Raw genomic sequence first — 50323 nt, 5'->3', positions numbered from 1 at the left:
GCGGCGGACCGGGCCGGCCGGGCCGCTCCCGGGCCGCGCTCTCACAGGAGCCCGTGCTCGCTCAGGTAGTCGAGCTGGGCCCGCACCGACAGTTCGGCCCACGGCCACAGCCCGCGGTCGACGTCCGCGTACACGTGCGCCACGACCGCCTCGGGCGTGCGCAGCCCCATCTCCACCGCCGTCTCCACCTGCGCCAGCCGCTTCGCGCGGTGCACCAGGTAGTAGTCGATGGCGCCCTGGGCGTCCGTGAGGACGGGACCGTGCCCCGGCAGGACCGTGTGGACGCCGTCGTCCACGGTCAGCGAGCGCAGCCTGCGCAGCGAGTCCAGGTAGTCCCCGAGCCGCCCGTCCGGGTGAGCCACGACGGTGGTGCCGCGGCCCAGCACCGTGTCCCCGGTGAGCACCGCGCCGTCCGCGACGATGTGGAACGACAGCGAGTCCGAGGTGTGGCCCGGCGTCGGCACCACGCGCACCTCCAGGCCGCCCGTGGTGATCACGTCGCCCTGGCCGAGCCCCTCCGCGCCCAGCCGCAGCCCGGGGTCGAGGGCGCGCACCGGGGAGCCGGTCAGCTCCGCGAAGCGGACGGCGCCCTCGGCGTGGTCCGGGTGGCCATGGGTGAGGAGCGTCAGTGCCACGCGGCGTCCGGCCGCGGTCACGGTGTCCAGGACCCGGCGCAGATGTCCCTCGTCCTGGGGACCCGGGTCCACGACCACCGCGAGGCCGGAGCCGGGCTCGGCGAGGATCCAGGTGTTGGTGCCGTCCAGGGTCATCTGGGACGGGTTGGGCGCCAGCACGCACGTGGCCCGTTCGGTGACCGGGCCGTCGGGTGCGCCCGGCATCGGGCGTCCGGGGGCCGCCGGGGACGTCGCCCCTGCCTCGGCGATCTCAGTGGCCTCGGTGGCCTCGGTGGCCTGGTCCGGTTCCCGGCCGGCGGCCGGAGGTGACTCGCTCATGACTCCCGCTCCCCCTCCACAGAATGCGGGCGTGCCCCGCCCCGGCGTCCGTCCGGGCGCCGGTCCCCGGGTCGTTCCTGGTCCGGGTCGGCCGCGGCGACACGCTGTTCGAATTCCTCATACCCCGGCCAGCTCACCACCACCTCGTTTCCCACGAGTGTGACCCGCGCCATCACCGGCAGCGCGGCCGTCGCCTCCCGGCCCGGCACGGTCGCCGCCGTCAGGGCCTCGGCCGCGGTGTCGTACGGCGCGAGCTCGCGCAGCGTGGCGATGGTCGGCGGCAGCATCAGCAGCTCGCCACGCTCGTATCCGGCGATCGCCTCGCGCGGGGTCACCCAGGCCGCGCGGTCGGCCTCGGTCGAGGCGTTCCGGCCGCGCTGGCCCGGCGGCAGGGCGGCGGCGAAGAACCACGTGTCGTACCGCCGTTCCTCGAACTCCGGGGTGACCCACCGCGCCCACGGCCCGAGCAGGTCGGTGCGCACGGTCAGGCCCCGCCGGGCCAGGAACGCGGTGAACGACAGCTCGCGCGCCACCAGCGCCGCCCGGTCCGCCTCCCAGTCCTCGCCGGTGACGTCGGCGACGATCTCGCCCGGCGAGGGACCGGCCAGCAGCACTCCCGCCTCCTCGAACGTCTCCCGGACCGCCGCCCACACCGCCGCGCCCCCCTCGCCGACCGCCGCCGCGTCGCGCGGGTCGACGGCCCCGCCCGGATACGCGCAGGCGCCGCCCGCGAACGCCATCGAGGCGCGGCGCCGCAGCAGGTACACCTCCAGGCCGCGGTCGCCGTCCCGGAGCAGCATCACGGTCGCGGCCGGGCGCGGCTCCACAGGGGTCAGCTCACCCCGCACGAAGGCGCGGACGCGGTCCGGCCAGTCGGCCGGGAACCACCGGCCGGCGTTCGATCCCATGGCCGGGATGCTACGCGGCGCCGGATGCCCGCCCGCGGCGGGCGGGCAGGCCGACCGGGGCGCCCCCGGCCGGGGCCGGGGGCCGCCCAGGATGCGTCGCCCTCGCCCTCGCCCGTGCCGGTGGTCGTGGCCCTGGTCGTGGTGTCGTCGTCGGGAACGGCCGGCACGTCGCTGAAGCGCGCCACCATCGGCAGGTCGGGCGCGTCCGCCGCCGCCGTCAACGCCCGCAGCCCCTCAGCGAGTTCACGCCTGGTCCCGGCAGGCAGCCGACCGGCCGGCACCGCGATCTCGCGCCGCCGGTGCTCGAAGAAGCGGGCCACGAGATCGGACCCCGCGGGCGTCAGCCGCAGCAGCACCTCCTGCCCGCCGCCCGGCTCGACCCGCCCGTCGATCAGCCCCGCCGACCGCGACTGCGCGACCGTCCGCAGGGCGGTGGCGCGGCTCACCCCCAGGTCCCTGGCCAGCACGGCGAGCGGCGCCGGCCCGCTCGCCTCGAGCACGACCAGTCCGCGCAACCGCGGCAGCGTCAACGTCAGCGTTTCGTCGACCGCGATCAGCGCCGCCCGGGCGGACATCGCCACCACCAGCCGGGAGACCGCCATGAGCGAGCTGATCGGTTCCTGCGGGAACCCGTCCCGCGAGGCCTCGTCCGCAACCCGCTCGTCACCCACCGCATCACCGTTGCGGACGGCCGAAGGCCACCGCCACAGTCCGGGAGCGCCGCCCCCGAAGGAGGAATATGCCCCTTATGTCCGGGTACTCGGCGCCGGTCCCACCTGACAGCGTCGGTGACGCTGCGCAACAGACGACTCCGGCGCGTGCGCCGCGGGAACGCTCCGGAAGGGAACGGGAGTCCCCATGCCCATTGACCTCAACATCACCGAGCGAGCCGTCCTCACCGACTCCGTCATGGCGGCGGCACCCACCCCGCAGGAGGCGCCCGGCCGCACCATCCACCGCTACGGCCGGATGCACGTCGTCGCGGACCTGGCGCAGCCGTTGGCACCGGCGCCGCCCGCCCCGCCGCAGCCCCTGGCGCCCTCCGGTGGACTCGACGAGGTCGAACGGCTGGGGCTTGAGGCACTCCGGCTGCGCGAGTCCGACGACTACCGCGCCGCCAAGTCGGCGCGCCCGCGCGATGGCGAGCGCTGGGACATGCCCGGCTGCGCCAGCGTCGCGCCCACCCCCACCGCGTCCACCCACCCGGGCGCCGCCGCGCCCGCCGGGCCGACGAGCGCGTACCTGGAGGGCAGCGTCGCGGTCGGCATCGTCATCGTGCAAGGACCGGGCGACGCGCTGCGGTTCACCGACGAGGAACGGACGAAGGTCGTCGCGGAGGTGCAGAACGGCCTGGGCTGGCTCGCCACCGTCAACCCGTCGGCCGGCGTCAGCTTCTCCTACGACATCCAGAACGTCACGCTGACCACGCCGCCCGACCCCAACGCGCCGGATCTGGAAGCGCACTGGCGCGACCCCGCGATGGCGGCCCTCGGCTACAGCGGCGACTGGAACGGTGTCCTCTCCTACATCGAGGCCATCCGCAACCGCCTGGGCACACGGTGGACGTACTGCGCCTTCTTCACCAAGTACCCGGTCCCCCACTTCGCCTACGCGAGCATCGGCGGCCCCCGGGTCGTCATGGACTACCACAACGACGGCTGGGGCCCGGACAACATCGACCGCGTCTTCGCGCACGAGACCGGGCACATCTTCGGCTGCCCCGACGAGTACGCCGCCAGCGGCTGCGACTGCGGCGGCCGGTGGGGACGGTTCGGCGCGGCCAACGGCAACTGCGCCAACTGCGCCGCCCGCGGCGGCGCCACCTGCCTGATGCAGCAGAACGACTTCGCCCACTGCGAGTTCACGGCGAGCCACCTCGGCTGGTCGGTGCTGACCCCGCTGTTCGCCCGGCACAGCGGCAAGGTGCTCGACGTCTCCGGCCTCTCGACGGACAATGGCGCCCCCGTCATCCAGTGGGACTGGTGGGGCGGCGACAACCAGCGCTGGTTCCTCGAAGCCATCGGCGACGGCTACGTCCGGGCGGTCGCGCGGCACAGCGGCAAGGTGCTCGACGTCTCCGGCCTCTCGACCGACGACGGTGCCCCGTTGGTCCAGTGGGACTGGTGGGGCGGCGACAACCAGCGCTTCCGCCCGGAACCCGTCGGCACCGGCTTCTTCCGGCTGGTCGCGAAGCACAGCGGCAAGGTGGTCGACGTCTCCGACCTGTCCAAGGACAACGGCGCCCAGCTGATCCAGTGGGACTGGTGGGGCGGCGACAACCAGCTCTGGCGCCTCTGATCCGGGGGGTGTCGCGACATGCAGGCCATGGACGGTGAGTACCGCGAGGCCCTCGTGCTCGTGGGCGACCACGACTTCGAGATCGTGATCGAGGAGCTCCACGCCCTCGCCACGGTGACCCAGGTCCTCCCCCCGAGACTTGCCCTGGTCCTCCTCCCCGCGGCCCCGCCGGACATCCCCGGCACGGCCTGGTACGTGGAGGACGTCCCGACCGACGTCTACCGGGATCTCACCCCGGAAGAACGCCTCTTCGTCGACGGCTGGCGCGCCCGCCGCCACCCCAAACCACGCCCCGACGACCACCTCCCCTGGGACGCCCCGGACCACGAACCCCCGGACGGCCCGACGCGCTGAATCCGGCCGGGAGCAGGTGAGGGCCGACCGCTTCCGTCACGTACTGTCGGCCCCATGGCCATAGGAGACATAACCAGGCCCGACATCCTGCGGGCCGTCCGGGAGTTCGACGACCTGGGCCGCACCGGTTTCCTCCGCACGTACGGCTTCGGACAGTCGGTCCGCTATCTGCTGTCCCACGAGGGCCAGTTGTACGACTCCCCGGCGATCGTCGGTGCCGCGCACGGTTTCCTGCCGGGGCAAGCGCCGCTCTCGCCCAGGGACTTCACCGGCGGCAGGGACCACGCCGTCGCGCTGCTCCGCAGGCTCGGCTTCACCGTCGTGGATCTCGGCGGTGCGGACCCCGCGACGCGGCTGCTGGACCGGATCGACAGCCTCAGGGTGAACCGGGCTTCCGGCAAGCCGCTTCTCCACCAGCCGATCACCCTGCTCTGGAGCGCCGGCCGGGCCCGGCGGGGCGAGGAGCGTCTGCTGCCCTGGGCCGAGACGGAGCAGGCCGTCCAGTCGCTGCTGGAACGCCACGGCGTGCGCGGGGAGCGGCCCCGCGCCGAATACCCCATCGCGGCCTTGGTCCGCGCGGACCTGTGGACCCTGCCCGAACACACCGGCCAAGTCCCCGCCGCACACGGCGACTCGGCGCTGCGGCGCTGGTTCCGGGAGAACCGGCCGGTCGGCGGACTGACCCAGCAGGCATACGACCTCCTGCGCCACTCGGGCGAGACGCGCGTCGCGGTCATCGACGCGCTCCTGGCCCGTTACTTCGAAGACCTCGACCACGTGCCGCTGCTGACCGAACTCGGCCTCTATGACGACGACGTCGCCGACGACTCCCCCGAATCGCCGCACACCACCGCCGCCTTGGAGGACCTCACCCCCGAGGAGTACGCCCGGCTGTGCCGGATCGTCGAACGCGCGGAGGAACGCAACCGCGGCATGCGGACGCCTCGCCTCTCCCACGACCCGATGCGCTCCGGCCCGGCCCGCCGGGCGGTCCTCAGGCGCAGCAAGGGCCGGTGCGAGAACCCCGGGTGCACCGGACAGCCGGACGACGTGACCGACCGCGGCGCTCCGCTGCTCGAGGTGGACCACGTCGAAGACCTCGCCCGCGGTGGCGCCGACCACCCCCGGCAGATGGTGGCCCTCTGCCCGAACTGCCACGCGATGAAGACCCGCGGCAGCCGCCGAACAACCCTGCGCGCCACCCTCCTCACCATCGCCGCAGAACGCCACACCCAGGCCCTGTCCGGACCCTGACGGCCCGTGGCCGCCAGCCGTCACCTCCCCGCGGGCGGCTGCGGCCAGGGCCCGCCTGTGGCTGCGGCGTCGAGGAGGTCGCCCAGGCGCAGCCAGGCGGTCGCCCCACCGTTGGTCGCCAGACTCGCCGCGAACCGCTCCCACGCGTCGATGTCGTCGCCCAGCGCCTCCAGCACCGCGCGGTCACCGCCGGGTGGGACGACCCGTGGTGCGACCCGTGAACCCGCAGCGCGGCCCACGCGGGCAGGGCACGCACCAGGTCGTCTCCACAGTCGGGCAGCGCCAGGACCATCCGCGCCCACGTCTCTCGGTGGGTAGGGCCGCCACCGAGGCGCCGACGCAGATCCACGGTGATGTCCAGGAGCGCGCCCCGCGGGTCCGAATGCGAGGCCAGGACATCGCGGAAGGAGGGGGCCGGGCGGTGACCACAGGCTGGAAACGACAGCAGGCCTTCTCGACCACCTCGTTATCCCCCGCGTGCTTCCGCAAGTACTCCTCCAGCACCTCGCCAGGCACCCGGGCCAGTTCGTTGACCTCACCTCTCCGGGGGACCCAGTTCGGCGGAGCGCGCGGCCCGGGCCGGAGGAACCGGCTCGGCGATGAGCCGCTCGATGGCGGTCAGGCTTTCCTGCGTCCGCCGGGAGTTCGCCAGTGGTGGCCCCAGCCGCATGCTCCACCGGGCCTCCCCTACCAGGGCACGCACCCGCTCGCGCACCGTGGAGGTCACCTCGTCGAGATGAACCAGCATCGCGTGCGCCCAGCGCACGTCCCGGTGCGACCCGGAGAAACGCCCGGCCTCGGTCAGCAAGGTCAGGGCCTCCAGAGCGCCGACCGCGAACATGCGCCCCAGGGAGGCGAGTTGCTCCGGCGACGAAAGCCAGTCGTGTTTCTGGCCGTACGGGGTCGCCGCTTCGCCCGGGAAGAGGAGATGGCGCCAGCGGCCCTCAGCCGCTTCTCTGATCCACGAAATCGCCGCGTCACGGCCCTGTTCATGGCCGAGCCTCTCCTCGTCGAGATACAGCTCCACGAGCTCACGCTCCTCGGCCGTGAGGGAGTCGAGGTCCGCGCCGTAGCGCTCACGGACGGTCTCTTCGGCGGACCCGTCAGCACGTTCCCGGCACAGCCGGGTGATCAGGACGTGAAGCCGGAACGACTCCAGGTCCTTTTGCGCGACTTCACGAAGAAGCTCGGGCTCCACAGCCCAGGGGAGCGAGCCGAGCAGGTGCCGCCGGATGACGGGCTCGGCATGCGTACCCTTCGCCCAGTCCAGCAGCCGCCGGTGATGCTCGGGATGGGCCGCCGCGACCTGCTCCCACATCGTGTCCCAGGCATCGAACGCGGCGCGCCATTTCGCGTGCCACACCGACACGGGCTCCTCCTCCGACCCGTCCCGCGCAGGGAGCACAGGGAGGTGGTCCAGCGCCGCGGTGAACACCACCGGATGCACCTCACGCTGTTGCAGGACGACGCGCGCAGCAGACGGCTGGTCCGATCGCCCCGCGGTCATCGGCCGCCGGTGGGGACCACGGCTCGCCAGCTCGGCGACAACCGCCCGGGCCAGCCGCTCGGGCACGTCCTTCCCGCCCAGCATCCCGAGCCGCGCCGTCGAGCATCGCCGCAGCGACCGCGCCTGGAACGCATCGGTGGCCGACGGATGAGACAAGGCCCGAGCGGCCAGCCGCACAGCCCACCGGTCGGAATACGGCTCGGGCTGCCGTTCGAGGTCGTTGTCGATCGCCACCGCCAACAGCCACTCCGGGGCTTCCTCACGGTAGGCGCCGGTCAGCAAAGCTTCCACGAGCTCGCCCCGTTCATACCCGATCGGCAAGGCCCGAGCCCGTTCCGCCGCCAACCGCACGGGCGCTGAGCCCGGCTCGGCCTCAGCCGCGAGAGCGCGGAGGAACGAGGCCGGCAAGAGCGATTGCGCTTGGGCGTTGTCCATAAGTCTCCTGTCCGGACTGACGCTCCGACGCTGCCACCGGGGAACTGGGTCGGCGCCCGCCGGGGCTGCGTCGGCCGTCGTCCATCAGCCGTCGAGGCTCTTGCGGCGTATCCGGAGCGAGTAGTCGGTCCCGTCCGGCCCGCTGCTGCTGCCCCATCCGACGCTGGTCGCGATGTCCCAACCCCGCTGTTCCCTCATCTGCGCAGCAAAGACACGCAGATCGTGGATGGCACATCCACAGCCGAGCGAGAGTCGGACGTCAACATACTGGCTCCGCGCGCCTCCTCCGCCGTCGGCCGCGACCCACTGGACATCGTGCACATGCTCGGCCAGTCCCGTTCGCTCCTGGTCGTGCTCGATCCCCACCGCGCGGGCGTACTCGTCGAGGTCGTCGATGAGGAAGAGATGACTCGACCACTCACCGGGCCACACCGCGAACAACCGGGACTCACCGGTCAGCGCCCTGCGGTAGGTACCGTCATCCGTACCGTGGGTCACCGTGCCGTCGTTCCACACTTCGATGTAGCACGTAGTCGACGCCTTGTAAGGGAAGGACCTGCCTGCTTCCTTGGCACTTCTCGGTCGCATGGGAACCTCCTCGCCGGGTGGGCTGCATCGCACCGCGTTCTGTCCATGGCCGCGCCACAGATGGGCTGCGGGCAGCGCGGCTGCGCCGAGCCGCCCAAAGACGCTCTCAGAGCCGGCTATCAGTCGCCCCCGGTGGCTCATCAGAAGATTATCCGGAGACAGCAGGAGCCCGACCCGGTATCTGGGCCCGGCTCCCGATCTCCTGTTCGTGAGTCGAGGTGGCGGGATGTGACCCGGGACCTGCGCGCGAGTTCGGCTGGCCGCAGGCGCGCGCAGTCGCGAGCGGAAGGCGGAACCCAGGCTGCTCCTCCGGACATCAGCGACCACGCCCGCTGGCTCATCCGCACCGCATGGACCCTCGGCGCCTCCGCGACGCCCGCATGCCGAGTTGCGACACGCACAAGTGTGGGAGAGACGCACGACCCGGATGAAACCACGCTCGTCCTCGCCCACTGGGCCTGCGCCGGAACCGGGCTCAGCGCGGTGGAGGAATGACTCGCGTCCTCGCTCGTCCCCCGGCCCCTGGTACGGAAGAAGAACCAACGGCATGAACGCGGCGCCCCCCATCACCTCCAAGTGGCACACCACCACCGAGGTCGCCGCCAAGCTCGGCATCGACGGCAGATGGATCAGGCCGCGGCGCGAGCATCGGCCCGGGAGGTGTCGACGGACTCCGATCTTGGGTTCACCACGCGGTACGGCACCCCGATCGCCCCGAGGACCTTCAACGGGGAGTTCGTGCGACGCTGCGAGCGAGCCGGGGTCCGCGTCATCCGCGTCCACGACACCCAGATCCTCCGGCATCCAAGGAGACGCGGCGGGCGCTGCGCAAGCTGGGGAAGGCGCTCGGCGGCAAGGGGAAGGGGCAGCAGGCGAAGCAGTAGTGGTGGCTGTACTTGGCTGCCGTACGGAACGGCGGAAGCCACCCACCCATATCGGTAGGAGGCCTCTGACCAGTGTCGGGGTGGCGGGATTTGAACCCACGACCTCTTCGTCCCGAATGAGGTTCGGTTGGCGAGCCTGTCAGCCTTGATGGCGTTTCCGCAGGTCAGATGGGTGGACTCGGTTGGTGTCGCGGGGCCTGGAAGGGGCTCGGGGAGCGGGTTGGCTCCCAGATGGCTCCCAGCACCGGGGCTCCGATCCTGAGCATCTGCCGCGTGTCCCAAGGCGTTCCTACTTCCGACCCGACAAGTCGTCCACCAGAAGGTCGAGGGTGACCTCCTCATGGAGCGCGACCCCGAGAGCGGTCATGGCAGGGGCGAGGTCCGGGTCCCAGGTCGCGCTGACGGGCTGGCCGTCGAGCGGCAGCTGAGGGATTCCCTCGGCCTGGCTTCGAGCGGCCAGGTGCTCGTAGTCCTCGGCGCTCATGCGCCATGGCCGGGCTTCGTAACGGCGGATGATCCGGTTCGCCAGCGCGATGCCCGGCCAGTCGAAATCCCCGTGGTACGCGAAACGGCAGCTGGTGGCGGCGAGGGCGTCGAGGAGTGTGAGGACCACCGTGGCGGCGCTGCCGGAGGTGCACACCAGGGCGTGGACGCAGGCAGCGTCCGCCGCAGCCTCCACCACGCGCGGGTTCTCACAGATGTGGATCACTGTCCCGGCAGGTAGTTGCAGCTGCAGGTTGTGCAGGTCCCGCGAGGTGAGGTGGGCTTCGGCGTGATGGTCGGCCCGCTGCCTCAGGGCCTGCTCCCGCCAGCCTCCGCCGACCGGCCGCAGCCCGTAGGTCAGCACCGTGCTGGAGACCTCGTCCGGCGTGACGGACACCAGCCGCCACAGTGCCCGGCGGCCCGCCGCGTCGCCGGGGAACTCGGTGCCGTGGGCGAGGGCGATGCCGCGTTGGACGAGGCGCGCGAGCCAGGTGCCGTCGTCCAGACCGTGCGCGGACCCGGTGGCCAGGGCGGCGAGTTCTCCTCGGCCTCGGGCGCCACCCCGTTCCGGCCCGAGCAGTACGGTGAGGACCTGGACCGCCTGCTGAAGCGTCCGTACCGCCGTTTCAGGTGTCACTCCTCTCGGGACGCCGGTACGGCGGAGCAGGTCGTACCACTGGCCGGTCCACTCCTGGCCGGCGAGCGGAGTGGCGTCCAGCTCCGAGGCGAGCGACGACCAGACGTGTTCGCGTCGTGCCGCGAGACCGGCGCGGACGGCACGGCGGTCGGTGAGCGGAGAGCCGAGTTCCTCCAAGGCGTCCCTGAGCCCGAGTCCGGCCGCCGAGGCGCGCAGCCGCGTGTCGAGCGCATCGAGGCGCACGATTACGGCAGTACCCGTGACGGGTTTGCCCAGCAGGAGGGACAGGTCGTTGCGTTCCTGGGCGCTCAAGGAGGTCAGCCGGAGGGAACCGGTGGCCTGCACGCCGTTGCTTTCCAGGCGCTTGCGGACCGCTTCCCAGAGCCGGGTGAGCCCGGGACCGGCCAGCCAGTCCCGTGTCGCGACGGGTAGTTTGCTCATACGGACACCAGACGCCGGTGCCGGCCGTTCCAGGTGTAGTGCAGGGTGGCCACCCCGCGCACATGGGGATCGCGGAGGCACTCGTAGATGTGCAGGGACGGCACCTCCGGCCAGTTGCCCATGAGTCGTTCGCTGGTGAGGACGAAGTCGAGGTCGAGGTCGACAAGGATGCGTCCCAGCCGCCCGTGGGTGGGTTCGTCGACCTTGGCGAAGGCGTCGTCGAGCAGGATCAGCCGTGGCGCGTGGGGTGCCGACTCGGCGAGGCTGGTGAAGTGGGCGGCAGCCGCGGCGAAGAGCACGAGGTAGGAGAGCACTCGCTGTTCGCCCTGGCTGAGCCCGGTGCGGCCGGTCAGTTTGCGTTTGCGTCCCGGGGCGGCGTCCTCGACCACGAAGGTGTGGAAGCGGAACCAGTCGCGGTAGTCGAGCGCGGTCCGCAGGTGGGCGGCGTAACCGGCTGAGGGATCGGCTCGTCGGGCATCCTCGATCCGGCGTTGCAGCACCTCGCGAAGCTGCTCGGTCTGCTCACGCGTGCGCAGGCTCGACGGGCTGCGCAGCAGCTCTACGGCCGCCCTGACGTCCGCGTCCACGTCCTCGTCCAGCTTCCACAGCAGTTCCACGCCGAGACCGTGGGAGGTGCGTACGGTCCGCAGTGTGTCGTTGAGAGCCGCGACCAGGTTCGCCGCGGTGATGACCTGGGCCGAGAGGTGGTCGCCGAGTTCGCCGGTCAGGAATCGCTGGAACACCTCGCGTTCGCGTTCGGTGAGCCGCCCTCGGGCCTCTGCGGCCTGGATGGCGATCCGCTCGCCCACGGCCGCGACGTCGTGGGAGCCGTGGTCGTCGATCAGGCGACACACCTTGATCCCGTCGCGTTCCTCCAGTTGCGCGTCGTAGCCGCCGGCCAGCTGGTCGCGCAGTTCGGTGTGCCGGTTGAGCAGGGTGCTGTCCGAAACCTCGCCCTTCGGGCGGCCGAGGGTCTGTTCAACGGCGTGGGCCAGTGTCCGCAGTGCTCGCAGACGGCTGCGGACGTCCGAGCCGGGATCGTCCGCCACGTCCTCGGGCAGTGAGGATCGGTCCAGCCCGGCGCCGCGCACCACCTCCGGCCGGCCGAGTGCGCCGCGAAGGGCGCCGCCGGTTGTGATGACCGCCGTCTCCTGGGCGGCCAGGTCCTCGCGCAGACGCTTCTCCTCCTCTTCTGCACGCACGCGCCGGTCGTGGAGGGCGTCGCGGGCCCGCTGTGCGGCCGGGAGGGCCTGGACGGCGTGCGCGATGCGTCGCCTGGTTCCCTGCTCGCGGGTGAGGATCTCTTCTTCGGTCGCCCCGATGGCCTCCTCGCGGGTGCGCAGGTCCTGTTGCGCGCTGCGCAGCCCGGTGAGGCGGAGCCGGTAGTTCTCCTCCGCGTCCAGGCGGTCTGTCCGGGCGCGTTCGTACCGTTCGGCATCGGCGTGATGGGCGCCGAGCCGCTCGCCCGTGTTGCCGATCGCCCGGCGAAGATGCCCGATGCCGGTGAGCAGGGCAGCCAGAGCGGTGCGTACGCGCTCCAGCTCGACTGGGTCGCTGGGCAGGTCATGGGCGGTGGCGGTGGCGTCCGCCTCGGTGCGTGCGGCTACGGCGAGAACGCGGGCCTCCTCGGCCAGCCGTGCTGCACGGGTCGCCTTGGCGGTCAGCTCACGGAGAGTCCTCTCATCCGACTCGACCCTGCTCCAGGCGGCGGCGAGACCTCGTGCCCGGGGGAAGTCCTGCTCCGCGAGCCTGAGGGCCCGGCGCCGGGCATCGGCATCGGTGAGTTCCTTACGGGCGTCGGTCAGCCGCTGCTCCGTCTGCGTGAGCCGCTCCTCCAGCTCGGCCAGGATGCGCCGCCGGGTCTCGGCGCGTACAGCGGCTCCCACGTACTCGGCTTCACTCTTGTGGTGCCGGCCGCTGAGGATGCCCAGACGCCAGCTCCCGTCGTAGTACACCGCGTCATGAGCGGTCGTTTCCTCGGCCGGTGCGAGCGCGATGGCGGTCAGCAGGTGTTCCACATGCTCAGACGTGACCCCGCACCCAGGCTGGGGTGCTGGGCGCAGGGCCGAGGCGAGGGTCGGCCCGTCCGGCAGCGCGGGCCCCAGGCGCAGCAGAGTGTCACGAGTGCCGGGATCGACAAGGGCGCCGTCCGCGCCGACCCACCCGTCCAGAATCCCGCTGGCCTCCAGCGCCGCTTCCAGCCCGGCCCGATGCGCGGGGCTCAGATCATCCGCGAAGTCCACCAGCCGGTAGAAGGGTGCCCCGGTGCCCGGTGTCCTTCCGGCGACGCGATGGTAGGGGACCGGCGGCTCGGGATCGGTACGTCGCTCCCAGTCACGCTTCTGACGCGCCAGGCGGTCGAGTTCCTCGTCGAGCCGGCCGGCGGTGACCGCGAGGGCGTCGCGACGCCCGGTGAGCTCCTCGCCGTACGGCTCCAGTGCGGCATGGGCGGCCTGCCACGCCTGGCTGTCGATGTCGGGCGGCAGCGTGCGGTCCGCGAACGGGGCGTCGGCGGAGCTCTCGCAGGCGACCGCTGCGTGGACGGCGTCCAGCGGCGGGCAGTCGGACCCGACGTCGGTCCGCGTGCGTGTCACCCACTCGGCGCCCCGGCGGCTATAGGCACCGCTCTCCTCGGCGACCTTCTCGCGGTTGGCGTCGAGACGGCCGGCGGCATCCTCCGCCTCGCCCTCCAGCCGTTCCCGCTCGGTGTCGGCCTGCACCGCCCGGCTTCGGGCCTTCTCGGCCCGCGCGGTGAGACGCGTCACCTCCTGGACCATCCGGGCCCGGTTCTTCACGACCGTCTCGGCGGCCTCCAGCTGTTCCTGCCAAGACCGCAGTCCTTCCTGCACCGCGGCCGTGTCCACGAAGACGACCGATGGCTGCTGCACGGCGTGCGTCTCCCCGTCCGGGGCGGTCAGCTCCGACTCGGCGGCCTGGGAGCGGACCGTGCGGGGCAGGGCGACTGCCTCGCCGAGATGGCCGGTGGGAAGCCCGGCCTTCTCCGCCTGCGTCAGCATCTCCCGCTGTTCGGTGCCCAGTTCGGCGAGCCGGCTCCCGAGATGTTCGACACCGTCGGCCAGCCGCTCGGCCGCGCCCTCCTCCGCGCCGTATGCGTTGCTGAGGGCGGTGAAGGCGGCCACGGCGGCGGTGTGCAGCGCCTCGACCGTGCTGCGGCGTTCCGACAGTTCGTGCAGGCTGCGGTAGGCGTGGCTGTCGTGCAGGGCGGCGAGATCGGTCCGGGCGGCTTCTTCCTCTTCGCGCAGGGTTTCCAGCCGGGCTTCCGACTCCTCCTCCTGCGTCCTCAGCTCGCTCGTCCGCTGTGCGGCGTCTCCGGCCGCCCGGCGTCGCTGCGCGAGCACCTCCAGCTCCTGGCTCACTGCTCGGGCGGAGGTGCGCAGGACCCCGGAAAGGTAGCCGCGGTAACTGGTGAGGAAGGTGCGCAGCGCCGTGTCGGTGCGCTCCAAGCGGCCGAGTTCGTCGCGTACGGCGTCGAGGTCGTGGAGGTTGCGCGCGACCTTCTCGACCACGTCCTCGTCGAGTCCCGGCAGGGTCTCGCTCAGCAGGGACGCCAGTCCCCCATGCTCGATGCGGTCCCCGACCGTGGGCCGCCGGAGCCGGTGGAGGAGCTGGGTGAGGTTGCGGTAGCGGGTCGCGTCGGTGATGCCGAACAGTTCCCGGGCCACCCGCGAGCGGTGGAGGACCGCGCGATCGGTGACATTGCCGGAGCCGACGATCTCCTTGAGCCGGTCGACCGGCAAGGGTTTTCCGCCTTCGACCAGGTGCAGGTCCTCACCGACGCGCAGCGGAGTGACGAAGAACGTCGGCAGCGCTTTCTGCGTCGACTTCGAGGCGCGGATGGCGGCGCCGAGGGTGAGATGGCGGCTGTCTCCGCCCTCGGTCGGGCCTCGGAATTCCACCCACAGGTAGCCGAGACGGTTGGTCTGCTCGAACCCGTCCAGCATCAGCCAGGCGAGGGTGGTCCTGCCGGTGCCCGTCGCGTCCAGTGCCCGTGAGTCGCCGTCCAGCAGATACGGGAGCAGCATTTCCAGGGCCTTGGACTTACCCGCACCGTTCTTGCCCCGCAGCAGCAGCCGCCCGTCGCCGAAGACGAACTCCTGCTCGTCGTACTGCCAGACGTTCTGGATGCCCGCGCGGTGCAGCCGGAAGCGGGTGCCGGCGGTCGTCGCGGGGCCGGAACGCGGCAGCGGGACGAGGTCACGCGCATCGGTGGTCACAGCGGCAACTCCTCTTGGACATCAGCGCCCTTGCCGACTGCGGTGGCCGGACGCATGGTCACCTGGGTGGCGTAGCGTGCCGCCGCGGCCAGCAGCACCCAGCCGTCAGCGCCGGGACGTGCCCCGCGGACACCGGTCACGGTGCGCCCCTCCGGTGCCTCTTCGGCGTACCCCTCCGGCAGTCCGTCTCCCTCGGCACGCAGTCGTCCGGTCCGGGCCATCAGCCGCATGCGGGCCAGCAGGTCCAGCACGGCCTCCCGCAGGGCGGAGATGTCCTCCAGGTAACCGCGCTGCCAGTTGCTGCGCTGTCCGTACTCGGCGACCAGTTCGGCCAGCAGCTCGTCCACGAGGCCGTCCGGGACGGCCACGCCGATCACGAGCGTCCCTCCGGTCGCCGGGTGTCCGGGCTCCTGCGGCCGAAGTCGCTCCACGAGCCGTTCCACCAGCAGCAGCGCGGCCTGCGCCACCGTCCCGGTGCCGGGCAGGTGCAGATCCGTGAGCTCGTCCTCAGGGTCCACCAACGCCACCCCCTCGGCGCGGATCTCCATCTCCAGGCCCAGGAGTTCGGAGAACGCCTGCGCTTCCCGGCGCTGCCGGGTGCGCAACCAGTCGCGTTCGGCGTCGGTCAGCTCGTCGAGGTAGACGACGGGTGTTTCGACGAGCATCCGGCGCACATAAGTGCGAGGTCCGCCGAATCCCGGGTCCGCCGCCCGCCGGACCAAGTCGGCGCCGTCACGGGCCTGGGCGAGCGGGCCGGCGACGACGACGCGGGCCAGCTCGCGGTCCACTGTGATCAGGGCCTCCCCGCCCACATCCTGCGCGAGTGCGGTCACATGGCCCTCGGTCTCGATGAGGACGCCCCACTCGACCAACAGGCGCAGAGCCGCTACCAAGGTCCGTTTCCCGGCCGCCCTGCCCGTCTCCTCCAGCTCGACCTCCGCGTCGGCCGCGGCGGCCCGGATGTCGGCCACCAGCTGTGACAGCAGAAGTTGTTCGGGGGCGGTCACCAGTACGGAGAGGGCAAGCGCGAGGCAGGCGTACGTGTGCGGGCTGAACGGGGTGCCGGTGGAGCGCTCCAGCCGGTGGCCCGCGCCTGCCCCCAGCCCCGCCTTGAACAGCCGCGCGTAGGAGCTGTCGACCAGCAGGCGGTAGCCGAGCACCTGCTGGAACCGCTTGCTCAGCCAGTCGGCGTGCCTGCGGATCAGCGGGAAGAGGTCGGCGTGCGGGCCGTCCGAGGTGACCAGCGGATGGCCGAGCAGCAGCCGGGCGGCGCTGCGGCGCTCGGCGGCCAGGGCCACGTCGTGTGCCGAGGGGAGGGTCATGACACGCTCACCTCGGCATCGCTGTCGCTCGTGTCGGAGGAGGCACGGCCGATGTCCAGTTCCAGGTCGTCCAGCAGCAGGTCGCCGTCGACCGAGTGCAAGACGCACCGCGCATCTGCGCTGCGTCGTACGGTGAGCCGGATGCCCAGCTCGGCGTCCTCGCTGCGCGCCTGGTCGAGGTCGAATTCCGTCGCGCCCACCCGGTCCGTGCCGGCGCGACGGCGGAGCTGCGCGTTCCCGAGTGCGGTGGCCAGCAGCTCGAGAAGCAGACCGAGCGCTGCAGAGGTGAGCCGTACCTCGGCGAACCGGCCCGAGGCGCTGCGCAGTTCGTCCGCCGCCGCCGTCCTGGCCGCCGCCCGCTCACGGGCGGCCTCCCGCAGCCGCCGCTTCTGCGCGGAGTGGTCCTCCACCGCGGACGTCCGGCCCCGCTGGGCGCGGCTGCCCCTTTCCCGCAGGGCCACCGGCACCTCGACCACCGGCCCGGTCCACCAGCTCGTATAGGCGGGCACCACCTCGTCGGTGGCCGGGGGTATGCCCAGATGGCGCGCGCCGTAGAGCCCAAAGGCGGCGACGGCGATGTCGTGCGCGTCCTGCGGCGCCGCTTCCTCGAACCACCGGGCCAGCCGCAGCAGGTCCTTGCGCCGGGACATCTCCCCGGTGGCCGACCGCAGCATCCGCTTGGCGTTGGCGAGCAGCGACTGCAACGCGCGCAGGGTGGCGTCCCGCAGTTGATCGACCTGGCTGCCCTGCCCGTCGGTGTCGCTGAACCAGCCGCACAGGCCCTCCCAGTCCGCGAGCTCGCGCCCACGGCTGCGCTGCACCCGTGTCTCCAGGCGGCCGTCGCCCTGCGGTGACAGCCCGGTGAGGCCCTGTGCGTGGGCGTCCAGCCGGGCCAGCAGACCCGGGACGTGCGGCCAGAGCGTGTCCAGCGCCGCTGAGATCCGGGGTGCGCGGAAGGCGACGTCCTCCGTGATCGCCTCGACGTAGTCGAGGAGCAGCTCCTTGAAGCCCTGGTACTCGGTGCTGTCCAGGTCGTACCGGGCCAGCACCTGGCCGAGGTAGGCGTAGAAGTCCCGGATGGAATCCGCGAACTCGGTGAACTGCACGAACAGCGTGCTGACCCGCTCCAGTCCGTCCTGTGGTTCGATGCCGCCGGGCGCGGTCACGAGCTCGGCCAGCTCCCTGAGCCCCCGCTCGACCAGGGCGAGCAGCTCGTTGCTCACCTCGCGGACGGCGTCCGCCTCGGCCAGGACGCCATCGGCGTCCCGCTGGATGCGCTCGCCCAGCTTTGACAGCTGGTAGCGAGCACGGGACCGCTGGTACTCGCTGATGCTGGACGCTTTCACGGTGTGGCTGCTGCGCAGCAGGTTGCCCCACCGCACCAGCTGTTCCAGGCGGACGGTGAGCGTGTCGGCGTCGAGCCCGACGGCAGGGCCCCCGGCCTGGCGCAGCTTCGCCAGGACGTCCGGGACGGCCAGGTCCGCCAGCAGGGTCCCGCAGAAAACCCGCATGATCGCGAGGTGCTCCAGCCGCTCGGGCGCGCTGAGGTAGGTGTAGGCGTCCAGCCGCCTGTGTGCATCCTGGCCGGTGTCCTGAGCTGAGCCGGTTGTGAGTCCCACCATGCCCGGTGACGTTACGCGGCGCGCTCAGACGTCGCCGCCAGGTGGCCTGAAATACTCCATGGATTGCCCAACCGGGCGTTCTCGTGTGCTGATTGAATGATCGGGAAGAGTTACTGCTCTGTCGCCTGGGTGAGGATCTGAACTCGCAAGGCTCCGGGGGCGGAAGGCACGGAACCAGCCTCTGGCACTCCCCTGGGTCGGAGATACTGGCGTTTCCGTGACGTCCTGGGGCCTGTCTGCAGCATGCTGTGCCTTGGTGATCACGCTCCGGCATCGATGGCGTTGGTGAAGGAATCTGCCCAGGTGGCGACCGCGACGGAGTATCCGCAAGGACCGGCGAGCAGTACCTCGGAGGCAGCGCCTATTCCACCGGTCCCGGAGCCGGGGCAGGTCGTCGAGGTCCGAGCTCCACTTGGGCTGTGTCCGAGATCCAGAAGCAGGGCCTTCCCCGTAGCCCCGCCGATGAGGGCGTGCCGGGACTGGGTAAATCGGCACCTGTGCTCGGCCGGGAGATCGGCAAACCCGAGCGGGAGATGAACGTGCTGCTGCACAGGTATGGCTACCTGACAGGCGAGCCAGGCGCGTACTCCCTAACCGACAAGGGAGAGAAGTACGGCACCCAAGAGGATCATTACAGGGGCAACCGTCCGGTCCCTGCGCTACTACCTCCAGTGGACCACAACGACATGGAGCGATGAGACTCTCGCGGCTCTGCTGAACGACATGACCAATGCTCCAACTCCGCCCGAGCCCGCCGAGTCGTTCCCTGACGACGACGTGACCGACGCCGAAGCCGAGCCGGTCGGTGCCGCTGACCGGGGTGCATCCGGTAGCACCGGTACGCGTGTCGATCTGCGAATGGTTGCGATCGCTGCTGCGCTGCTGGTCGGGGCGGAGGCTGCGCAGATCGCGGCTCCGCACGCGCAACGCTGGTGATCGGAGACTGCCATGCCCGCGACATCGCGTGTGTGCTGAAGCGACTGAAGCGGCAGGACCCGTCGGACAACGACGCCGAGACGTAAGCCTGAGGCCGCTGTCGCGGTAGAAAGCATCAACGGCTTCTCCATGGCATGTCAGGCGCTGCCATGGCGGGGGGGAAGAAGGACCACCAGGGGAGCCGGGTTCCGACGTTGGCTCCCACATGGCTCCCAAGAGGCCCCGGAAACGAGTCAGGGGCCCGACCCGCTTAGCGGATCAAGCCCCTGATCTGGTACTTCATCTGTCGGGGTGGCGGGATTTGAACCCACGACCTCTTCGTCCCGAAGTAACTGGGGTCTGGGCTGAGCCATGGGATCGCGCGGCCTTACCTGCGCTGATAAGTACGCAGACTGAACCGTTCCGGGTTCGATGGAGGCTCTATGCGTTGACTCCAGCCGCCGGTTGGGGCTGGCGTTGAGCGTAGTGGTTGGTCTCGTGCTCGTGGGGTGGGATGTCTCCGATCGCGGTGTGTAGGCGCTGGTTGTTGAACCAGTCGACCCATTCCGCGGTGCTGAGTTCGATGTCGGCCAGGCCGTGCCAGGGCCTGCGGGGCTTGATCAGCTCGGTTTTGTAGAGGCCGATCTGGGATTCCATGAGCGCGTTGTCCAGAGCGTAGCCGACGGTGCCGATCGAGGCATCGATGCCGGCCTCGAGCAGGTGGGCGGTGAACGCGAAAGACGTGTACTGGCTGCCCGCGTCCGAGTGATGAACGAGCCCGGGACCTGCAGGGATGCCGGCCCGCTCGCGGCGCCACAGGGCCATGTCGAGGGCGTCGAGGACGAGCTTGGCCCGCTTGCTGGTCGCGGCCGACCAGCCCACGATCGCCCGGGAGAACACGTCCACGACGAAGGCGACGTAGACGATGCCGGACCAGGTGGCGACATAGGTGAAGTCGGCGACCCACCGCTCGTTCGGACGGGATGCGGTGAAATCACGTCCCAGTAGGTCAGAGGCCCGCTCATGACCGTCGTCGCGGATGGTGGTTCGGATCTTCTTGCCGCGTCGGGCACCCTCAAGACCGAGGTCACGCATCAGCCGTGCGACCGTGCAGCGGGCCACGGGTATGCCCTCGCGGTGCAGCTGCCGCCAGACCTTCCGCACTCCGTAGACACCGAAGGTGTCGGCGTGGACGCGGCTGATCTGCGTTCTCAGCTCCGCGTCGCGGACCGACCGCGAACTGGGGGCGCGGGTCCTGGCGGCGTAGTAGGTGCTCGTCGCGATCTTCAGTTCGTGGCTGGTCAGGACTTTGCAGATCGGCTCGACTCCGAACACCTGCCGGTGGGTGTCGATGAACGCTACGAGCGCTTCGACGGCCGGTCGAGCTCGGCCGCGAAAAAAGCCGAGGCCGCCTTGAGGATCTCGTTCGCCCTGCGCAGCTCGGCGTTCTCGGCCCGCAGCCGCTTGATCTCCGCGACCTCCGCCGAAGTCACCCCGGGACGCTGGCCGGCGTCGACCCCGGCCTTGCGGACCCACGTCCGCACCGCCTCAGCGGAACCGATGCCCAGCATCGCGGCGACCGCCTTCATCGCGGCCCACTCAGTTGGGTAGTTGGGGCGGACCTCCGCGACCATGCGCACCGCACGCTCACGAAGCTCAGCAGGGTAAGGGGACGGACGGGCCATGGCTCGATCCTCTCAGGGAATCGAGCCTCCATCGAACCCGGAACGGTTCACTCACCAGGTGCGGCTCCCGGTGCACGGGATTGGCGGCGCCTCAACCCAGTCCCACGGGCAGTTCGTCAACCCACGTCGCTGGGGCCGTCGCACAGTTCATCAGCGTCGAGCTGTGGTGCACACGGCTCCGGAGAGCTGTTGTGGGCCCTGCGTATGTGCTGGCCAAGGCCTCACGACGGCGCTGGGCGGCAAGCTCACTCCACAAGTGAGCCATGGGCGCCCCATGCGAGGTCCCCATGTCCCGAGTCCGACGGGCACGAGAGCTCTCGCTCGACTTAAAGCCTCCTCGAGCAACAAGATTTGACAGGCTCTCATCGTGCTGAGAAGCTGACATCTCTTCAAGAGGTCATCACGCAAGGGGAAGATGTGGCAAGGAATCTCGCAGTGGGGTACGCTCATGAGTGCGCCATCCGAGACACCTACGCACGACGACTCGAGGACTTCCGGCCGCAGGAGCGCCTGATCCGGACGGAGTTGACGTATCAGGAGGTCGGCCTTCGTGCCGATATGAAGACTGTTGATACGGACAACGTTCTGCGAGTCTGGGAATTCAAAATTCAGGCTGACTACAACGGGCTGGGGCAAGTGCTCACCTATCTGGCCATGGAGCGTAAGAATTCGCCTGGCCGACAAGTTCGTGCAGTTCTCGCCGCCTTCGAATTCGCCGATTCAATCATTGAGACTAACGAGACTCTCAATCTCGGTATTGAAATGATCACGTTGCCACCCGTGCTGCGTCGGGCTGGAAGCGTGCCTTCACAGGTCGTAAATGCCGACAACATCCCCCTTATTCCGCTCGCGACTGAACCTGCGGAATGACGAAACCCCCAGTCCGTCGAGAACGAAAAGGGTGCCACGCATGAGCTTTCCGATGATTCCTTCCACTACCCTCATCCCGGACAGTGAGATCCCCGAAGACGCAAAGTTCTTCGGCCTCAAGATCGTTCGTTTCCAGAGTGACAAGACTGCTCAGGAAGCGTTCCTCGGCAGCAAGTATGAGTTCCAGCATGAGATCGGGCGGCGCCATGCCATCCCGGGCGTGATCCTCGCCCTCAAAGGGGCCTCGCCCAACTATCGAATCACCGCTACGCTACATCCAACGCTTCGGCAATTCACCGAAATTGTCAGGTATAATCCGGCGAACCCGCCAGGTGACGACTATGACGAAATCGGCATGCGCGAGGCGCATCAGCAAACGCAATCGGACTTCAAGGGGGCAAAGAAGGAAAACCTGACACACTTCAGGAACTACAACATCGAGGCCATCCGAGGGGAGCGTGTCGCCTATCTTCCGACGGTAAGTGGATGGCAGTCGAGTTCTGTCTTCGGGCAAACGATCTTCGTCGCGTACGATGAGAGTAATGAGATGGCTCTCTACGGGACACTGTACTTGCCTAAATCTCCCGTAATGCAGTCTGACGGGCAAACGCAGACAGCAGCACTTTTTCAGGCTGCGGGGACGGGTTTGGCAATTAAGGCAGGCGCGCTCGACACCTTCGGCACCACCCTTGAGATTGAACTCAATGTCGACGAGCTCAAGGCGGGCCAGAGCTTCGCTGATCGAAACGGACGCGGGTCGAAGAAGAATAAGAACCTCGTCGCTCGCCTCGACAACTCGTCTGCGCTCGCCATCATCAGGGAGAAGGCTGTTAAGGGAACCATCTTTGATGGCCGCCTTGCAGACGGTCGGACTGGGGGAACCTCAGAGACAGCAACTAAATTCATTGTTGACCTGTCGACCATGGATCAGATGCTGCTTAATGTAATTTGCAAGGGCGGTAAAAAGCCGGAGCAAATTAAGCATCACCATGTCGACCGGTTTGTGCCGTACTGCCGAGAATTTCTCACGCTGCTAGGCGACACCTTCGGCGCTCAATGGGCAGATCCCACTCCGAAGCATTACGAGCCCTACCGACGTCTATACATCCATGGATGGGCATTCGCACAGAAGGCGATCGCGCTTGCCTATCACGAAGCCAAGCGACATGAACTGGAACCGTTGGGCGCCGGCCTGGGCCTTTCCAGCGATCACTCCACACCGACTGAATTGATCGAGGCAGACCGAAAACTGGTCGAGGACGCGAAGGCCAATCCTCCCACTCCTGCACTGTCTCTCGGAGAACTCAAGACGCGACTCTCGTCCATCGACTGGATCAGGTACCGCAAGCATTGGATCGAGGTGACCGGATACAAGCTGGATAAGGATGGAAGGAAGAAGACAAGGGAGATCAAGGACGGAACAGAGGGTGGGAAGAAGACGATCGTCGAAGGCCAGGCTCAGAACACGGCTGCAACGATCGGCTTCGTTCTGAACAAGGTCCTCTCCGACTCTTGGACGGATCTGTGCTCGGACATCGATGCTAAGTAGAGCTGGCCGTGCCTGAACTGTTGCCCCTCGACGTATGTCGAGGGGCACTTTGGGCTTACTGCGCGTCTGAGATCTGGTGAGGTTGGGGAAGATGCGCAGGGATTAGGATTTCGGCAGTCATTACCTCCTTTACCAGAGTTTCCGCTGCTTGTGGCGGGTCGGTGTTTCCTGGCCTCGGTAGGTTAGGTAAGGCACCCTCAGCGCCATTTTTCGTCGAACCACTTGCTCCGCTCTTCCTCAATCTTGGAGAGCACGTCCCGCCAAGGTTCCGCAGGAAGAGCGCGAGAGAGCATTGCATCCAATGACTTCCGGTCGACAAGCTCAATGACGAACCCTTTCTCGGAGGCGCTTCTGGCTGCTTCACGCGCTGGTAATGTGAAGTGATCCGCAGTAGAGACTACGGCCCCCAAAGTTTTTCCTTCAAGTACCATGGTGCCGAGGAGGTTGCGGATCGTCTCAACCGACTCACCTTTAGTAGGGCTTTCCCTTCTCTTAACTTGTACGAGCCAGGAATGCTCCTCGTCCTCGACAAGGAGTACGTCAACACCTCCATCTGCCGGGCGTCCAACGTGACGAACTTCTGTATAGTTCCCAAACTCCTTGAAGACTCGAGCAGTAAGTTTTTCGAGGTATGCCGGCGAGATGCTGTGGTACAGATTTGGGTGCCGTCGGAAGAACTGCGAAATCTCCTGCAGGGTTCCCTCGGGGGCCCGCTCATCGAAGGTGCGAGTTTTCGATGACAGTACGGTAAGGGTGTGTTGATACCAGCCATCACTTCTTATGATTACGCATTCCGATCGAGCCTCATGTAGTCTCCAGTGCCTACAATTCTGGCAATAATCTAGACGGTGTCGAGCCGTGAGGTTGGGTACGTCATCAGGGTTATAAGGATCCTCATGCAGTTCCTCGAACGAATGCATTCGCACATTGCAGAAAGGGCAGCTGGTGTAGACGGTGGGGAGTTCTGCCAGTGTTCCATATGCCTCAACTGCCGTAAGGGATGAGAACTCCTCAAGGTCGCGCCTGGGCTTACTAACGCCATTGAGTAGAATTTCGTTGTCAATTTGTTGTTGCTCGTCCCCCAAATCCTCCGAAGCGGCGGCCACTGCTTCGTCGTAGCAGGGAACAATATCGAGGGACGCGAATTCATCGTCGCCCCAAAGAGTCATTTGCATTTCCGTCGCCCCCGAACTGCTTGTAAGCTAGTCGCCTATCGCCTGTTGCTCTTATACACCGTAGTCACCGTGCCAGGGGTGCCGTTGAACGGAACCCCTTCTTGCATGTTCGGACCTGTACTAGCACCCTTCCCAGTTCCCATCCCGTCTGCCGTCGACCCACACACCGTGGAGCAGACGCGGCCCCTGGTGTCCAGGTGGAGCGCGCCACTGTACGAACGACCTGGACGCCAGGGGCCGCGTCTGCTCGGCTCTGCCCGGGTCGACGGCAGACAGGATGGGAACTCCCTGCGCACGTTGCACTCGGCCAGCACTCGCGAACGGCGCCCCGTCCGTCTCGGAGCCTGAGCGCCCCCGCCGGAGGTACTGTTTTGACCGTGGCCGCGTTCGTGCGGTGCCGCCACTGATGGCCGGACGCTACCCATTCGTGGGCGCGCGTCGGCGCAGCGTGTGCGGAGCGGGGCGAAGGCAGGAGCGCAGCGCGCAGCGGAGCCGGGAAGCGCGCCCGGCGGAGTGGAGCGCAGCTGGGGCTTGAAGTCGTAGAGAAGGTTGTAACTCACTGGGTCTGTCGGCAGTGTGGGCACTGTCGGTCTCACTCGATCTCATAGGCGATGGTCTCGGCGCAGTCCAGGACGAGGCGGAGCTTGGTGAGGATGTCTCGGCGGGCCTGGTTGATCAACTCGTAGTGGTCTGGGCTGTCCCCGCGTGGTGCCCACAAGCCGCGGTGGCCGTGTTCGTTGACGACGTTGCGGCAGTACTGGACCACGGCGTTCACGGCTACGCGGAACTCGTCTCGATAGCCCTGTTCGACCTCAGGGCGGAGTGGTGCCTCGTGGCCCTGGTCGTCGTTGCCGTTGGCGGAGTGCGGGTTGGCATGGGGCCTGTTTGGGGAGTGTCGTGCGGTTGGCGGGTCGTGCCGATAGCAAGTAGCGGCGCCTGGGGCGCCGTGCGCTTCCTCAACGTCCGCCCCTGGCTCGTCGTCGTCATCGCCCTGTTCGGCTTCTACCTCGCCGACACCATCGCCGCCCCCGTCATCGACTCCGGCACACGCTCCGGCGTCGACATCGTCAACGACCAGCAGGACTAAGCCGAACGGCTCGGGACGGCCTCGATACCGCCAAGCATCCCGCCGCCCCGGGCCCGCTCCCACAAAGGAGAGGTCCCATCATCACCCGCACCACCCCGCCCCGCTGCCCGAACTCCGAAAGCTCGCCGCAACCGGCACCCTGTCGGCCCTCGCCCAGCAACTCTCCGGACTCGGCGGCTGCACCCGGCCCATCCGCCTGGTCGGCCACCGCACCGAACACCACGTCAACCCGGCTACAGGCGAGATCGGCGGACTCGCCAGGCCCCTAGCCTCCGGTGACCTGTCGGCCGGCCACCTCCTCACCCGCTGCAACAACCGCCGCGCCATGCGTTGTGCGGCCTGCGCGGAGACCTACCGCCGCGACACCTACCAGCTGATCACCGCCGGCCTGAAAGGCGGTACGGCAGTTTCGTCGGACGCGTTGTCCGTGCTGGGGAACCTCGACATCTTGCCGTTCGGGACGGAAGACGGCCGTCAGCGTGTGATCGCGACGACCTCGACCGTGGCTCCCATGCCCTGGAGGGCAGTAGCCGCCTGAAGGAGCGAGACCTGGGCGAAAGCGAACAGGGAGTCGACGGTGATGGGCGTCCCCCCCTTAAGGAGGATCGCGAAAACAACGGTCGGTGCGCTCAGAGCGTCCATGAACGAGTCGCCGGAGCGGGTCTCGGCGAGACGGGCGAGGAACTTCTGGCGCACGTCTGCGTCGTACCGGAGAGTCTCGATGGAGACCCGGCCCTGAGCGAACAGGTGGTTGAGGTCAGCGGTGCTCTTGTCCGCCTTCTTGACGTGAATGAGCTGACCTTCGGGGCCGAGGATGTCGCAGATCTCCAGCCCACCGCCCTTAAACTTCTTGGTTCGGACGGTCTTCTTGTCAAGCAGGGTGTATCCGGGTTGCTTCGCCGCCTGCTCGTTGTACCACCCCTCGTCCTTGCCCTTGGGCCACGGGGGCAGGACGACCTTAGTGGGGCGGTCGAGCAGTTCCTTGATGCCGTCCTCTATCGCGCTGAGGTACTCCTCGCCCACCTCGTACCAGACGCCCTGCCAGTAGAAGTAGTGGGCAGCGCCCTCGACGACTTCGGTCGTCAACCAGCGGTGCGCTGCGACCTTGCGGCTGATCGGCTCCTCGGCGGCCTGGTCGCCGAACATCTGAACACGCATGTCCTTGAGCGTCTTCAGGCGGCTTCCCGCAGGCAGATCGCGGACAAAGGCGAGGATGTGGTCCAGTTCGAGCTCTTCGACGGCCTCCGTCTTCGTGCCCTTGGAGATGGTGAAGGTGTCGGCGAAACCAAAGCGATCCAGGCATTCACTCGGCGCACTCAGGGCCATCCGCGGCGCATCCGGGTTGCCCAGCATCTCGTCGAGCTTGCCGTCGAGGCGTCGTACGAGTTCTGTCTTGCCTCTGCCCTTGAGGGAGCGGACACTGGCGACGAGGTCGAACCCGGGAAGCGGTTCGGGCTGATCACAGATGTTCTCGATGGCGTTGAGGTCGCTCAGGAGTTCCGTCGGCGTGCGGGCGAGGGGAAGCTTGACGGAGTTGTCACTGCCGGTGATGCGCGCGGAACGGCTGCCGTCCTGGGTGTAGGTGAGGGTGATACCGGAGACGGTTCCGGTGATCTTGCTGACTATGTCGCCGAACCGTTCGATGCCGAAGCCGCGGATGTGCTCGCCGCGCGTCGCGGTGTTCTCGTCGGTACGACCACGAGCGTCCATGAGGTGGTGGCGGACCAGGGTGATGCTGTTCTCGTCGAGGCAGCGGATGGCGAACTCCAGCCCGAAGCCGGAGTCGAGCCGGGACGATTCGATCATCAGATGGCCCATGCCGTAGGTGAGGCCGTAGACGGATCGCCGGGTGCGGACCAACAACAGCCCCGCCGCTGTCCGGTTCTCCTCGTGAGTGGTGAGGCCGGTGAGGGACTCGGCGACCTCGCACCAGGCGCTACGGCCACGGGCAATGGTGCCGGTGACCAGGAGGCCCTGGAGGCCGCCGTGATCGAAAGGCGCGGCCTTGAACCCCTCGCGGCTCAGGTAGTGCTCGGAAACGATGGTGTGCAGATCAAGGTCAGGGCCTTCCGGGGTCCTGATGCGGTACAGGGACGCCTTGTGGGTGGTCGGGGGCTTCTTGCTGCGGGCCATGACTGTCACCTTTCGCCGACGTATCGGTACGGTCGATGGGCAGTGGAACGGCTCGTGCGGGAGAGGGAGCTGAGTCAGTCGTGGCCCGGTGGGTGCTGAAGACGAAGCGTTGAGCTCGTGCGAGCGGCTTCGAGGCCGGCAGCGGCATCCGGAATACGAGTGGCAATACGACGAAGAGCGAGGGGCGCCACCTGGAGCTAGTGCTCACCGTGGCGACCACAGAAGAGTGACACTAGATTGTTAGCACTGTCAACGCGCTAACAGATTTGCTTGGCCGCTACGGGTGTGTACCGTCGTTCTCATGTCTGATGAGGGAACCGCTTCGGCGTCCGTGGTCACGGCTGCGCAGATCGCGCGGCTCGCAGGTGTGACCAGGGCCGCCGTCGCAAACTGGCGACGGCGTCATGACGACTTCCCGCCACCCGTGAGCGGGACGGCGGCAGGCCCACTCTTCTCGCTCCCCGAGGTGGAGAAGTGGCTTACGGGTCAGCGCAAGGGGCGGGGGGCCTCACCGGAAGTCGCTCTCTGGCAGTTCCTGCGCACGGCTCACGGTGACGACATGACCACCGCGCTCGCCCGCATCGGCTCCACGCTGAGCGGAGACGAGCCCCGTGCGTCCGGGGAGGTGCCCGACGAACTGTCCAGCGTGGTCGACCGACTCGTCAAAGAGAGATCCGCGCCTCAGCTCTTCGAGGACCTGGTCAGCCGGTACCTCGCCTCCGTCGGCCGAAGCGGTGCTCAGGCAGTTTCCTCGTCCCGGCTCGTCCGCGCCTTCGCTCACTTCGCGGGCACAGCGGACGGATTGGCGTACGATCCCACCTGCGGCATTGGCTCCCTCCTTCTCGCAGTGGCGGGCCCACGGACGACCCTGCTCGCCGGCCAGGACACCCACCCTGGCCTGGTGCGCCTGGCACGGCTGCGCACCGGCTTCGCTGACGGTCCTCCGGCGCAGGTGGAGGCTGGCGACTCGCTTCGGGACGACCGCCTCCCCGGCCTGCGGGCTCAACTCGTTGTCTGTGACCCGCCTCTGGGACAGCCCGACTGGGGGCGCGAGGATCTGTTGCTCGATCCACGCTGGGAACTCGGCGTCCCACCGCGCGCGGAGAGCGACCTCGCGTGGCTCCAGCACTGTTACTTCCACACAGCGCCTGGCGGACGCACGATCATCGCGCTGCCGCCGTCCGCCGCCTACCGCAAGAGCGGCCGCCGCATCCGCAGCGAACTCGTACGCAAGGGTCTCCTCGTTTCGGTCACCGCTCTCCCCGCCGGCTTCGCGAGCAGCCACAGCATGCCGCTGCTGTTGTGGAAGCTCCGCCGCCCCGCCAAGCCGGGCGACGAAGTCCGCTCTGTACGCATGGTCGACCTCACGGCCATCGATCCCGACGGCCCCCTCGACCCGGCTCCGGACCAGGTCGCCGATGTACCTCTGATCAACCTGCTCCGCGATGACGTCGACCTCAGCCCCACCACGTACGTCACCGCCACCCAGCCCGACTACCCCGATGAGTACGCAGAGCTGCGCCGAGCACTCGGAGAACAGCTTCGCGAACTTGCCGCACTGCTCCCGGCCCTCCCACCGGGGCCCGGCGCAGGCACGATGGAGGAACTGAATGCCGTCGATGTCAGTGACCTTGTCCAGGCGGGTCTGGTAGCCACGGAGGGCAGCGAAACCATCTCCACGACCGACCAGCTCGACACCGACTACCTGCGCGGATTCCTCCGCAGCGCCTGCAACACCCGCCGCAACACCTCCAGCACGGGAACGCACCGCGCCGACCTGCGGGGTGCGCAGCTTCCGCAGATGGACATCGAACAGCAACGCCGTTACGGGGAAGTCTTCCGCGAGTTGGGCGAGTTCGAGCGGAGGATCAAGGAAGTTGCCAAGATGAGCGACCGGGCCGCCCGGCTCGCCTACGACGGACTGACCAACGGCGCCCTCGCGCCGGACGTGACACGAGAAGGTGACAAGTGAGCGACACCAACCAGCAGTTGGCCGACTTCATCTGGTCGGTGGCCGACCTGTTGCGCGGGGACTACAAACGGTCCGAGTACGCCAAGGTCATCCTGCCGCTCACCGTACTGCGCCGACTCGACTGCGTACTGGAGGAGAAGGGCACCCGCCAGGCGGTCCGGGACCGCGCCGAGTCGTACACCGGGGAGCGCCCGCACGCACTGCTGCGGGCCGTGGCCGAGTTGCCCTTCTACAACGTCTCGAAGCAGGACTTCAAGACCATCGGCAGCGACGACAAGAACGTCTACACCAACCTGAAGGACTTCATCCGGGGCTTTTCCCCGGAGGCCACCGAGATCATCGACCGCTACGACTTCCACATCCAGATCGAGCGGCTGAACGACGCCGGCCTGCTGTACCAGGTGGTGAAGAAGTTCTCGGACATCGACCTCAGCCCGCGACGGGTCAGCAACCATGACATGGGCTACGTCTTCGAGGAACTCATCCGCAAGTTCGCGGACGCCTCGAACGAGACCGCCGGTGAGCACTTCACCCCGCGCGAGGTCGTCAAGCTGATGGTCGAGCTGCTGCTGGGACCAGACGACGAGGCGTTCCTCCGTCCTGGACAGGTCGTCGACATCCTCGACCCGGCCTGCGGCACGGGCGGCATGCTCGCCGCGGCCGAGGAGCACATCAAGGAACTCAATCCAGACACGAGGGTCAACCTGTACGGGCAGGAGATCAACGCCGAGTCGTACGCGATCTGCCGCTCCGACATGCTCCTCAAGGGACACGCTGCCGAGAACATCCGCTTCGGCAACTCCTTCACCCGCGACTGGCACGAGGACTTGCAGTTCAGGTACATGCTGGCCAACCCGCCTTTCGGCGTCGAGTGGAAGAAGTCTGAGAAGGCGGTGAAGGAGGAGCACGAGGAGAAGGGCTACGCCGGTCGCTTCGGCGCCGGACTGCCCCGCATCAACGATGGTTCCTTCCTCTTCCTCCAGCACATGCTCCACAAGATGAAGCCGCTGTCGAAGAACGAGAAGGGCGAACTGACTGGCGGCTCGCGTATCGCGATCGTCTTCAACGGCTCTCCGCTCTTCACGGGCGGGGCAGGGTCCGGAGAGTCGGAGATCAGGCGCTGGATCCTTGAGCAGGACTGGCTGGAGGCCATCGTCGGTTTGCCGGACCAGCTCTTCTACAACACCGGGATCTCCACGTACTTCTGGATTCTGTCCAACCGCAAGCCCAAGCAGCGCAAGGGCAAGGTCATCCTCCTGGACGCGCGGGGCGAGTGGGTCAAGCGCCGGAAGTCCCTCGGCGAGAAACGCAAGGAGATTTCGGAGGAGCAGATCCGCCACATCTGTGCCATGTACCGCGACGCCGAGCAGATCGCGGCGGATGAGAACCACCCCGACCACGCAAAGATCAAGATCCTTCGCAATGAGGAGTACGGCTACAAGCGCATCACCGTCGACCGCCCGCTCAAGCTCCGCTTCGAGGTCACTGAGGACGCGCTAGCCCATCTGGCCGACTCCGCCGCTCTCGGGAAGGTCTTCGGCGACAAGATGACCGACCCCGCGGAACTGGCCAAGCGGCAGCGGGAGTTCGCGGGCGCACTCAAGCCGCTGATCGGCCAAGTGTGGCGTACGAAGGCGGAGGCGTGGGACGCGCTGCACAAGGCGGTCAACGCGGCCGGCCTGCTCTGGCCCTCCTCCGCCACTTTCCAGAAGGCGCTGCGAGACGCGGTCGGTGTACGCGACCCCAAGGGCGAAGTGCAGTACGTGAAGGGCAAGCAGCCTGAGCACGACCCCGAGCTGCGCGACGCGGAGAACGTCCCACTGGAACAGGACATCGACGAGTATCTGGAGAAGGAGGTGAAGCCGCACGTCAAGGACGCGTGGATCACCGAGCTCAAGAACCCGAAGACCAAGACGACTGAGCGTTACAAGGTCGGCTACGAGATTCCGTTCACGCGGCACTTCTACGTGTACGAGCCGCCAAGGCCGCTTCCGGAGATTGACGCGGAACTGAAGTCGCTGGAGGCCGAGATTCAGGTACTGCTGGGCGAGGTGACAGCATGACGATCGTTGATTCGGTCTGGAGCACATGTCGCATCAAGCTTTTGGCGACGAAAATCGGGAGCGGTAAGACACCAGCGGGCGGCGCGGAGACGTATCAGAGTAATGGTGTCATTTTCCTGCGTAGCCAAAATATTCACTTTGATGGCCTACGCCTGGACGATGTTGCGTATATCGATGAAGTCGTTCATCGCGAAATGCGTGGAACCCGGGTGTTTCCAGGTGATGTTCTGCTGAACATCACGGGGGCCTCCCTTGGGCGCGTTACCTATTTTCCCGAGGGACTCGGCGAAGCCAACGTTAATCAACATGTGTGTATTATTCGGCCGAATGGTAATCTTGATTCGCGATATCTGGCCTATGCCCTGTCGACCCACCCATCCCAGGGACAGATTCTCTCCATGCAGGTGGGAGGAAATCGTGATGGGCTAAATTTTGAACAGGTCGGAAGCCTGGAGATTCCCGTTCCAGATATCGATGTGCAGCGCCGGATTGCCGACTTCCTCGATGCCGAGACCGCGCGCATCGACACATTGACCGAGCGGAAACGCAAGATGCGAGACCTCTTGGTACTGCGTCGCGAGCGGCTCATCGAAGAGGTTCTTGGGCTCGCTCGGCAGCGCAACGATCTTGTTCCCTTGAACTATGTGGCACAAGAAATTACTGTCGGTATCGTGATCACCCCCGCCAAGTGGTACGTGAATCGCGACGGAGTACCAGCACTTCGAGGTGTAAACGTACGACCGGGTAAAGTCGTGCGGGATGACATCGTGCAAATTAGCACCGAGGGGCATGCCGAGCATCGTAAATCCTCACTTCACGCTGGCGACGTCGTAGTTGTCCGAACCGGTCAGGCAGGTGCGGCCGCCGTCGTACCGCAGGACCTTGATGGCGCCAACTGTATCGACCTCATCTTGATCCGCCCAGGCGAAGGAATTTTCGCCCGCTATCTCGAGTATGTACTGAATTCTGAATATTCGCGCAGACATGTTGCAGAGTATTCGGTTGGCAGCATTCAGGCTCACTTCAATGTCGGCGCAATGAAAAAACTCCCCATTCCGCAGATTTCCATTGAAGAGCAGAAGCGTTTGACGGGCGAACTGGATAGGCAGGCAAGAGTGATTGAATCGCTGATGTCAAGGCTTGATGATCAGCTTGGAATTTTGATCGAACGCCGACAGGCGCTCATCACCGCTGCCGTCACCGGTCAGTTCGACGTGACCACCGCTCGCGGTACATCCATCGCTTGACGCCGCGCAACGCACCCCGCCGCTCCAGTCCCGTCCCACCCGCCCGAAGGAGGCACCACCGTGACCCCGACTCCTCGCTCGCGCCGCGTTGACGACGAGGCGGCCTTCGAGATCGCCGTCGAGGATGGCCTCCTTGCGCATGGCTGGGAGCGGGGGCTGGCCAACACCTACAACCACGAGCTCGGCATCGACACCTCCGAACTCGCCGCATTCCTCGGCGCGACGCAGAACGACGCCTGGCTCCGGCTCCAAGCGGAGTACGGCGCTGGCGAGAAGTTCTCGATCCAGCGGTTCGCCAAGCGGATTGCCCAGCAGATCGACTCTCGCGGCGTCCTAGACGTGCTCCGCCACGGCGTCGTCGACCAGCGGATCAAGTTCAAGCTGGCATATTTCCGACCCGCGCACACCCTCGCGGTCGGCGTGCTCGACAACTACAACGCCAACAGACTCACCGTCGTCCGGCAGTTCCACTACTCCGCGAAGACGCCCGCCAAGTCCGTCGATCTGGCCTTCTTCCTGAACGGGCTGCCGCTGGCCTCAGCCGAGCTCAAGAACCACACCACCAAGCACCCGCAGACCGCCGAGGACGCGATCCGCCAGTACCGCACCGCTCGCGACCCGAAGGAGCTGTTCTTCGCCAAGCGGACCCTGGTGCACTTCGTCGTCGACCCGACGCTGGCGTTCCTCACCACCCGTCTGGCCGGGCCCAAGACCCGCTTTCTCCCCTTCAACATGGGGTCGGGTGGGCCGGGTCAGATCGGCGGCGCGGGTAACCCTAGCCGCGCCGAGACCGACGGGACGTACCCGGTGTCGTACCTCTGGCAGCAGGTCTGGGCGCGGGACAACTGGCTGGAGTTGCTTGAGCGCTTCCTGCACATCGAGGACGAACAAGCGAAGGCTGGCAAGGCCCCCTCTCATCGTCCGGGCAGCGCGCACACGCAGCCGCTGATCTTCCCCCGGTTCCACCAGTGGCACGCCGTGCGACAGCTCACCGCACACGCGGCCCAGCACGGCGCCGGAGAGAACTACCTGATCCAGCACTCGGCGGGTTCCGGTAAGTCCAACACCATCGCCTGGCTGGCGCAGCGCCTGTCCTCCCTGCACACCCCCGAAGATCCTGCGCACCTGGGCGAGGCCGTTCGGGCCAAGGGGCTGGGCACCAATGAGCCGGTGTTCGACAAGGTCATCGTCATCACGGACCGCCGGGTCCTGGACAAGCAGCTCCAGGACACTATCTTCCAGTTCACTCACACCCCTGGCGTGGTGCAGCGGATCGATGAGGACTCCGCCCAGCTTGCCGAGGCGCTCACCGGATCCACGGCCCGGATCGTGATCACCACGCTCCAGAAGTTCCCGTACGTCCTGAAGAAGGTCGGCGGACTCGGCACCCTGCGCTACGCCGTGATCATCGACGAGGCGCACTCCTCCCAGGGCGGCGACGGCTCGGCGGCGCTGAAGAAGGCCCTCGGCGCGCACACCGTCGACGAGGACGGCGACCCGCTCACCGCCGAGGCGCTGGCGCGGGGCCAGCAGCCGAACATGTCGTTCTTCGCGTTCACCGCCACGCCCAAGCCCAAGACGCTCCACCTCTTCGGCGTCTCGGTTCCGGACAGTGACGAGTACGCGCCGTTCCATGTGTACTCGATGCGCCAGGCCATCGAGGAGGGCTTCATCCTCGATGTGTTGGGCACGTACGCCACCTACGCCACCTACTTCAAGCTGCAGCAGGCGGCGGCCGAGGAGGCCGAGCGACAGGTGGACCCGCGCAAGGCCCGCGCCAAGCTGGTGCGCGCGGCACTGCTCTCGGATGCCTCGATGGCCTCACGCGCGAAGATCATCCTGGAGCACTTCCGGTCGCACACCGCGGCCAAGCTTGGCGGACGTGCCAAGGCCATGGTGGTCACCCCCAGCCGTGAGCACACCGTACGTCTCTACCAGGCCATCCGCAGCCACATCGAGGAGCGCGGCCTCACCGACTGCGGCACTCTCGTGGCCTTCTCGGGTGCGGTAAAGATCGGCGGTATTGAGTACACCGAGTCCAAGCTCAACGGTTTCCCGGAGAAGGAGTTGCCCAGCCGCTTCGGCTACGTGCGCGCAGACGACCGGAGCGCCCCGACCGTACCCAAGCCGGAGTACCGCATCCTGGTCGTGGCGGAGAAGTACCAGACCGGCTTCGATCAGCCGCTGCTGACGACGATGTACGTCGACAAGCCCCTGGCCGGCGTCGCCGCCGTACAAACGCTCTCCCGGCTGAACCGTACCCATCCGCTCAAGTCCCAGGAGGACCTGTTCGTCCTGGACTTCGCCAACAAGCCCGACGTGATCCTGGATGCCTTCCAGAAGTACTACGAGGCGTCGCTGACCGAGATCACCGATCCCAACCTGCTCTTCGACCGGCAGGACGAGGTCATGGCCTACCAGCTGCTCATCGAGTCGGAGATGGATGCCCTCGTCAAGGCGTACTTCGAGGCCCTCGACGGTGGCCGGGCTACCGAGGAGCAGATCAAGAAGGCGCACGCAAAGCTGTACCACTACACCGCGCCAGCCATGGACCGCTTCAACGCGCTGGCCGCCCAAGAGCCCGACAAGGCGGAGGAGTTTCGGCGCGCTCTGGAGTCGTACGTCAAGGCATACGGCTGGCTGTCGCATGTCATCGGATTCGACAGTACGGAACTCGAACGGCTCTTCCAGTACGGGCGGTTCCTGCTCAGGCGGCTGCCGCGCCGAACCGGTACCGCCGCTGCCGACATAGGGGAGACGGTGCCCAGCCACATGCGGGTGCAGCAGACGGGCAACCCGGAGCTAAAGCTGGAAGCCGCCGGTGCCCAGGTGCTGCCCGGACTGGTGCCGGAGGCGGCAGGCTCCGCACCGGAGGTCGAAGAACGGTCTCTCATGGAGATCATCGACGAGCTGAACGAGGAGCACGGGGCAGGGCTCACCACGGCGGACCAGATCTTGCTCGGCCAGCTCGTCGTGACCATCGCCGAGGACCCGGACATGCAGCAGCTGGCCCTGGCCCAGGACTCGGAGACCTATGGCCGCGAACTCGCCAAGGACATGGACGGCTTCGTCATCAGGCAGGCTCAGTCCAACGACGCCTTGATGGTCCGCTACTTCGACGACGACAACGTCAACCGCCTGTTCAAGAAGGTGGCGACGGCACAGTCGTACAACCTCATCCGCCGCCCGGCGCGTCGGGAGGCCGACCGGCAAGCGACCGCGGAGCGCGCTGCCCAACTAAAAAGCGGCGCGCACAAGCGCACGGAACCGCCTGCGCCGTAGCCTTGTTACGCGGTCAGCGCAGCACTCGCACGGAGAGGGAACCCGATGGGCGACGTGACGCCGGCGCAGGACGGGGCGGAACCGGCGAGAGTGCTCGCCGGCCGCTACCGGTTCAAGGAGCCGGTCGGATCCGGCGGCATGAGCGACGTCTGGCAGGCGTACGACGAGCGGTTGGATCGGCGTGTAGCGGTCAAGTTGATGCGTGTCGAACAGTCTTCCGCTCCGTTCTCGGCTGGGCGAGCAGGCCACGATGAGGCGCTGGAGACCAGGCGCCAGCGCTTTCTGCGGGAGATCCGGACCACTGCTGACCTCCACGATCACCCCGGAATCCCGGCGGTGTACGACACAGGCGTCGATGACGAGACTGGTCAGTTGTACATCGTCATGCAACTGCTGAAGGGGCGTGAGGTCTCGACCTTAATCTGGGACACGGACTACGACGATGAGCCGCTACCGCTCGCGTGGGCAGCGGCCATCGGCGCGCAGATCGCCTCCGTCCTGGACGAGGTCCACCGCCGGGGCATCGTGCACCGCGACATCAAGCCGGCGAACCTGATGCTCACCCCCGGCGGAGTGGTCAAGGTGCTCGACTTCGGTGTCGCTGCCCTTCTCGGTGCCGGAACGCACCCCCATCTCACGCAGGAGGGCATGACGGTCGGCACGCCCGCGTACATCTCACCCGAGCAGTGTCTTGCCAACACGGTCAGCCCAGCCGCCGACATCTACGCCCTCGCCTGCGTGCTCTACGAACTGCTCACCGGGCGTACCCCTTTCACGGCCTCGGACGACCGTTCCTACCTCTGGCACCACGTGCACAGCGAACCGCCGTCTGTCAGGGCCCTTCGCCCTGATGTGCCCTACGAGATCGAGCAACTGTTGCGAGGCATGCTGGCGAAGGAGTCCGAGCAGCGACTCGCCGCAGCGGCTGTCTACGAAGCGCTCCTCCCCCACGCACTCAAGGGCACCCCGCCCGGCACTCTCCCGCTGCTGGCGTCCGATGGCCGAGATCTGGACCCTTGTCGGCCGTTCACCCGGCCCTTCGGCGGCTGGACCCACCTCACCGCAACAGACATACCAGTTCCTGCCCAGTCTCATGTCGCGACCAGACCACTGACGGACGACGAATTCGACGAGGTGGTCGACCGAGCGGCGAAGCTCACAGAGGAGGGCCAGTTCGCGCAGGCCGCAGACGTGCTCACGGACGCCCTGACACGTGCAGGGGACGACACCATGACCGAGGAGCTGAGTCTGTCCCTGGCCCATGTGCACTACCTGGGCGGATCCTTCCGCGAAGCCGCCGCACTCTTCGAGCGGGTTGGTGCGACGGTGAGCAGTCGATACGACACCGGCGACGCGTTGGTCCAGGAGTGCCGGTACTACGCGGCGCAGTGCCGCATGGAGCTCGGCGAGTCCACGGCGGCCCTCGCCGCATTCGGCGCCTATGTGCGGCAGGAGCCGGACGAACACGACCAGGGAGCTGTCGATCGCCATCTTGACGCGCTCGCCCGGATCATGCGTTTGGAAGCTGGCTCTGAACGGTTCTCTCAGGCGCACGCCGCCGCGATCGTCCTCCGTGATGCGATGGAACGTTACCGAGGCCCTCAAGCACCAGAGCTCGCGGAGATTGACGGCTTCCTCGCCAGGCTCCGTCGGCTCACCGATTGATTGATGCGGGGGGACCTCGCCAGCATCTCCGACAGCCCCGGCGTAGATCGGAGCGCCGCCCGACACGGTGCGGTTCACCTATTTCGCTAACTGTCTCGCTGCCGCGTCGGGGGCAATTCGACGTGTCGTCATCAGCCCCGAAGGCGGAGCATTCGTTCAGCGGCCGAGGACCGCCTCGCGTGCAGCGCGCGCGCAGAGGGACTGTTGGCGGGTGGTGAAGCCCATGCGGTTCCAGTGGAAGAGGACGTGCCTGGCCAGGATGCTGCGCAGCCCGAGGTAAAGGTTGCCCGCGTATGCAGCGTCTCCGAGTGCTCGTCCGCTGCTGCGTACGTCGATGACCCAGGTTCGCAGGGGCGTCAGGGGGCCGCCAGTGAGGAGGGCGTCCGTATCGAGGGCCAGGAGTCGCCGCAGTGAGGGTGCCATGCGGTCGAGCTGGTCGCGAGGCACGTCAGCGGGCAGTGGCCGGCGGCCCTCGACCCGCCCCCACACGTCCCCTTGTTCGCCCCACTCCAGTCCGGCGGCGCGCAGAAGGGCGGTGATGAGGAGGAAGGACATCTCTTTGGATCCCAGGAGATCGCCGGTGCTGTCCGTCGCATGCTGGTGGTAGTCGAGAACGCCGACGCTGTCTGCGTGGAACAGCGTGTGTGCGAGCGTCATGCCGTAGGGGCCGCCGAAGGCGAATGTCTCCGGCTCGTACAGGGTGGGCCACCATCGTTGGACGACGCCTCGGGATGCTGCGTGGTCGAGAGCTTCGGCGATGTGTCTGGCGGTGTCTTCGCTTCGCGCGTCCGTGTCCGGCTGGACGCGTAGGCGCCAGCAGGGGTACTTGCGCAAGAACCACCATGCTCCGACCGGTCCGGTGCGCAGGGACGGCAGGAGGGAAGAGCGAAAGGCGTGCTCCGCAGTGGGGTAGTCGGCGAACTCGATGTTCACCTGGTGCCAGCCCGCTGGTTGGGTGTCGAGTGCGGCCAGGCCCGCCGTGCGGTAGCGGTCAGCCATGTCGGCGAGCCGGGCCGGGGAGGTGTGGGCCCTGAGGGCGGCTTCGCCCACCGGCGTTCCGGTGAGGACGGACAGGATGGCGTCTTCCATCGCGGAGGCGTTCTTGTGGTCCACTTCGTCATCTCCTCAGCACAGGAGCAGGCAGGCGTCCCAGTCGGTGGCGGGCTCGGAGTCCGCTTCGGCGCTCTGGAATGCCAGGGCTGCTCCTGCGGTCCCTTCGAGAAGTCCGTCGTCCTCCGGAGGGCGGAGGGCGAGTAAGCGTTCGCGGAGCTCGGGGAGATGCGACTTGAACGCGGCGGGGTCCTCCGCGTCTTGCGCGACGCGTTGGACCGTGCGGAGCAGTCCTCCGACACCGTGGCATAGGCCGCGGTTGGTGAGTTGGTCGAGTTGGAGTGGATCGGAGAGGCATGCGAGGAGTGCCTGCTCGGCCATGCGTTGCTGGTGGGGGTCTCCGAGGGCGATGGCGGCGAGTTGCTGGGCGCGGGCCAGCCCCGGGGTGCCGTAACACCAGGATGGAGTGGCCGGGTGGTCGGGCACCGTGGTGGTCGCGGTGATCCATCGTGGCCAGCGGGTGCCAGCGTGATCGCTCTGACGTATCCGGTCCAGCCAGCGGCAGATCCGGAGCATCGCGTCGTGGTGGCCGGGCACGGTGATGCCGCGCCGTGCGGCGAGGGCGAGGAGTGCGAGCGGGCCGGTGATGCCGTGGGCCAGGCCGGCGTTGGCGTGGCCGCCGGGGATGGGTGCATCGAGGTGTGTAGGGCCGTGCCAGACCCACCAGCCCGGCAGGGCGCGTCCGTCGGGTCCGGTGATCGGCTCGGTGAGGCGTACCAGGTATTCCAGTACGCCCTTCAGCGGGTCGCCTTCGGGGGCGCGGCGCAGCAGGAGGGCGCCGAGTCCGGTCAGTCCGCGTAGCAAGTCGTACTCGGCGAAGCTGGTCTGGGTGCCCGAGTCGATGCGTGCGTGGGCGGTGTCCAGTCGGCGGCGGGTGTGCGTGGCGACGATCGTGTCGAGGGCATGCAGGGCGCCGGCGTATCGGTTGCTGTCGGCGGCGGCCAGGTGCAGGACGTAGGTCATCGCGGGTGCGCCGAGGAAGAGGCTCGCCTCGGTGCCTTCGATGAGGGGGCCATTGGCAGCGAGTTGGCTGTGCACGGCTAGCCAGGCGCCGGTGCCTTGGTGGGCCCGTTCGATGAGGAGCAGGGCGGTACCGAGCGGGTCGTGGGCGAGCGACTGCCGGGTGGCGTTCGACGACGAGGCGGTCGTCACCTCGGTGCTCCTTGGTGTCGTGCGGTCCATGACAGGGCGGCGGTGCGCGCCAGGCGGCGGCAGGTGGCCTCGCCGTCGGGGGCGATGCCGGCGGCTCGGTTGTGGTGCATGTGCAGGAGGGAGGGCAGGACTGCGAGAGAATCGGCGCCCTCGTGGGTGAGGGCGGTGCGGTACTGCTCCAGGGCAGTCCTGCGGCGGGCCCAGGTGGCGGCGACCCGGTCGCCTCCGGGGAGCGAGCGCAGCGTGGCGAGGCCGGTGTCCGGGGCGGACAGGCGTATCGCCTGGTTCTGTACGTCGCGGGCGGGCGCTATGCCGTCGGACTTCAGCAGGTTTTCCACCAGCCAGCGGTGGCCGGCCGCCGGGCTACCGGTGAAGGCCACCGCGATGTCCACAAGGCTGGCTGCGGTGACGGCCGGGCGCAGGTCGGCCGGGATGACGAGGGCCAACTGCGCGATTGCGGCGGCGGAGTCCGCGGCGAAGAAGTGCTCGGCGGCGTCGAGGACGTGTCCCGTTCCGTAGCGGCCGGTCTCGGGCTCGTCAGTGTCCCACTGGATGCGACTGATCAATCCGTCGTCACGGAGCGCCGCCGCCCAGGCTCCGACGCGCTGGGCGGTGTCGCCGAAGGCGTGCGGGCCGGGCAGTTTGATGCGGATGCGGAGGTGGGTGCCCAGGTCGCTGTAACGGGTGAACCACCATGACGGTGCGCCGTCATCCCACTGTTCGAACAACGTGGGCAGGTGCGCGGTCAGGATCTCCGCGGCGCGCTCCGGATGGCAGTAGAGCTTCAGATACGCCCACCGGGAGGTGCCGGGCAGGCGGCCGGAGTCACGGCGAACCACCGTTCCATGGAACGGAAGTGGGGTGGCGGGCGGAAGGGTGGAGGCGAACGGCATGGTGATCTCGTGTGCTCGGCCGAGCCAGCCGTACGCGTCCTCCTCCGGCGCCTCGTGCACAGTGACCGTGTGGGTGCGTTCTACTTCGATGTGGAGCATCCGCAGGTGTGTGGGGTCGTCGAGGTCGAGGCGCAGGCGTTGGTCGTCGGAGCCGACCAAGACCGTGCTTGGCACCCCGTAGCGGCAACGCCAGTCCATGAGTCGGCGCATCCGTCCAGTCCCATCGTGCGCGGCCAGATCGCGCTTCTTCAGTCGCCAGCAGGCCGGGGACAGGATCGTGCGGCCGACGCGGACCTCGGGCAGGAAGGGCAGTCGAGCGGCGGCTCCCCAGGCGAAGGGGGCCAGCACGGCGACGTGCGAGCGGTGGACCTCGGTCACGAAGCGGACCAAGGGGTGCGTGGCATTGGTGAGTTCCACGGCGTTCAGCACCGACGGCTCGACGCGCCTGCCGGTGGCGAGCGATACCAGGTAGAGGCGTTGGGAGTCCGCGCCGACGGCGAGATCGTCCAAGCGGAGTGTGGCGGCCGGGTCCTGCTCACCCAGGGAGAGCAGGTGCGGTACGACGGCGGGGGCGCGGCTGACGTTCTGGGTGCGCAACCGCAGTGGTGGGCTGGAGACTTGGGCCCGGACGGCGCCCGCGTCCAGGGTGGGCAAGGCGGCGTACGCGGCCAGCACGCGCTGTCGGTCGGCGTCTTCCAGCGTTGCCAGGAAACGACCCGTGGTGGTTCCGGCCGCCAGCGACAGGCCCGCGAGGGACAGTTCGAAGCGGCCCTGTTGCAAGGCGGCCTGGGATTTTGCGAGCACCGTGAAGCACAGCTCGACGTGCGCGGGGACTTGGGAGACATCGCCGACCGCCAGCGCGGCGAAGTCCTCTTCTGTGAGAACGATTTCGCGAGCACGGCTCGCTGCGGCGTCCTGGGCGAGTGCGAGGAGGTGTTCGTCCCGGCGGGTGGTCGCCAGAACGGGCCGGCTCAGGACGGAGTCCCGGTAGCCGACCGGGAACCCCAGGCCGATGTCGGGGTCGGTGAGATCTCGTACGGGGACCAGGGCGCCCATGCTGTACCGCTCCAGGAAGCGGGCGCGGTAGTCCTGCCAGGCCATGGGCCCGTTCGGGAACGGCGAGATGCGTGCCATGACTGCCAGGGCGCGCTCCGCCTCGCGGGCGACATCCGTGGGGAGAGCGATGTCGCAGTCGGGGCGCAGGTTCACCGCGAGGCCCCGTTCGGTCGCCCCGGTCACGGCCGTCATGCGTTGGGTCACCTCGGTGCGGATGGTCCGCTGCTCGTCGGCCGGTGCGGCGTCGTGGCGAGTGAGGAGCTGGTGGATCCGGCGGAGTTGCCCGATGGTGCGCACGGCCTCGGGGACGGCGTCCGCGCCGAGGGAGGCGAGTTGAGACACGGTGTGGCCGAGGGCGTCGTCGGTGGTCATGGGCGCCCGCAGGCTGGTGAGGAGAACGCGGTGCGCGACGAGGTGGCGCAGCATGTCCTCGATCACGGTGGTGGGGGTGTCGGGGTAGTCGGCCCGCAGCTTGTCCACGATGTCCTCGACCGTGATGGGGGTGCGGGCGAGGTCGAGCACGGTCTCAACGGCTGGGGTACGCCGCAGGGTCACTTCGAAGGGCCCGTCCGCTCCGGGCTGGTGCGGCACGACGACCTTGGTGCCTCGAACGAAGCAGGTGGGATCGGCCATGACAGGCAGGAGCCGCAGTAGGCCAGGGTGCGTCTCCAGGGCGGCGACCGCGTCGTTCAACCACTTCGCGTCCGCGCGGGCGGTGACGCGGTGCTGTGTTCCCCAACGGACTTCCACGGTGTCGCCAAGGCGTAGGGGCGCGGCTCCCGCGAACAGGCCGAAGGGAGTGGCGCGGTACCGCATCCGCAGGAGGTAGCGGATCAGGGACACGACGGCGCGCCGCACTGTACGGGGCCGCTGGATGTGGCCGGCGAGCACGCCGAGGACGGCTTCCGCCAGCGCAGGGCTGGCGACCTCGATAGCCGCCACCGTGGTCTCGTCCGCCCAGATCCGTTCCATCCACTGCCGCCAGCGGTGAACGTCGGCGGCGGTGTCGCCGTCCATGTCCGGCCAGGAGGGCGGCTCGGCCGCCAGCGGACGGGCCGCGGTTCTGATGAGCGCGGCGTCAATGGCATGGTACATCGCTGTGCCTCCTTCCTCGTCGCGGTGTGATGCTCGGTCCGGGGCGGCCTGTCGGTACCGCCCCGGACCCCGTGCCGCTGGATCAGCCGCCGATACAGGTGCTGTTGGAGCAGGCGGACTGACAGGTGGAGGTGCAGCCGTCGCCGGTGTCGTTGAGCAGGCCGGCCACGACCGGGGCGGAGGCGAGGACCTCGATGTCGAGGTCGAAATCTGAGTCGGCGTCGGGCGCGTACTCGGTACCGGTCTTGAGCGTTGCGCTGGTCTGGGGTGCCATCTCGTTCCTCCTGTGAATGTGCGGGTGGCTGTGTTTTTGCTGCCCTGGCCGCTGGTGCCGTCGGCGCTACGGCCAGGTGATCGCGATCCGCGTGTGTGGCCGGTCGATGACGCGGCCCGCGGGTAGCTGGTCGTCCGGCGTGTCTGCCGGATAGACCCCGATGCGGGCGTGGTTGCCGCGCTGCTCGCGGTTCCAGACCTGGATCTGCTCGACCATCCGGTCGCCGACCGCCCGTGCACGGGGGCCGTGGGCGATGACGCCGAGTTCGAACCGGTCGGGGTCGTCGGTTGGCCGGACCGTTCGGTAGGCGAAGCTGTCGCCCTCGACGAGCGTGGGAATGCCGTGCGGGGAGATCGACGCGACCAGCCCCCGGGCACGGGCCGCCGGCTTCCCGGTGAGGAGCGGGAGGTTGTCGAAGACGGTCGTCAGCCACAGGTCGAGGTGTTCGTTCGACTCGTCGCCCGCCAGCGTCACTCCGGACCACATCTCAACGCGCGGAGTGTTCAGGGCGGAGCCCAGGGCCTCGGCATCGGGCTCCGGGTGGCCGTCCAGCCGCAGACCGACCTCCTCGCCCTCAACGTCGTGCAGCAGCACTAGGCGGACCCTGTTCTCACCGGCCCCCTGCATCGGGACGAAGCCGCAGAGCTCGAACCCGTCGCTGACCAAACGGTCTCCACGGCGGACGAACGCGACTGTGCGCGTCATACCGCGCATCCGCAGCGGGACGACGAGCCGGCCGCCCTCCACGAGCTGCTCCCACCACGCCGGAGGGATGTCGGCGGCCTGCACCGTGACGATGACGCGGTCGTACGGGGCGTGCTCCGGTACTCCCGCCTCGCCGTCTCCCGTGACGACGCGGACCCGGCCTTCGTAGCCGGTCTCGTGCAGGAACTTCTCCGCGTGCCCCGTCACTTCCGGGTCGATGTCGGCGGTGACCACCAAGCCGTTCTCCCCGACGATCTCGGCGAGGTACGCGGCGTTGACACCTCCGGAACCGATCTCCAGAACGCGCATTCCTGGACGGATGTCACCCTGCTCGATCTGCATGGCTTGGATACGGGGCGCGGACACGGAGCTGAGCTGGACGCCGTCGGGGTCCGTCTTCGTGATCACGGCGTGTTCCACGCGGTAGGTCCTGGCCATGTCCTCGTCCGGGGTGGCGAGGTGGCGCGGGACCCTGCGGAACGCGGCCACGGCACGGCTGTCCCTGAGCGCCCCCATGCCGACGAGGTGCCTGACCATCTCGTCTCGCAACTGCTGTGCTGACACAGCGGATTTCATGTCGTCGGTCGTCATGTCGGGTGGTTCTCCACGGTTCTCCTTCTCGGCGATGCGCGCCGGGTCCGGACTGAGGCTGGCGGCAACGTTCGGTAGCGGCGCAGTACCAAGACAAACGGTGGAACCACGGCTCGCGGAAGGAACTGCTGCCGAACTTAGGTCGCACCAGCGAGGGCTGGGCCTGTGGCTCCGCGGCCGAACCCGGGCCTGCCCCTGGCAGGACGTCCCCGGGACGACGCGGACGGCGACTGTGGAACTTCTGCTGAACTTCCATGCCCACTCGCAGCCTGAGGGGCTGGGCGGCCGGGCACCCGCTGCCACACTGATCCTCGTGATGGAACTGAACGGACGACCCGCCGACCCCGAGTCCCTGAAGGCCCTGGCGCTGACCAACTATGGGCACTTCACCTCGATGCGCGTGGACGACCAGCGGGTACGCGGCCTCTACCTGCACCTGGAGCGGCTCGAACGGGATTGCCTGACCGTGTTCGGCGCCCAGCTCGACACCGACCGCGTACGGGAGTACGTGCGCCGTGCCGTGAGCGGGCAGGACGGATCGTTCGTGGTCCGGGTGAGCGTCTTCGACCCGGCCCTGGACATGGGGCACCCCTCATCTCCGGCGACCCCGCACATCCTGGTGACCACACGCCCCACCGGCCCGATGCCGCTGCCGCCGCTGCGCGTGAAAACCGTCCCGTACGTGCGCGACCTGCCCGCCGTCAAACACCTCGGCCTGTTCGGGGCCCTGCACGCCAGGCGCGCCGTGCAGCTGTCGGGCTTCGACGACGCGCTGTTCGCCGGGCCCGACGGCCTCGTGTCCGAGGGCGGCACCTGGAACGTCGGGTTCATCGACACCGACGGCGCCGTCGTGTGGCCCAAGGGCGAGGTCCTGCCGGGCGTCACCATGGCCCTGCTCCAGCAGCACCACGCCCATACGACGGCGCCCGTGACACTGGCCGAAGCACACGGGATGCGGGCCGCGTTCGCCACCAACACCAGCATCGGCGTCCGGGCGATCTCGGCCATCGACGACACCACGCTGCCGACCGAGCACCCGGTGCTGGCGTCGCTGCGCGACGCGTACCTGAGCCTGCCGGGCGACCCGGTCTAGGAGCCTTGCCATGGGGGTGGTCCGCTGGACCGGACGAGAGACGAAGGCGCTACGACTCGCCCACCGCATGACGGTCCGGGCGTTCGCCGCGCGGATCGGCGTGAGCGACCGCATGGTCTCCACATGGGAGAAGCGCGGTCTCGGCATCGTCCCGCGTCAGGGCACCCAGGCCGCGCTGGACACCCTGTTGTCCGTCGCCGGAACGGAGATCCAGGAGCGGTTCGCCACGCTGATCACCGAACAGGCCGCGTCCGGCGAGGATCCGCGCACGGAGACGTTACTCGCGGCCGACGTTCGCCAGCACCGGCGCCATCCTGTGGACGGCAAGCTGATGGTGCTGGTCGAGGAGGGCATCTATCTCTCCGGCCCGGGCAACGAGGCCCAGTGGCTGCCAGCGTTCTGGATCGACGTCTTCCCCACTACGAACGCCGACTACGCCCGGTACGTCCAGGACGCTGGCGCGGCGCCACCCCGGCACTGGGGCAGTGACGGACGGTGCCCGGACAGCGTCCACGACCACCCCGTGGTGTGGGTGACCTGGCACGAGGCCGCCGCCTACGCCGCCTGGGCGGGCAAGTCGCTGCCGACCAGCCGGCAGTGGGAGAAGGCCGCTCGCGGCCCCCGGGGCAACGCATATCCATGGGGCGACTCCGCGACCGCCGCCAAATGCAACGTTCGCGAATCCGGGATAGGGCACACGACCTCGGTCAGCCGCTATCAGAGCGGGGTGAGCCCAACGGGCGTCTTCGACCTGTGCGGCAACGTCTGGGAATGGTGCGCCACCGAGTCCCGGCCGGGACGCTACCAACTGAAGGGCAGCGCCTTCACTAGTCCGTTCGAACTCGCCGCGCCGTCCTCGTTCAACGACGCGTCCGGGACCATGCGGGACGATGACACCGGCTTCCGCTGCGTCGTGGCGGTAGAGGGCATGCCGCCTGCCGACTGACCGCATTGGGTGTGAGCCCCGTGAAAACAGTGACCGCCCGGTTCTGGGCATCCGGCGCCAGCGGTCATCGGAGCCTCCGCGCTGAGTCGGCGGTGTCGGCTTGGCGAGGTACGCGTGAGACTGGCCGTCGCGTCCGCCCGGGTGCTGCCTGCCTCCTGGTGAGGCGGAGCACGCGCCAGGTGAGGACCTCGGCGGGCGATCGTGCATCTTCCAGGCTCCGCTGGCCGAGGGCTTGTTGGAGGATTCGTTCCGGCTGGTGACCAGCCCCTTCGGCGTCGGCGAGCGCGGCGACCAGAGAGCCCCAGGCAGGGTCGTCGAGGATCTGCCGGGCGTGGCCGGATGCGCCCTCGTGTATCTGTCGGGTGAATCGTTCGATGGTCTGCCGTGGTGGCCTGCGGTGGGCGAGCGCTGTCAGGGGCGCTGCGGCGGCTTGGGCGTATGCGGCTTGCAGGTGGACGAGGGTCTGGCGTGCACTGATGACTTGCTGGTCGTGGTGTCGGAGTTCGTGCCAGCGTAGGGCAGCGATCACGATGAGGAGCGCAGCGTCGAGGAACATCGCGAGCCCGGCGCCGTCGCCAGCCACAGGTTCGGTCCGCATGCCGCGTATGGCTCGGCGGAGGGAGCGTGCGTGGTGGTGCTCGGCTCGGATGCGGGAGCGGGTGGCGCGTTCGAAGGCGTTGGCGGCTCGCCGGAGTTGGGGCCGGATGTCCTGCGGGGCGAGGAGGGGCAGGATATCGAGGGCTTCGCCGAAGGCGACGAGGTGAGCCTGGACCGCTTTGTCGTTCGCTTGGTCGAGGTGGAGGGGGACGCGTTCGACTGCTGCGGTGGCCTGGTGCCATGGCTCGGGACTGCGCGGCCCCCTCGGCCCTTCTTCTGTGGCGGCCAGCCGCTCGCGGATCTTGGGAAAGGACAGGTCGGGGGCGAGTTTGGAGCCGGAGAACCAGATGGGCTCGCCAGTGGCGTTGGTGTCGCCGTCAAGGGCGACCTTGTAGCCGCGTATGTCGCCGGAGGGGAATCGCTGGGTCTCGATCAGCACGCTGCCGGTGCCGGCTAGGATGCCGAGGAACTCCTCAGGGGTGGTGGCGACCGAAAGTGCGGTGCGGACGGCGACGCGCAGACGTTCTCGCGCCGTTGCCTGGTGCCCGGTGCGGTGAGCTTTCTCCTGCTCGGCGCGGGTGGGGCGCTGTGCGGCAGTGCGGTCGCCACGGGCGACTTGGCGGAGTCCGTATTCATACTCGATGGAGGCGAGTTCCTTGTCTGCGGTGAGGTAGTCGTTCCAGTGGCGGGCGGGGCGCAGGTCGCTGCGGATCTTGGTCGCGGCGATGTGGATGTGGTCCTCGGCGTGGCGGACGGCGACCCAGCGGCAGCCGTCCGGGTCGCCGTCAGGTGCGATACCGGTGGCGTGCACGACGCGGCGGGCGATGTCGGCCCACTCCTGGTCGCTGAGGAGGCGGTCCTCGGGCGCGGCACGTAGGGAGCAGTGCCACACGTGCCGCTTGGGGGCACGGTCGCCGGCCTGCTTCACCCGGAGGTCGAGGGCCTTCACGAGTTGCTTCTTGGTGGCGTTGAAGTCAGGGGAACGGCCGGGGTCGGGGGCGAAGCCGTCCCAGGAGGCGACCAGGTGCGGGTCGGTATGCTCGTTGGCCTTGCCGGGGCCGTAGAGATAGGCGATCAGTTTGCCGGTGTCCTGACCACCGGTGATCTTGGCGATCACTCCGTTGCGGCCTTTCCGGCCACCGCACTGTACGAGGCTGCGTCAATGGCGGCCACGGTGGCGCGGACGGTGTCCAGGAGCCGATGGGCGCGGGACAGGACGGCAGTGTCCACAGGGTGTGGTTGGCCGCCGGAGTTCAGGACCCGGGCGATCCGGTTAACGTTGGTGCCGATCTTCGCGACCTGGGCACGCAGGGCGTTCAGCTCGTCGATGTAGTCGTCGATCGCGGTGCGTTGGCCGGGCAGAGCGAGGTCGCCTTCGAGGTAGGCCATGACAGCGGCTCCGACGAGGTGGGCGCCGGCGATGTTCATCGAGCGAGCTTTTGCAGTGATCGCCTGTTTTTCGGCGACGCTGTAGCGGACGTCGACTCGCTGGGTGCGCTGGACATCGTCGCGCTGGCGGCGGCGGGCGACGCGGCGCAGAGCTGCTTCATCAGCGGCACGCGGCAGCAGCGGGCCGACGACGGTCTCCCCCTCGGGCACCCCCTGGTGCCCGAGCTCCTCCGCCACCCCAGGGGCGGAAACCGCGTTGGCCCGGCCCTTGGACGGTCCAACGCCATACCTTGCTCCGCTGTCGGCGGGCGGGGTTGTCGTCTCGGGGTGGTTTTCGTCGGGCATGGAGCGGCTCCTGTGTGTGGTGGCTGGGTGGGCTGGAGTCGTCCCAGTCGTCGCGTGGCTGGTCAGGGGTGGGACGGGTCGCGGGCGCGGGACGGGTGGAGTCGTCGCGGCGGGACGAGTCGTCCCCGCGCTGGGCTGCGCGGGGACGACTGGGACGGGTCAGCGGTCTGCGGGCGGGGGTTCGGCGCAGTAGCGCAGCCAGGCGTCGGTGAACTTGTTGCGGGTGAAGCCCTTGGCCTGGTTGCCGTCGGGGAAGCGGATGTTGGACGAGGAGATGCCGTGGTCGCGCAGGAGGAGTTGCAGGCCGCGGGGCGTGAGGCCGTTGAGGCCGTACTCGGCCCACGGGGCTTCGGGATCGTCGCGCAGGGCGGCGATCAGGCGCGTGGTGGGCAGGGCGGGCGGGTCGCCCAGGGCGGTGAAGGCGCGGCGGATGTCGGCCAGGAGGCGGGTGCCGAGACCAGTCTCGCGCTCCTGGGCCTCCTCGGCGGCGGTCATCGATCGGCAGGCGGCGCGTGCCCGCTCGGGCCAGTGGCCGCCGGCGAGGTCGGCGACGGCGATGAGGGGCTCCCAGGTGTCCGCCGCGCGGTCTTCCACGGGCATGTGCGGTTCCAACCGTGCTGCCTCGTCCATCACGTCGGCGGACCAGGCCGTGAACTGCTCGCGCAGGGCGTGGAGTTCGGGAACGTCGCGGCGGGTGCGGAAGGAGGCGACGGTCTCTCCGGGGGCGCGGCGGCGCATCCGGACGACGATGGCGCGGTCCATGATCGTGTCGGGCAGGTCGCCGATCCCGGCCAGTGCCGCCATCGCGAACGTGGGGAAGGCCATCACCTTCTGCTCGGGGCCGCCGATCCGCAGGGTGGGGCGGTTGCGCTGGTGCCCGGCGTTGAGCAGGCCACGCAGGTCCTCGTTGCGCTCGGCCGCCTTGACGCTGCCGAAGAGGGTGTCGGCCTCGTCCACCAGCAGGGTCGGCGGGCGGCTGGTGATGGAGCGGAAGATGGCCGCCGCCGAGGCGTTGACCGTGATCACAGGCCGGTGGACCGTCTCGGTGACCACGTCCAGCAGCCGCGACTTCCCGCACCGCTTCACCGGACCGAGGATCGCGAGGCGCGGCGCGTGCTGGAACGCGTCCTGCAGGTGCGTCGCGGCGGTCCACAGCACCACCGCGTCCAGGGCCTGCTCGTTCGGCAGGATGACGTAACGCGCGATGAGACGCCGCAGATCGTCGAGCAGCTCCGCTCCCGGACCGGGGGCGGGGACGGTCCGGTCCGCCGGTCCGTCCGAACCGCCGTCCGCGGACCGGGGGCTGCGGTCCGCCGAACTCGGGGACGGACCGGGGACCGTTCCGCCGGAGAGCGGCGCCGTCCGCTGTCCCTCCGGACCGGCGGACCGGCTGGGCGGACGGGTTGCGGACCGGTCCGCAGCCGATGCGGACCGGTCCCCTAGTGTCCTGAGTCGGAGATTCGTCGGCAGTAGGTGGCGACCTTGTCGAGGATTTCGTCGGCGGTTTTGGTCC

At 68.3% G+C, this 50323-nt stretch carries 38 protein-coding genes and 1 other annotated feature; of the genes, 16 read left to right on the top strand and 22 right to left on the bottom strand.

Going from position 1 to position 50323, the window contains the following annotated elements:
• Window positions 1–41: 41 nt before the first annotated feature.
• From ACSNOC_RS08620 to ACSNOC_RS08610, 3 genes are all read right to left on the bottom strand, one after another.
• Window positions 42–839: an MBL fold metallo-hydrolase gene (locus ACSNOC_RS08620; RefSeq protein ID WP_436746693.1), complete on the bottom strand. Its 798-nt coding sequence runs from the start codon at window positions 837–839 to the stop codon at window positions 42–44.
• 110 nt (window positions 840–949) lie between these two features.
• A complete protein-coding gene (locus tag ACSNOC_RS08615) occupies window positions 950–1861 on the bottom strand; it encodes an NUDIX hydrolase (protein WP_436746689.1) in 912 nt (303 codons plus the stop codon).
• Window positions 1786–2532, bottom strand: coding sequence for a MarR family winged helix-turn-helix transcriptional regulator (locus tag ACSNOC_RS08610; RefSeq protein ID WP_436746688.1), 747 nt, complete (start codon window positions 2530–2532; stop codon window positions 1786–1788). Before ACSNOC_RS08610 ends, ACSNOC_RS08615 begins: the two co-directional genes overlap by 76 nt.
• Window positions 2533–2719: 187 nt before the next feature.
• Between ACSNOC_RS08610 and ACSNOC_RS08605 the strand changes: the two genes are divergently transcribed.
• Genes ACSNOC_RS08605 through ACSNOC_RS08595 form a run of 3 tightly spaced genes read left to right on the top strand, consistent with a single transcriptional unit; the run spans window position 2720 to window position 5767 of the window.
• Window positions 2720–4159: an RICIN domain-containing protein gene (locus tag ACSNOC_RS08605; protein WP_436746687.1), complete on the top strand. Its 1440-nt coding sequence runs from the start codon at window positions 2720–2722 to the stop codon at window positions 4157–4159.
• An 18-nt stretch (window positions 4160–4177) separates the two neighbouring features.
• Entirely contained in the window at window positions 4178–4513 is a 336-nt protein-coding gene (locus ACSNOC_RS08600) for a hypothetical protein (RefSeq protein ID WP_436746686.1), read from the top strand.
• 54 nt (window positions 4514–4567) lie between these two features.
• Complete coding sequence (locus ACSNOC_RS08595) at window positions 4568–5767, top strand: HNH endonuclease signature motif containing protein (RefSeq protein ID WP_436746685.1); 1200 nt, start codon at window positions 4568–4570, stop codon at window positions 5765–5767.
• 20 nt (window positions 5768–5787) lie between these two features.
• On the opposite strand, the gene ACSNOC_RS08590 is transcribed toward ACSNOC_RS08595, so the two are convergent.
• From ACSNOC_RS08590 to ACSNOC_RS08560, 7 genes are all read right to left on the bottom strand, one after another.
• Window positions 5788–6006, bottom strand: coding sequence for a hypothetical protein (locus ACSNOC_RS08590; RefSeq protein ID WP_436746684.1), 219 nt, complete (start codon window positions 6004–6006; stop codon window positions 5788–5790).
• A gap of 296 nt (window positions 6007–6302) precedes the next feature.
• Window positions 6303–7709 (bottom strand): hypothetical protein, encoded by a 1407-nt coding sequence (locus tag ACSNOC_RS08585; protein ID WP_436746683.1) that lies wholly within the window; start codon window positions 7707–7709, stop codon window positions 6303–6305.
• An 84-nt stretch (window positions 7710–7793) separates the two neighbouring features.
• A complete protein-coding gene (locus ACSNOC_RS08580; protein WP_436746682.1) occupies window positions 7794–8297 on the bottom strand; it encodes a hypothetical protein in 504 nt (167 codons plus the stop codon).
• A 1173-nt stretch (window positions 8298–9470) separates the two neighbouring features.
• Window positions 9471–10742, bottom strand: a complete 1272-nt coding sequence (locus ACSNOC_RS08575; RefSeq protein ID WP_436746681.1) for a TIGR02679 family protein — start codon at window positions 10740–10742, stop codon at window positions 9471–9473.
• Window positions 10739–14977, bottom strand: a complete 4239-nt coding sequence (locus ACSNOC_RS08570) for a TIGR02680 family protein (protein ID WP_436746680.1) — start codon at window positions 14975–14977, stop codon at window positions 10739–10741. Before ACSNOC_RS08570 ends, ACSNOC_RS08575 begins: the two co-directional genes overlap by 4 nt.
• Entirely contained in the window at window positions 14974–16299 is a 1326-nt protein-coding gene (locus tag ACSNOC_RS08565; RefSeq protein ID WP_436746679.1) for a TIGR02678 family protein, read from the bottom strand. The genes ACSNOC_RS08570 and ACSNOC_RS08565 overlap by 4 nt, the downstream gene beginning before the upstream one ends.
• Window positions 16296–17921 (bottom strand): TIGR02677 family protein, encoded by a 1626-nt coding sequence (locus tag ACSNOC_RS08560; RefSeq protein WP_436746678.1) that lies wholly within the window; start codon window positions 17919–17921, stop codon window positions 16296–16298. The genes ACSNOC_RS08565 and ACSNOC_RS08560 overlap by 4 nt, the downstream gene beginning before the upstream one ends.
• A 419-nt stretch (window positions 17922–18340) precedes the next feature.
• On the opposite strand from ACSNOC_RS08560, the gene ACSNOC_RS08555 reads away from it, so the two are divergent.
• Window positions 18341–18619, top strand: a complete 279-nt coding sequence (locus tag ACSNOC_RS08555) for a hypothetical protein (RefSeq protein WP_436746677.1) — start codon at window positions 18341–18343, stop codon at window positions 18617–18619.
• Between the two features lie 25 nt (window positions 18620–18644).
• Window positions 18645–18857, top strand: a complete 213-nt coding sequence (locus tag ACSNOC_RS08550) for a hypothetical protein (RefSeq protein WP_436746676.1) — start codon at window positions 18645–18647, stop codon at window positions 18855–18857.
• A gap of 420 nt (window positions 18858–19277) precedes the next feature.
• Here ACSNOC_RS08550 and ACSNOC_RS08545 read toward each other — a convergent pair.
• Window positions 19278–20521 (bottom strand): IS3 family transposase gene (locus ACSNOC_RS08545; RefSeq protein ID WP_436746675.1). Its coding sequence is split into 2 segments (ribosomal slippage): window positions 19278–20239 and window positions 20239–20521, totalling 1245 coding nucleotides; the frame shifts between segments, so codons are not numbered across the junction.
• Window positions 20112–20240: a sequence feature (AL1L pseudoknot), on the bottom strand. It overlaps the preceding gene by 129 nt.
• Window positions 20522–20956: 435 nt before the next feature.
• On the opposite strand from ACSNOC_RS08545, the gene ACSNOC_RS08540 reads away from it, so the two are divergent.
• Window positions 20957–21391, top strand: a complete 435-nt coding sequence (locus tag ACSNOC_RS08540; RefSeq protein WP_436746674.1) for a hypothetical protein — start codon at window positions 20957–20959, stop codon at window positions 21389–21391.
• A 40-nt stretch (window positions 21392–21431) separates the two neighbouring features.
• Window positions 21432–22940 carry a hypothetical protein gene (locus ACSNOC_RS08535; protein ID WP_436746673.1) on the top strand — a complete coding sequence of 503 codons (1509 nt, stop codon included), beginning with the start codon at window positions 21432–21434 and terminating at the stop codon, window positions 22938–22940.
• Window positions 22941–23137: 197 nt separating this feature from the next.
• Here the strand turns inward: ACSNOC_RS08535 and ACSNOC_RS08530 are convergent, their stop codons facing one another.
• Complete coding sequence (locus ACSNOC_RS08530) at window positions 23138–24109, bottom strand: restriction endonuclease (RefSeq protein ID WP_436746672.1); 972 nt, start codon at window positions 24107–24109, stop codon at window positions 23138–23140.
• A 598-nt stretch (window positions 24110–24707) separates the two neighbouring features.
• Window positions 24708–24890, bottom strand: coding sequence for a hypothetical protein (locus ACSNOC_RS08525; RefSeq protein WP_436746671.1), 183 nt, complete (start codon window positions 24888–24890; stop codon window positions 24708–24710).
• A gap of 138 nt (window positions 24891–25028) precedes the next feature.
• On the opposite strand from ACSNOC_RS08525, the gene ACSNOC_RS08520 reads away from it, so the two are divergent.
• Together ACSNOC_RS08520 and ACSNOC_RS08515 are read left to right on the top strand one after the other, a co-directional pair.
• Complete coding sequence (locus ACSNOC_RS08520) at window positions 25029–25202, top strand: hypothetical protein (protein WP_436746670.1); 174 nt, start codon at window positions 25029–25031, stop codon at window positions 25200–25202.
• A gap of 103 nt (window positions 25203–25305) precedes the next feature.
• The gene (locus tag ACSNOC_RS08515; RefSeq protein WP_436746692.1) at window positions 25306–25740 is read left to right on the top strand and encodes a replication initiator; all 435 of its coding nucleotides are present in this window, start codon (window positions 25306–25308) and stop codon (window positions 25738–25740) included.
• Here the strand turns inward: ACSNOC_RS08515 and ACSNOC_RS08510 are convergent.
• Window positions 25677–27335, bottom strand: a complete 1659-nt coding sequence (locus tag ACSNOC_RS08510; protein ID WP_436746669.1) for a DUF6119 family protein — start codon at window positions 27333–27335, stop codon at window positions 25677–25679. The genes ACSNOC_RS08515 and ACSNOC_RS08510 overlap by 64 nt on opposite strands.
• 559 nt (window positions 27336–27894) lie before the next feature.
• Between ACSNOC_RS08510 and ACSNOC_RS08505 the strand changes: the two genes are divergently transcribed.
• From ACSNOC_RS08505 to ACSNOC_RS08485, 5 genes are read left to right on the top strand one after another with little or no spacing between them, the layout of a single operon-like run.
• Window positions 27895–29307 carry an HsdM family class I SAM-dependent methyltransferase gene (locus ACSNOC_RS08505; RefSeq protein ID WP_436746668.1) on the top strand — a complete coding sequence of 471 codons (1413 nt, stop codon included), beginning with the start codon at window positions 27895–27897 and terminating at the stop codon, window positions 29305–29307.
• The gene (locus ACSNOC_RS08500; protein WP_436746667.1) at window positions 29304–31370 is read left to right on the top strand and encodes a type I restriction-modification system subunit M; all 2067 of its coding nucleotides are present in this window, start codon (window positions 29304–29306) and stop codon (window positions 31368–31370) included. Before ACSNOC_RS08505 ends, ACSNOC_RS08500 begins: the two co-directional genes overlap by 4 nt.
• A complete protein-coding gene (locus ACSNOC_RS08495; protein ID WP_436746666.1) occupies window positions 31367–32617 on the top strand; it encodes a restriction endonuclease subunit S in 1251 nt (416 codons plus the stop codon). Before ACSNOC_RS08500 ends, ACSNOC_RS08495 begins: the two co-directional genes overlap by 4 nt.
• A 60-nt stretch (window positions 32618–32677) precedes the next feature.
• Entirely contained in the window at window positions 32678–35899 is a 3222-nt protein-coding gene (locus tag ACSNOC_RS08490; protein ID WP_436746665.1) for a type I restriction endonuclease subunit R, read from the top strand.
• 45 nt (window positions 35900–35944) lie between these two features.
• Window positions 35945–37564: a protein kinase domain-containing protein gene (locus tag ACSNOC_RS08485; RefSeq protein WP_436746664.1), complete on the top strand. Its 1620-nt coding sequence runs from the start codon at window positions 35945–35947 to the stop codon at window positions 37562–37564.
• A gap of 156 nt (window positions 37565–37720) precedes the next feature.
• On the opposite strand, the gene ACSNOC_RS08480 is transcribed toward ACSNOC_RS08485, so the two are convergent.
• From ACSNOC_RS08480 to fxlM, 5 genes are all read right to left on the bottom strand, one after another.
• Complete coding sequence (locus ACSNOC_RS08480; protein WP_436746663.1) at window positions 37721–38677, bottom strand: thiopeptide-type bacteriocin biosynthesis protein; 957 nt, start codon at window positions 38675–38677, stop codon at window positions 37721–37723.
• 12 nt (window positions 38678–38689) lie between these two features.
• Window positions 38690–39826: a lanthionine synthetase C family protein gene (locus ACSNOC_RS08475; RefSeq protein WP_436746662.1), complete on the bottom strand. Its 1137-nt coding sequence runs from the start codon at window positions 39824–39826 to the stop codon at window positions 38690–38692.
• Window positions 39823–42870 carry a lantibiotic dehydratase gene (locus ACSNOC_RS08470; protein WP_436746661.1) on the bottom strand — a complete coding sequence of 1016 codons (3048 nt, stop codon included), beginning with the start codon at window positions 42868–42870 and terminating at the stop codon, window positions 39823–39825. The genes ACSNOC_RS08475 and ACSNOC_RS08470 overlap by 4 nt, the downstream gene beginning before the upstream one ends.
• 82 nt (window positions 42871–42952) lie before the next feature.
• Entirely contained in the window at window positions 42953–43144 is a 192-nt protein-coding gene (locus ACSNOC_RS08465) for an FxLD family lanthipeptide (protein ID WP_436746660.1), read from the bottom strand.
• Window positions 43145–43210: 66 nt separating this feature from the next.
• Window positions 43211–44440 (bottom strand): methyltransferase, FxLD system, encoded by a 1230-nt coding sequence (gene fxlM, locus ACSNOC_RS08460; protein ID WP_436746659.1) that lies wholly within the window; start codon window positions 44438–44440, stop codon window positions 43211–43213.
• 316 nt (window positions 44441–44756) lie between these two features.
• Between fxlM and ACSNOC_RS08455 the strand changes: the two genes are divergently transcribed.
• Together ACSNOC_RS08455 and ACSNOC_RS08450 are read left to right on the top strand one after the other, a co-directional pair.
• Window positions 44757–45533: an aminotransferase class IV family protein gene (locus ACSNOC_RS08455; RefSeq protein WP_436746691.1), complete on the top strand. Its 777-nt coding sequence runs from the start codon at window positions 44757–44759 to the stop codon at window positions 45531–45533.
• A gap of 10 nt (window positions 45534–45543) precedes the next feature.
• Complete coding sequence (locus ACSNOC_RS08450; protein WP_436746658.1) at window positions 45544–46479, top strand: SUMF1/EgtB/PvdO family nonheme iron enzyme; 936 nt, start codon at window positions 45544–45546, stop codon at window positions 46477–46479.
• 64 nt (window positions 46480–46543) lie between these two features.
• Here the strand turns inward: ACSNOC_RS08450 and ACSNOC_RS08445 are convergent, their stop codons facing one another.
• The 3 genes from ACSNOC_RS08445 to ACSNOC_RS08435 form a co-directional block, all read right to left on the bottom strand.
• Window positions 46544–48193 (bottom strand): relaxase/mobilization nuclease domain-containing protein, encoded by a 1650-nt coding sequence (locus ACSNOC_RS08445; protein ID WP_436746657.1) that lies wholly within the window; start codon window positions 48191–48193, stop codon window positions 46544–46546.
• Window positions 48190–48810 carry a plasmid mobilization relaxosome protein MobC gene (locus ACSNOC_RS08440; RefSeq protein WP_436746656.1) on the bottom strand — a complete coding sequence of 207 codons (621 nt, stop codon included), beginning with the start codon at window positions 48808–48810 and terminating at the stop codon, window positions 48190–48192. The genes ACSNOC_RS08445 and ACSNOC_RS08440 overlap by 4 nt, the downstream gene beginning before the upstream one ends.
• A gap of 159 nt (window positions 48811–48969) precedes the next feature.
• Window positions 48970–50280 (bottom strand): DUF3631 domain-containing protein, encoded by a 1311-nt coding sequence (locus ACSNOC_RS08435; protein WP_436746690.1) that lies wholly within the window; start codon window positions 50278–50280, stop codon window positions 48970–48972.
• Window positions 50281–50323: the final 43 nt, after the last annotated feature.

The organism is Streptomyces sp. URMC 129 (assembly GCF_051386415.1).
Classification (GTDB): domain Bacteria; phylum Actinomycetota; class Actinomycetes; order Streptomycetales; family Streptomycetaceae; genus Streptomyces.
The sequence above is the reverse complement of the archived record's forward strand: the minus strand, read 5'-3'. Positions and strand labels throughout refer to the sequence as shown.

What these genes read in the sequence shown, in the direction of transcription:
- ACSNOC_RS08510 (WP_436746669.1), bottom strand. Translation starts at nt 27,335, where the DNA reads ATGGCCCGCAGCAAGAAGCCCCCGACCACCCACAAGGCGTCCCTGTAC.
- ACSNOC_RS08560 (WP_436746678.1), bottom strand. Translation starts at nt 17,921, where the DNA reads ATGGTGGGACTCACAACCGGCTCAGCTCAGGACACCGGCCAGGATGCA.
- ACSNOC_RS08595 (WP_436746685.1), top strand. Translation starts at nt 4,568, where the DNA reads ATGGCCATAGGAGACATAACCAGGCCCGACATCCTGCGGGCCGTCCGG.
- ACSNOC_RS08495 (WP_436746666.1), top strand. Translation starts at nt 31,367, where the DNA reads ATGACGATCGTTGATTCGGTCTGGAGCACATGTCGCATCAAGCTTTTG.
- ACSNOC_RS08535 (WP_436746673.1), top strand. Translation starts at nt 21,432, where the DNA reads ATGAGCTTTCCGATGATTCCTTCCACTACCCTCATCCCGGACAGTGAG.
- ACSNOC_RS08620 (WP_436746693.1), bottom strand. Translation starts at nt 839, where the DNA reads ATGCCGGGCGCACCCGACGGCCCGGTCACCGAACGGGCCACGTGCGTG.
- ACSNOC_RS08505 (WP_436746668.1), top strand. Translation starts at nt 27,895, where the DNA reads ATGACCACCGCGCTCGCCCGCATCGGCTCCACGCTGAGCGGAGACGAG.
- ACSNOC_RS08530 (WP_436746672.1), bottom strand. Translation starts at nt 24,109, where the DNA reads ATGACTCTTTGGGGCGACGATGAATTCGCGTCCCTCGATATTGTTCCC.
- ACSNOC_RS08580 (WP_436746682.1), bottom strand. Translation starts at nt 8,297, where the DNA reads ATGCGACCGAGAAGTGCCAAGGAAGCAGGCAGGTCCTTCCCTTACAAG.
- ACSNOC_RS08470 (WP_436746661.1), bottom strand. Translation starts at nt 42,870, where the DNA reads ATGTACCATGCCATTGACGCCGCGCTCATCAGAACCGCGGCCCGTCCG.
- ACSNOC_RS08600 (WP_436746686.1), top strand. Translation starts at nt 4,178, where the DNA reads ATGCAGGCCATGGACGGTGAGTACCGCGAGGCCCTCGTGCTCGTGGGC.
- ACSNOC_RS08605 (WP_436746687.1), top strand. Translation starts at nt 2,720, where the DNA reads ATGCCCATTGACCTCAACATCACCGAGCGAGCCGTCCTCACCGACTCC.
- ACSNOC_RS08450 (WP_436746658.1), top strand. Translation starts at nt 45,544, where the DNA reads ATGGGGGTGGTCCGCTGGACCGGACGAGAGACGAAGGCGCTACGACTC.
- ACSNOC_RS08455 (WP_436746691.1), top strand. Translation starts at nt 44,757, where the DNA reads ATGGAACTGAACGGACGACCCGCCGACCCCGAGTCCCTGAAGGCCCTG.
- ACSNOC_RS08575 (WP_436746681.1), bottom strand. Translation starts at nt 10,742, where the DNA reads ATGAGCAAACTACCCGTCGCGACACGGGACTGGCTGGCCGGTCCCGGG.
- ACSNOC_RS08550 (WP_436746676.1), top strand. Translation starts at nt 18,645, where the DNA reads ATGACCAATGCTCCAACTCCGCCCGAGCCCGCCGAGTCGTTCCCTGAC.
- ACSNOC_RS08485 (WP_436746664.1), top strand. Translation starts at nt 35,945, where the DNA reads ATGGGCGACGTGACGCCGGCGCAGGACGGGGCGGAACCGGCGAGAGTG.
- ACSNOC_RS08615 (WP_436746689.1), bottom strand. Translation starts at nt 1,861, where the DNA reads ATGGGATCGAACGCCGGCCGGTGGTTCCCGGCCGACTGGCCGGACCGC.
- ACSNOC_RS08565 (WP_436746679.1), bottom strand. Translation starts at nt 16,299, where the DNA reads ATGACCCTCCCCTCGGCACACGACGTGGCCCTGGCCGCCGAGCGCCGC.
- ACSNOC_RS08585 (WP_436746683.1), bottom strand. Translation starts at nt 7,709, where the DNA reads ATGGACAACGCCCAAGCGCAATCGCTCTTGCCGGCCTCGTTCCTCCGC.
- ACSNOC_RS08440 (WP_436746656.1), bottom strand. Translation starts at nt 48,810, where the DNA reads ATGCCCGACGAAAACCACCCCGAGACGACAACCCCGCCCGCCGACAGC.
- fxlM (WP_436746659.1), bottom strand. Translation starts at nt 44,440, where the DNA reads ATGACGACCGACGACATGAAATCCGCTGTGTCAGCACAGCAGTTGCGA.
- ACSNOC_RS08465 (WP_436746660.1), bottom strand. Translation starts at nt 43,144, where the DNA reads ATGGCACCCCAGACCAGCGCAACGCTCAAGACCGGTACCGAGTACGCG.